We start from the raw sequence: 48,163 nt of genomic DNA on the forward strand, positions 1-48,163 counted from the left end.
CTTTTTGAATCTTTTCAGATTCGCTTTGCTGTTTTCAGCAGCGTGTTGTATCTTACCAGATGTTTACGCTTTTGTCAACAGTTTTTTTATTTTCTTTTTTCTGTCCCGCTGTTTTTCGCGGGTGAGTTATACTATACCATCCAGGAAATGGTTTGTCAACAACTTTTTTCAAAAAATATAAAAACAAAAAACCACACGCAAAAAGGCTTAAAAATCAGGCAAAATCCGGTTGCTATTTACGCGGTGCGCAAACAGCAACCGGATTATACACCGCATTCTGCCCTAGTCCTCACGAAAAGCCCTTCAAAATACACAAGAACAGCCAGTTAAACAGATTATTCTGATACAGCAAGCTCAGCCACCAGCTTTTTTCAATCTGTATAAGCACCGGCTGTGCCCACACCATACCAGAGCAGGCCTTTATAATAAGACCGGCGAGCCATATGATCAGAAGACCCGCAACACCTCCAAGTAATGCACCAGCTAGCTGGTTCAATTCTGATATGATTGGAAGCCGTGCTACCTGGTCCAGCCAATGTGCGCCCATCCGGAAGAAGAGAAATACTACCGCAAATAAGATTCCGGAGCCAAACGTCCGGATTACCATCGTTGCCAGATATGACCCGAGATAATCAAAAAAACGGTTCACGCCCAGCATACGGTAAATCTCACTATTGTTATTTTCCAGCAGTACCTCCTTCATTTGTTCCGGAAGCTTTAAATTTTCTATTATATTTCTCTGATACGAGGGCTGTACTTCTGTTCCATCTGGCGCATCTGTTTCTTCCATTCCAGCTTTTGCCCCGGCCATTTTCAAAAGACTCTCCCCCACCATCTGATGGATGGCAGTATTATGATTCAATGCAGCCGTCACACACGGCATAGCTACACGTGTCACAACAAGGCTCAGGATCAACGCTAATAATGTCACTGCAATGCGCACCAACCCTCTATAATGTCCATAAAGCACCATAGACAGCCAGAATACGCCCACACCGACAGACAGCCAGTGTTCTGCTAAAAAATCCATATGATATACTCCATTCTGCGCTTCCGGCCACCACATACATATATTTCTTTCATGCAAATTTTCACAACAATTTTTCGATTGCATCCGCAACCCCGTCTTCATCATTCGTCACGGTTACATAGTCTGCCTCTGCCTTTAATGCTTCCACAGCATTTCCCATGGCAACACCGATTCCGGCCATGCGGATCATAGTCATATCATTTTCCCCGTCGCCGAAACCCATGGTCTGTTCCCAGCTTAAGCCCAGATGCTTTGCCAGGCGAAGGATTGCTTCCCCTTTTGTTGCTCCGGGCGCATTGATCTCCAGGTTATTGTCCAGGGATGAACTGACAATTACGTCCCCGCGGTCCTGCAAGGCTCTTCTTGCGCGGGCACGCTCCTGCTGGTCACCAAAGAAATAATTGATTTTTTCCACCGTAAGCCCTAACGCGCGGACCTTCTCCACGACATCCGGTACTTCCTGTCTTGTCTGGCGGACCATTGCCTGGATCGTATCCGGGATCGCGTAATCATCCATATGTTCCAGAAACCGCTTTTCCCCATATGCACATCCATTCACATAGGCATCGTACATGGTATGAAACTTTCCTGCCATTTCCAAAATATCGATTGCCTGTGCGCAGCCCAGCTTCCGCTCATCCAGGATCTTATGCTCTGCCACGTCTTCCACGATCGCACCATTCGTCGTAATGGCATAACGGATTCCTGGCAAAGTACGCAAAAACTCCGGCACGCCTCCCCAGATGCGGCCGGTACAGGGTACAATATAAATCCCGCGGGCAATACATTCTTTCAGTGCCTTTTCATTTCTCGCAGAGAGACGCTTCTGGCTATCCAGAAGCGTCCCGTCTAAATCAAGTGCAATTAATCTAATTTCTCTTCTCATTATATAAAATGCTCTTCCTTTAAAATCAGCATGCCGTCTTTGTCATACTTAGAAGAAAACAATCCCTTAATGGCTTTGCCGAGAGATGGTTTTTCCGCACGGTCCGCAGCTTCCTCGATCAAAGCCTGTGCTTCCTTTCTGGTCAGCGGGATTCCGTCTTCTTCCATGATCTCGATTCGCTCATAAAGCGCAAGCATGCTCTTACCGGTAATGCTGCAGTCAATCTCTGATGCATATTTGCAGCAATACTGCGCAAATTCATCGATATCCATTTCTGCTTCTTCTGCAGGTTCGGCTAGTTCTGCCGCTTCCTGTTCTGAAGCTTCTAATTCCGGTTCCGGCGCCCGCATAGCCCCATTGCTGGTTGAAACCACCTTACGTACCGGACGCTCTGCCTGCTTAAGGTTTGATTCTCGCTCCGGTTCTGCCATGCTTTCCGGCTCTGCCGCAGCAACCTCTGGCTCCGCTGCCTGTACCGGCGGATAATCACAGCCAATGCACTCAAACTTGTCTGCCAGCGACGGATTCTGCGCATGCAGCATCTCCATCTGTTTCGGGTTGTCGATCAGGATAATACGCATGCCGCTGGTATCGCGGGTCATAAGTGTTTCCAGTTCCCCGATCATCTGAGGCGTTAAGTCTCCGGCCTCTTCAATCATAAGATCTTTTCCGCTCAGCTTGTCTGCGCAGGCAAGGATTCCACGCTTATTCAGCTTGGAACCGGTAATCTTTGCCACCGGATTCTTAATTCCGGTTTCTTTCTGAATCTGTTTTAAGGTCTGAATCGCAATCTCCATACCTTTTTCAGGAGATCTTGCCTCGATCATCAGGTGATTGGTCATGCGCGGAAGCTCTGGTTCCTCGTCAAATTCGTCAATCTCTTCGATTTCCGGCTCCACGGTTTTTGTTTCCACTTTCTGCGCAGCTTCTGCCGCCGGCATACGGCGAATGGAATCCAGTACCCTGGTCTTGCCCAGATCACTCTCCTCCTCCACTGCATCTTTCCCGATCCGCGATACCTCTTTTGCAAGCTGTGCCTCGGTCTCTGCCTGCTGTACCTGTGCCACAATTGCTTCTTTTCCATAGGAAAGATCCGGAGTAATATTTACCTCCGGTGCTTCTGTGTTTTCTTCATCGACGTCTTTTACAGCAACCTCTTTTAGCAAATTCTGTTCTTCCGGGACTGCCTGAACAGCATCCGCCGGTGCAGGCACTTCCGAAACCACTTCTGAAGCCAGCTCTGCTTCTGCCTCTGCATCTGTTTCTTCAGCGGCATTTCCTGACTGTTCTGCCTCCGGCTGCACATCAGTCTCCGGCTCGTCATCCATCGCATCTTCCTCTTCAAAGGCCTGCTCTACTGCGCGCAGTTTTTCCTCGTATTTATCCCGGTTTTCTACCAGGTCCATCTGGTACTTATTTAACGGCGCATACTGGACCTTCAGCTCCATGGCCTTATCTACATATTTGCCAAGACCAAACATCAGCATGATCTTATCGCAGGCTGCCACACAGCGCTGCGCATCACCGGCACGGTGATACAGCTCTGCCAGCTCGTACAGCCATTTTTCATCCAGCTCTTCTTCGGTATAGCCCTCCAGAGAATGGATCTGCTGCTCAATCGGCGCATCCATCGCCTTTAAGATCATATAACGGAGCAGATGCTGGCGCGGATCATCTCCCGCCAGATCACAGAACTCCCGGTAGTAAGCATTTGCTTCTTCTACATTGCCTTCCTTTAATGCAAGATCGGTCAGCTTGTAAAGCAGCCGTTTCCCGATCGGCGCACGCTCAAAAGCCATCAGCAGAATGTCTTTTGCATCCTGATACTCATGGTTCTTTTCGTAAACGTTGGCAACCATAGACAGCAGATTCGCATTGCGGACCTTCTTCCAGTCAATGGTATCCGCAATTTTCATGGCTGTCTCAAAATCGCCCTGATTGCTTAATTTTCTGATTTGTTCTACTTTTATGTTAAACTCGTATTTATCCATCTTCTGCACTCCTTTGCCACTGTCATTTCGCTGCTGTTCATGTACGCATGGCCAGCAACGGGCAAATATCCATTCTCTCGCCGCCGTTTTTCTGCTCCGCAGACACCGGCAGCTGGTCTCTGACCTGCCCTACAACTCCACGCGCCCTTCCAGCGCCCTTAACAGGGTTACCTCATCAATATACTCCAGATCTCCTCCAACCGGTACCCCGCTTGCAATCCTGCTTACACGGATTCCTGTAGGCTTGATCAGCTTACTGATGTACATGGCCGTAGTTTCCCCTTCCAGGCTGGAATTGGTGGCAATGATCACTTCTTTTATGTCCCCCTGAAGACGCTGCATCAGCTCCTTCAGCCTGATGTCATTGGGTCCTATACCCAGCATCGGAGAAATTGCTCCGTGCAGTACATGGTATACACCTTCATACTTTCCTGTCTTTTCGTATGCAGCCAGATCCCTGGTGTTTTCAACCACCATGATCGTTTTATGGTCACGCTTGTCGCTGCTGCAGATTGGACAGAGTTCCTGATCTGTCAGAGTATAACACTCCTTGCAGTAACGGATATTCGCCTTGGCCTGCGTGATCGCGCCAGCCAGACTCGCCACCTGCTCCTGCGGCATATTGATGATATGAAATGCCAGTCTCTGTGCTGATTTGCTTCCAACACCCGGAAGCTTTGATAATTCCTCGATCAGTGTTGTGATCTGTTTACTGTAGTAATCCATTTTAGAATGGGAAGCCTCCGCCCAGACCGCCTAATCCGCCGGTCAGCTTTGACATGGCTGCCTGAGACTCATCTTCCATCTTGCGCAGAGCCTCATTAGTTGCTGCCACGATCAGATCCTGAAGCATCTCGATGTCATCTGGATCTACTACTTCCTCAGAAAGCTTTACAGAAAGCACTTCTTTTTTACCGGAAACGGTTACAGTTACAGCACCGCCGCCTGCGGATGCACTGTACTCCTTCTCTTCCAGTTCTTTCGTTGTCTCTTCCATCTGGCGCTGCATTCTCTGCGCCTGTTTCATTAAATTATTCATATTTCCCGGCATTCCGCCCGGGAATCCACCACGTTTTGCCATGATGCTTCCTCCTAATCTTTGTCATCTTTATAACTGTTTTGCATCTGCTCAGTTACTCATCTTCTATTGTAATATCCATGTGAACCGCATTTTTTAATTCTTCGTCACTGACGTAAATGGTGTTCAGCCGCTCACCAGCATTTCTCATGCGCGCTTTGAAATACATGGTCTTGCCATACTGCTCCTCCACATACTTTTCCAGCGCGCCAAGGACCGTAGGCCTGCTGCCGATGGCATAGTTGTCCCCATTTGAAAATACGATGCACAGACAGCTGTCTCCACTGGGTTCCAGCACCGTATCACGGAAGCTTGGACGGATCGCGCCGCCAAGTTCCCGGATAATTTTTCCCCAGTCCTGACGGATGAGGTTTAAATCTTCCAGCTGGGCTTTTGGAATCGATACCTGCTGCGGTGCCTGTGCAGGCTCTGCATCGACCGGTGCCTTCATTCCGCTTCCCTGCTGTCCCATCTGGGCCGCCATCTGCTGCATCATCTGGGAATTGACCGGAACTCCTTCATCCATCCGGTCTTCCAGTTCTTCTAACCGCTGTAAAATGGAATCCAGATTCGGCTCCATCTGCGGCTTTGTCAGCTTGATCAATGCCAGTTCAATCAGTACCCGCTTCTGGCTTGCATAGCGGATCTGATTGGAAAGTTCTGAAAAGATCCGGATAAAACGCATGAGCGTTTCCCCGCTGATCATTTCTGCCTCTTCCCGTAATAGCTTTAAGTTGTCCTCTGACATATCCAGCATATTTTCTGCGTCATCGGCTGTTTTTAACACTAGAAGATTCCTCAGGTACCAGATAAAATCTGTGACAAACTGCCCCAGTTCCCGACCCTGGATCACCATTTCTTCCAGTTTTTTCATGCACGCCGTTGTGTCCTTTGCGATCACAGCACGCAGCAGTTCACTAAAAACACCAGAATCCACTGCGCCCAGCACTTCCAGCACATTATCGTAAGTGAGCAGCGTGCCATAATGAAACGCGACACACTGGTCTAACAGGCTTAAAGCATCTCGCATGGAGCCATCCGCCGCCTTGGCTACATAGCGCAGCGCTTTCTCCTCTACCTGGATATGTTCCGCATCGGCCAGCTCCCGCAGACGCGCCGCAATGGTATCGATTGTGATACGCCGGAAATCATAGCGCTGGCAGCGGGACAATACCGTGACCGGGATCTTGTGCACCTCTGTCGTTGCCAGGATAAAGATCACGTAAGAAGGCGGCTCTTCCAGTGTTTTTAACAGCGCATTAAATGCACCGGTAGAAAGCATATGCACCTCATCGATGATATAGACCCGGTACGCGCCTTCCGTCGGCGGATACTGGACCTGTTCCCGGATCTCACGGATATTCTCCACACCGTTGTTGGATGCCGCGTCGATCTCTACTACATTCATGGAGCTTCCGGATGCGATTGCCTTGCAGGCTGCGCATTCATTGCACGGACTTCCGTCCACTGGATGCTCACAGTTTACTGCCTTTGCAAAAATCTTTGCAATGGTAGTTTTGCCGGTTCCCCGTGTTCCGCAAAACAGATAAGCATGGCCGATACGCCCGCTGGTAATCTGGTTTTTTAATGTCTGCACAATATGATCCTGACCCTTGACATCATCAAACTGGGCAGGGCGCCATTTCCGGTATAGTGCAGTATATGACATATTCTTTAACTCCTTGTTTCCGGCAGTCTGACTCACCGAATCCACCGGCCTGTCAGGCTGTCTTTATTCATCACCAAAGCTGATTCCGATCATCTTGGCTTCCTGGATCATGGAGCAGTTCGGATCTACCGTTTTTAATTTTCCGGCAACCTCCTCCAGCGGAACTTCCGTAATCTCGTTATTCCGCACTGCCACCATATAACCATATTTCTTTTCCTGGATCAGCTTTGCCGCTGCCGCACCAAGACGGGTAGAAAGCACCCGGTCATACGGACACGGCTCGCCGCCTCTCTGGGTATGCCCCGGAACTGTCACACGGACTTCCTGTCCGGTCCGTTCCGTGATCTGTGCGCCAAGCTCGTAAGCAACTGACGGATAGATCACCTGGTTCTTTTTCTTTTCTTTTAATTCCTTCTTGCTTAAGCCCGCATCTTCCTTGGAGATTGCGCCTTCCGCAACAGCCAGGATGGAAAAACGCTTGCCCTGTTTGCTGCGCTCCTTTAATGCCGCAACGATGACATCGATATCGTACGGAATTTCCGGAAGCAGGATAATGTCGGCACCGCCAGCCATTCCTGCGTACAGGGTCAGCCAGCCAACCTTATGGCCCATGACCTCCACGATGAAAACACGTCCATGGGATGCCGCTGTTGTATGAATGCAGTCGATGGCGTTGGTTGCTACATTGATCGCACTCTGGAAACCGAAGGTTACATCGCTTCCCCAAAGATCATTATCAATTGTCTTCGGAAGAGATACCACATTTAAGCCCTCTTCCCGCAGAAGGTTCGCCGTTTTCTGGCTTCCGTTTCCGCCCAGCACCACCAGACATTCCAATTTCAATTTCCGGTATGTGTGCTTCATGGCCTCAACCTTGTCCAGACCATTTTCATCTGGAACACGCATCAGCTTAAATGGCTGTCTTGACGTACCGAGGATGGTTCCGCCCTTTGTCAGGATTCCGGAAAAATCCGAAGGTTTCATGATCTGGTAATCTGCATACATTAAGCCTTTATAGCCATCTTCAAAACCAATGATCTCTACATCTTCAAACATCTTATACAGTGCTTTTGCCACACCGCGCATGGTTGCGTTTAAGCTCTGGCAATCGCCGCCGCTGGTCAGTATTCCTACTCTCATCGAAGACACACCCTTCTTTCTTTATAGTTATCCTAAATAAAAAAAACCCACTTTATTATAATACAACGCTTTCTCGTTTGTCCATCTTTTATTAGGAGAAAGAAGAAAAATGGGCATACCTTCATTCTCTGAAGATACACCCATTATTATTCTTTATTAAATCCGCGCACCCCGCTTTGTATACGGCTCACAGGCGTTACCCTGGCAGCCAGCTCGGTCCAGGCTTCCTTACGGCACACAGAGGGACTCACTTAGTGCTGCTGCATTCCTGCCCTGACACGGTTCATGAGGTTCTGTTGCGCAAGACCCAAACGTCAACGCCGCTTACCAGGGGCAGCCCTGCAAGTTCGCATCCGAGGCGGGATATCACCTCTGCTGGAGCGGATTGCAGATACAGGGCACCGCTATCTCCCCGGCTGCGCGGAAGCTTTATGACATGTTCTTGTGGCACCTGCGTTTGTTGCTGTTCACACGTTGCGCAAACAGTTTCTTTTCCTCGCAAATGCCTGTTTAGTATACCTTAGAACGCAGGGATTTGTCAAGGCTGAGCCTTCACTTTCTCACCCTTTGTGAAACTGCTGGTTTTTTCTACAGAATTTTCTTCTGCGGTCTGCTGTTTTGCCTGTTCTTTCTCTGCCAAACGTTTTTTTCTCAGGTCTTTGAAAAACTGCGACAGCATTCCCGAGCATTCTTCCCTGCATACATTGATTTTTGTCTCCACCTGATGGTTAAACCCTTCCTCATGGAGCATGTCCAGCACCGACCCGGCACAGCCGGCCTTGGGATTCATACAGCCAATGACCACATTGGGGATCCGCGCCTGCACAATGGCTCCTGCACACATGGGACACGGTTCTAAAGTTACATACATTGTACAGTCCTCCAGCCGCCAGTCTCCCATTTTCCTGCAGGCTTTCCGTATTGCGATGATTTCTGCATGAGCCAGGACCGTTTTGTCTGCCATGCGACGGTTATAACCGCGGCCAATGATCTTTCCCTGATATACGATCACACAACCAATGGGGACATCTCCCAGAGCCGCAGCCTTTTTCGCCTGCCGGATTGCCTCTTTCATATAACGGATATCCTCTGGTGCTGCGGTTACCTCCGGTGCATCTTTTTCTATCATTGGACTTTCTTTTACTCTCTTTTCTTCTGCCACAACAAATTCCTTCCCAGCTCTGTATGTTTCGTTTCCATAACCAGTTGTTTTTATAGCTGTTACTGCTCACATATGGGCAAACAGTAATCCATAACAACAGTATAACGGATATACGCAGAATTCGGAAGCGTTTTCGTTACTGTCTGTGCAACGTGTATTTCCTGTACACGCATGTGTGCCCGGCAACGGAATCTCATGAATAACAACAAATCTTCATAACCGGATATCCGTATACCAGTAGCCAAATCTTCCGTCTCCCTGAGGCTGTTTCCTTGCCAGTACAAAATGCGGAAAACCAAACATGGAAGCCATGTATTTTTCGTTGCTGAAATAATGTCCGGGTACTCCCAGAAGATACCGCGGTGTCTTCTGCGGGTCCTGCAGCTTCGCCAGGATCAGATGGCGGTAATTATAATATCCATGAAGCAGGAAGCTGTTATTTCCATACACCCAGATTTCCCGCGGTAAAAGCCCGATGTCCTGGGGTTTTATGGAGAGGATTTCGCAGTCATTGTCATAGTCAAAAGCCAGAACCTTTGTGTACTGACCACTCATTTTTTTCCAGATATTCGTATCTGCAAGTTCTTCATTTTCTTCCCGGTCAAGCTCTGCCAGACGTGCGGTGTCCTCCGGGCCTTGATGCACATCCTGATCGTCCGGCTGCTTCTCTGTCTGTTCTTCCGGCAGATTTATTTGCTGCACCTCTGCCATACCTTCTTCCGGTATTCGTTTTTGATGCTTTTCCATCCTGGAATCTGGCGCAAAATCCTCCAAATGTTTTTCCACCACAGGCTCTGTCAGCATACTCTCTAGATGTTTTTCAGCCACCGATTCCGGTTGCTTGCTCTCCAGACAATTTTCCACTGTAGATTCTGCCTGCATGTTCTCCACACAGGCTTCTTTCACAGATTCTGCCTGTACACTTTTCCTCTTACTTCCTCCAATATTCTGACACGACTGTTCGTTTTTTCCCCCATCCACTGCTACATTTTCTTCCCACGGCGCAGTCGCTTCCAGCTTTTCTTCCTCTGCCTCCAGTTCACGCTCGATTTCTGCTGATATAGGAAGACTTTGCTGTGCCTGCTGATCCTGCTGTTCTTCCTGTTGTTTTTGTTCCTGCTGTTTTTGTTCCTGCTGTTTTCGTTCCTGCTGCATCCTCTCTTCCTGCTGCCTGCGGATATGCTCTGCCGTTACCTCTGCCAGCTGGATCTCTGCGGTCTGCGCTACTGCATCTTCCCAAATCGTAGTATAGCTCTGCCAGGCATTTTCCATATCATGGATCGTGAGACCGTAACAGTCTTCTATGCGAATGCCGGTTCCATCCACATCTTCGGACTGCACCTGGGTGCGAAACTCTCCCGCACCGCTGCGGATAAAGATCCGTCCCAGCAGAACTTCCCCACCGGTATGAAGCAGATATACACCGATATCGCTGCTGCCTACATAAACCTTCTTGACATTCACCTGGATCCGGCACTGCGGACCGCGCATATCGATCTTGGCAAACCCTATATTTTTTCCTTTTTCTCCACCCTCGTATGCATATATGTACGAAATCAGTCTCCGGTAATCAGACATAGCTCTCATCCCTCCGCTATTATGTATATGCGAAGGATATGAGAGCTATGTCCAAAATATTTATTTAGTAACTGTTCAGTACCTTCACAGTCACAAGCAAAAATCCCATTGCCTGCGGCAATGGGATTTTTGCCTGCCAGCCTATGTTTTCTTACGGTCAGCGCAGTAAATGCGCAGACCTACTGAACAGTTACTTTATTTACAATGTTCCGTAAAATAATTCGCTAACTGCGCAAACTGTTTTAAATCCAGTGCCTCACCACGGATCGTTGCCGGAACTCCCAGGCTTTCAATGGCCGCTATGATCTGTTCCTTAGTAAAAGAAATGTCCGGTGCGTTATTCAAACCGTTCTGCAATGTCTTTCTGCGCTGGTTGAAAGATGCGCGGATCAGACGGAACATCAGCTTCGGATCGGTTACCTGAACCGGCATTTCCTTATGGCGGGTCAGACGGATGACCGCAGACCCCACATTCGGGCGCGGGATGAAGCAGTTCGGCGGTACATTCGCCACAATATACGGCTCCGCGTAATACTGCACGGCCAGAGACAGTGCGCCATAGTCCTTGGAGCCCGGTCCTACTTGCATGCGGTCTGCAACCTCTTTCTGCACCATAACGGTAATGTTATCAATCGGCACATTGCTTTCAAACAAGCCCATAATGATCGGTGTGGTAATATAATACGGCAGATTTGCCACAACCTTAATCGGACGGCCGCCATTGTACTCCTCTGCCAGTTTTTTTATGTCAACTTTCAGGATGTCTTCGTTGATGATGGTAATGTTATCGTAATCAGCCAGCGTCTCTTTTAAAATCGGGATCAGGTTGTTGTCGATTTCTACTGCAACGACCTTCCCGGCTGCCTCTGCCAGGTACTGCGTCATGGTTCCAATACCAGGTCCGATTTCCAGCACCATATCCTCTTTTGTGACGCCTGCTGCCCCTATGATCTTATCCAGCACATGGGGATCGATCAGGAAGTTCTGGCCAAACTTTTTCTGAAAGGCAAACTGATATTTCTGGATTACTTCGATGGTATTCTTCGGATTACCAAGCTTTTCTCTCATGCTTCTTCCCTCCTTTATTTTTCTATCCGGTACATCTGCTTTGCATTCCGGTTTGTGATCTCAATGATCTGCTCTGCCGGTACCTGTTTGATCCGGCTGATTTCCTCTACCACATAAGGAAGGTTCAGCGAGGAATTCCGTTTTCCACGGTTTGGCACCGGGGAGAGATACGGGCAGTCGGTCTCCAGTACGATCCGTTCCAGCGGCATATACCCGACCACTTCTTTTAACTTTTTCGCGTTATTGAACGTCAGCACACCGCCGATTCCCAGATAAAAGCCCATATTCAGATATTCCTTCGCCATTTCCAGACTGTAAGAAAAGCAGTGAATCACTCCTCCGATTTCTCCCGCTTTTTCTGCCTTCATGATATCAAGCGTGTCTTTTGCAGCATCACGGCTGTGAATGATAACCGGAAGTTTCCGGTCCCTTGCCAGTCCAAGCTGACGCACAAACCAGGTTTTCTGAAGCTCTGGCTCTGGCTCGTCCCAGTGATAATCCAGACCGATTTCTCCGATCGCCACCACTTTCTCTTTCTCTGACACATGGCGCAGCCAGTCAAATAGGTGATCATTCAGCTCTGCTGTCTCACTTGGATGCACGCCGACCGCACCATAGACAAATGGATATTTTTTCATCAGCTCCAATGTATTTTTCGTTGTCTGGATGCTGGCGCCTACATTTACCACGGCCTCAATGCCGTGCTCTGACAGACTTTTTAAAACAGCATCGCGGTCCTCGTTAAATGCCTCATCATCGTAATGGGCATGGGTATCAAAAATCATAATGTTCTCCTTTAACTAACCAAACAGCAATCTGGATAACCCATACAAAAGCAGCAAATGCACCGGATACACCAGATAGAAAAACCATTTCCCCCGGAATCCCCCGCGTGTCCCGTTATAGCAGCGGATCAGGCAGAACGCAGCTGCCAGTCCGGGCAGGTAGACCGGTTTTGACTCGGCTGCCGCCAGAAAAAGCAGTCCCAGCAGGCATGCCGTCCCCGGCTGCGGACGAAGCCAGAAGAACAGCGCGATCAGCATAATTCCTACAGCATCGTAATCGCACTTCAAAAACCAGGCAAGAAATGCTGTTGCCGCGATCACACCCATCTGCCGGTAAGGTGCCATGCCCGCTTCGGTATTTTTTCCGATCCAGTCTATGACCGTTAACATCAAAATTCCAAGGAACAGGGTGATAAACACATTCTGCGCCCGCATATCCCAGGGTTTTCCAAATAACAGCAGGTCATACGGGACCTCGGAGAGAAGGGCAAAGATTCCAAGGCGCATTGCATAGCGCCTGCGGTTTGCCGTATGGCAGAATCCTTCCACGAGAAGAAATACATAAATCGGAAATGCCATACGCCCCACCGAGCGCAAAATCCAGAAAACCTGGTTCCACAGATCTGCCGCGGCATCCGCTCCTGTCTCACGCAGCGCCGGGATCAGCCCGTAAGCCAGCAGGCGGATTGCTGCATGATCGCATAACATACTGACAACGGCAATCAGCTTTAACTGATTGCCGTTTAATCCATGTCTCAAAATTTGTTTTTCAGACATCTGTCTTTGTTCCTCATTCTTTGCGGCTGTCCCGCAGCCGGCATGCTTTTACTTCCGGGTTATCACCTTAGCAGATCTCAGCGCCGGACGGCATCTTCTTCTCCGGAACCATTAAGGACAGGTTTCCGTCTGCATCTTCTGCGCAGAGAAGCATACCCTCAGACAGTACACCAGCCAGCTTTGCAGGCTTTAAGTTTACAACTACCATAACCTTCTTGCCTACCATCTCTTCCGGTGAATAATGTGCCTTGATTCCGCTGACGATCTGTTTTACCTGGCTGCCGATCTTAACCTGGGAGCAGAGAAGCTTCTTGGACTTCTTCACAGCCTCGCAGGCAATGATCTCGCCAACCTGGAACTGGAGCTTTGCAAAGTCATCGTACTCGATTTCAGCCTTCGGCTCGATGTCGATGACCGGCTCCTCTTCCTTTGCTTCCTCTGCGGCCGGTGCTGCAGCCTTCTCAGCAGCGCGCATTGCTTCTACTTTTTCCATCACTTCTTTGATATCCATTCTTGCGAACAGGATCTCCGGAGCGTCGGTTACATGCTCGCCGGACGGATACAGACCGAACTGATCCATCTCGGAAAGGGCACGCTTCTGTGCATGGAGCTGTGCCAGGATCTTCTTAGAGGTATCCGGCATGAAGGACTCCAGTAAGGATGCGCCGATGGTGATTGCCTCTACCAGATTGTAGAGCACAGTTGCCAGACGGTCTTTCTGAGCCTCATCCTTTGCCAGAGACCACGGCATGGTCTCATCAATATATTTATTGCAGCGGCGGAAGATGTTGAAGATCTCGGTGATGGCATCTGCCACACGCAGCTCATTCATCTTGCCCTCTGCTTTCTTTACGGATTCCAGAACGACGTTCTTTAAGTCCTCATCCACTGCATCGGCAGCGCCGCCATTTCTTACCTCGCCGCCAAAGTATTTATTGGACATGGAAATGGTACGGTTTACCAGGTTTCCAAGGATGTTTGCCAGATCAGAGTTCATGCGCTCTACCATCAGCTCCCAGGAGATCACGCCATCGTTCTCGAACGGCATCTCGTGCAGAACAAAGTAACGGACTGCATCGACACCGAAGAAATCTACCAGAGTGTCTGCATAAAGGACGTTGCCCTTGGATTTACTCATCTTGCCGTCACCCTGTAACAGCCACGGATGGCCAAATACCTGCTTCGGCAGCGGAAGATCCAGTGCCATCAGGAAGATCGGCCAGTAAATGGTATGGAAACGGATGATATCCTTACCGATCAGATGAAGGTCTGCCGGCCAGTATTTCTTAAACAGCTCTCCGTGGTTTCCGTCGCAGTCGTAGCCAAGACCGGTGATGTAGTTTGTCAGGGCATCCAGCCATACATAGGTAACGTGCTTCGGATCGAAGGCAACCGGAATTCCCCAGGTAAAGGAGGTTCTGGATACGCACAGATCCTGCAGTCCCGGAAGCAGGAAGTTGTTCATCATCTCATTCTTTCTGGATACCGGCTGGATGAACTCCGGATGCTCGTTGATATACGCGATCAGGCGGTCTGCATATTTGCTCATTCTGAAGAAGTATGCTTCTTCCTTTGCCGGCTGCACTTCACGTCCGCAGTCCGGGCACTTGCCGTCTACTAACTGGGATTCGGTGAAGAAGGACTCACACGGAGTGCAGTAAAGGCCCTCGTAGTAGCCTTTGTAAATATCTCCCTGGTCGTACAGCTTCTTAAAGATCTTCTGGACCTGAGCCTCATGATCTGCATCGGTGGTACGGATAAATTTGTCGTAGGAGGTATTCATCAGATCCCAGATGGTTTTGATCTGGCCTGCCACATCATCGACAAATTCCTTCGGGGTTACGCCTGCTGCCTCTGCCTTTAACTCAATCTTCTGACCGTGCTCGTCGGTACCGGTCTGGAAGCGGACATCATAGCCCTGCTCTCTCTTAAAACGCGCGATGCTGTCTGCTAATACGATCTCGTAGGTGTTGCCGATATGCGGCTTACCGGATGTATAAGCGATCGCGGTGGTGATATAATACGGTTTCTTGCAATTACAATTTTCATTCTGACACATGAGCCATGTTCCTCCTAAACTTTCGCTGCCGGACCTGCCTGTCAAATGTGACGCCTGTGCATTACTGTCTGTGAAACCTGTGAACCGTAATGCGTACAGTCTGTATATCCGGCGCTGCAACTGCGCAAGCCTGTAGTTTGTTGCGCCAATTAAGTCAATGATATCATAAAGTCCGTGAAAACTCAATATTCTGCATTCTATGGTTCTGTTGTATTTCCGGCTCGTATAGGATATAATTAGGAACACTTAAGACTAACTTTGGAGGATTGCTTCATGCATAACGATCATAAAAAAAGGCGCGCTCTGGTGTCATTACTGACCGGAGTGCTCTGCGTCATGCTGCTTTGTTCCTGCTCTCCCATCTCCCGCACGCCGCAGCCCACCACAGCTGCCCCATACGAGGAGGAAAGCACTTCAGACTATGAACAGCTGACAGAAAGCAGCTTAAAAGAACAGAAGCGTTTTGCAGATCTGGAAGAAACGCTGTTTCAGGACGAGGTCTCAGCCTCCCGTCTGGATCTTCATTTTCTACTGAAAAACCCGGAAAGCCGCGGCATCACCAAAACCGATGCACTCATTTCACCGGTTTCCATGGATGCATTTTTGCAGACCCGGAAAGACCAGGAGGAGCTTCGCAGTGAGCTTGCTTCCTTTCAGCCTGCACTTCTAACCGGGGATCAGAAGCTTACGCTCCGCATTCTGGAAAGCCTGATGGACACAGAAAAAAAAGGAGAAGGGCTGGAGCTTTACAGCCAGCCGTTAGCCCCCACCATCGGAACCCAGGCACAGCTTCCGATACTGCTCTGCGAGTATGTCTTTTATACCCGCCAGGATGTGGAGGACTATCTGAATATTTTAGAATATCTGGACACATTTTACGGGCAGATCCTTTCTTTTGAGCAGGAAAAAGCCAATGCCGGCCTGATGATGAGCGATACTTCTCTGGATCATGTCATCGATTCCTGCAAAAGCTACCTGCTTGTCCCGGGAAACAACTTTATGATCGATTCCTTTAAGGAACGGTTATCGGTTCTTCCCGATCTGACAGACGATGAAAAAAAAGAACTTTACTCCCGCAATGAAAAAGCCCTGGAGGAACATTTTGTCCCGGCTTACAAGCTTCTGATTGATGGACTGGAAGCCTTAAAAGGCACCGGAACAAACGAAAAGGGAATGTGCGGATACCCGAACGGAAAGGCATACTATGAATATCTTGTCTACACGGCAACCGGCACCTCCTACCATTCGATCGATGAACTGATGACGGCCACCGAACAGGAAATTTCCAACAATCTGCAGACCACCTCAAAGCTGCTTTCCGAACACCCGGAGCTGGAATCCATGCTCTCTGACTATCACTACCGCCAGACGGAGCCAACTGCCATTATGGAAGAGTTAAAGGAACAGACCTTAAAAGACTTCCCACAGCTTCCGGAATGCAGCTACACTCTAAAGGATGTTCCAAAGGCCTTAGAGCTTTCCTTAAGTCCTGCCTTTTACTTAACCTCACCATTGGATGACAGCTCTGAAAATGTGATCTACATCAACCGGAATCCCGTCTACGATAACCAGCCGCTCTACAATACCATAGCCCATGAGGGTTATCCGGGCCACCTGTATCAGACCGTATGGTTTCACACCCACTGCGGCTCTGACCTGCGCAAGATCTTAAGCTTTTCCGGCTACACGGAAGGCTGGGCCGCTTACGTGGAAGCACTGTCCTACCGGCTGGATAACGGTCTGGACCCGCTGCTTGGCGAACTGCTGGAAGCGAACTCCAAAGCGACCCTTGGTATCCATGCGTATCTGGACCTGGCCGTGAATTACCTTGGCTGGGAGCGGGAAGATGTCCGCAAATACCTGTCCTCCTACTTTAGCGATCCGGATTCCATCACCGGTTCCATGTTTGAGACCATGGTGGATAATCCTGCTAACTACCTTTCTTACTTCATTGGCTCCCTGGAGATCCGCAACATGAGGGAAAACGCCAAGCTGCAGCTTGGCGAAAAATTCTCTGCCAAGGCCTTTCACACCTTCCTTCTGGATATGGGAAATGCACCGTTCGATGTGATCCAGGCCTACTTTACTACCTGGCTCATGAACCAGAAGATGGAGCAGTAACAGACAGCCGCCTCACGGAGAAATCCGTGAGGCGGCTGTCTGTTTTTATGCCGTTATGATCACATTCCCAAATAATTTATTTCATGAAAAATTTCTGCAGGTCTGCCTCGGTGGTATCGTCACCAATGGTGATGAGCTCTGTACCGGTCAGACGTGCGAACATTGCGATATCGTCTCTGGTCAATGCAGTAGATACTACAGAGTGATGTGCACCACCTGCGTAGCACCATGCTGCGGTACCGATCTGGAAGTTCGGTTTATGACGGTACATGATTCTTGCTACCGGAAGGTTCGGCATCGGCTTCGGCTGTTTTACCAGCTCGATGTCTGCGCAGATCAGGCGGAAGCGGTCACCCATATCAACCATGGTTACCTGGATACCATCGCCGGTCACGCCGTCGAAGATCAGTCTTGCCGGATCTTCTTTACCGCCAATGCCAAGCGGAAGCACATCAATCTCCGGTTTGGTAGCTGCAAATGCCGGCGGAACCTCCAGCATATGGGAAGCCAGCTCTAACTCCTGGCCCGGAGTCAGATCGTAGGTGTAGTCCTCGATAAAGCCGGTTGCACCCTCTTTGCCCTCGGACATCTTCATCAGAACTGCGGATAAAGCAGAGATCTTATAGTCGCCCTCCGGACCAAAGCCGATTCCCTTTGCCATTAAGTTCTGTGCTGCGATACCCGGAAGCTGTTTTAATCCGTGCAGATCCTGGAAGGTGTCTGCAAATGCGCCGATACCGTTGGCAGCCAGGAATTTTTCCAGGCCAACCTCATATTTTGCCTGCTCGCGGACAGAATCGATCCGGTCAGTCTTCATGGTGTACTTGTCAGTGTACTCTTTCATCTTTGCATCGATCTCATCTTCGCTCACTGCATTGATGATGTCTACGAGGTCACCCAGTGCAAAGTAGTTGCACTCCCATCCGTATTTGATCTGGCTCTCTACGCGGTCGCCATCGGTTACGGCTACTTCACGCATGTTGTTGCCGAAGGAAGCAACCTTTAAGGACTTGGAGTAAGCGATTGCCTTTGCGACAGATGCGAACTGGCGGATCTTTGCAACTACATCGTCATGCTTATAGTAGCCTGCAACAACCTCGTGCGGGATTCCCATTCTTGCTACAATGAAGCCATACTCACGGTCACCATGTGCAGACTGGTTTAAGTTCATGAAGTCCATATCGATCGCATCGTACGGAAGCTTCTCGTTTGCCTGGGTATGCAGATGTAAAAGCGGTTTTCTCAGTTCCTGAAGACCCTTGATCCACATCTTAGCCGGGGAGAAGGTATGCATCCAGGTGATCACGCCTACACAGTCATCATCGCAGGATGCCTGACGCATGGTCTTGATGCAGCTCTCGGAGTTGATGATAGTCGGAACCAGCTCTACCTCCACGATATCTTTTAATTTGTCATTTAAAAACTCTGCCATCTGGCGGCTGTCCTCAGCCACCTGTTTTAAGCACTCGTCTCCGTAAAGATCCTGGGAGCCTACTGCAAAGTATAACTTTTTCATTTCAATCTACCTCCTGTTTAATAAATGTGAATGTTTCTTATTGCTATTCATCTTATGTCACGTACCGAGTTTCCGTTGTTGAATGTCACCGGAAACTGGTGTGCGTAATTCTTTTTCTGCCATTCCGGATCCTCCATCATGCGAAGAAGGTTCCTGGCCGTGATCTTTCCAAGATTATATTTGGGATGGATCACCGATAAGATCTTCAGTTCCGCGTCCTGCTCCGGCCCGGCATCATCAAACGATACCAGGGAAATATCATCCGGGACCTTCAGTCCGCGTTCCTTTAAAAAATCCATATAGAAGCCGGCCACCTCATCGTTATAGAGGATCATGGCCGTGCAGTCCTTCGTCCTGCGGTACATCCGCAGCAGACTCTTCCTGCTCAGCTTTTCTTCCATATCCTTGGTAGAATACCACCGGATACAATCATCATCAAAATTGACACCATAATCCGAAAGGCACTCGATAAATCCGCGGTAACGCTCGATCCCCTGTATATCATCATACTTGAAGATCCCTCCAATCCGGCGGTGGCCGTTCTGGATCAGCAGCCTGGTCAGCTCATAGCCTGCCCGGGCGTCCGACATTTCCACGCTGTCAAACTGCTCATTCTGGTAATGGTTGTGAATGAACAGGGTCGGAATATTCCGCTTCCGGATTTCCTTGTAAAGACGCAGGTTCGGATTTGGAAATGTGGAACGGGTGCCCTCTATGATGAGGCCAGCCACATTCCGATTTAAGAATCCCTTTAAATACATTTCCTCATCGTTCAGACGGTTTCTTGTCACGGCTACATCGATCTCGAAGCCTTTGTCCCGGAGCACCGATTCGATTCCTGCATACACCTGTGGAAACAGATAGTCCGAAAGATAGCTTAAGATCAGCCCCACATGGGGACGTGCCCCGTCCGCGTCACTATTTTCATAGGATACATAAGTACCGCTTCCCTTTACCCGGACGATCAGTCCGTCTTTCTCCAGACGGTCCAAAGCGTTGCGGACCGTCTGCCTGGAATATCCAAACTTTTTCTGAAGGATATGTTCGGACGGGAACTTATCCTGGTTTTTAAGCACTCCGCTGGTGATCAGGGTGCGGCCCCAGTTATAAAGCTTCTGGTATTTCAGATTATCCTGATTCTGACTTCCCGCTGTTCTGGGCATATCATCAAACCTCCGATGCTTCTTCTGATGCCGGCATTCCCGCCGCACAAATTTGGGCAGCTGCCGTTGTCGGTTCCGGCACGCTGGATTTTCCCCGTCTGGCTATTTGATAACCTGCAGGGACTGGCGGTCTGCGAAGACTGCTACGAATACCAGGAATACCACGCCCTGGATCAGCTGCATGAGCTGTGTAGAGAAGCCCATCATGGTCAGTCCACTGTTTAATACGATATAGAGCAGGGAACCTACGATGATATTCTCGAAACGAACCTTCGCACCACCGGAGATCGGCATACCGCCAAGTACCAGTGCGATCAGGATCTGGGTCTCTAACTGGTTACCACCGGAGGATGTAACAGAACCAACCTTGATAACGTTGATGAATGCTGCAAAACCGGTAATTGCGCCAGCTAAAACGTAGATCCAGAACTTCATGCGGTCGGTGCGGATACCAGAGAACATTGCGGCCTTCTCACCTGCACCGATAGCCTTTAAGTAAGTGCCGAACTTCGTGAAGCGGAACAATACAAATCCAATAACCAGAATCAGTACGGTACACGCAATCTTTAATCCAGTGCTGTCGAAGTTAATCAGCTTTGCAGAGCCTGCTACCGGCGCATTGGTTGTCAGATACTTGATGAAACCACGGAACAGGAACATGGTACAGATCGTAACAATAAAGGATTTGATCTTACGGTATACATAGAAGTAACCGTTGATCGCACCGATTGCTGCGCCTGCCACAATACCGCCAACGATCGCTAACGGAATGCTGGTCTTGGACAACATACATACTACGATGGATGCGATACCAAGGATAGAGCCTTGGGAGAAATCCAGACCGCCCATGGTCATGATGAAAAATACACCGGTTGCTGCGATCATCGTCACATAAACCTGTGACAGAACAAGCGGAAGGTTTCCGATCATTCTGAAATTCGTGAGGAAATTAAACAGTAAGAAAATGATGACCAGTCCTGCGATCGGCAGAAGGGAACGGATCAATGACATTTTCGATAATTTTTTGAGCTGCTGCTCTTTCTGGTCTGTGTTTGTCTTAACTTGATTCTCCATTGCTGCCTCCTTATACCATCATCGTAATCAGGCTGTTCTCATCGAGGGCCTCATTACGCTCCAGCTCTCCGCTGGTCTTTCCGTCCTTCATGATCATGATGCGGTCGCACATACCGATAAGCTCCATCAGCTCCTCGGAGATCATGATGATGGATTTTCCATTCTTTCTCATCTGGTTCATTAACTGGTAGATATCCTGTTTTACCTTGATATCGATACCTCGGGTCGGGCTGTCTAACACAACGATATCGGAATCTTTACCGATCCATCTTGCAAGAACAACCTTCTGTTTATTACCACCGGAAAGATCGGATACAAACTGGTCGACATTGACCATCTTAACGGACATCTGCTTTGCATACTTGTTTGCGAACTCTTTTAACTTCTTATCGCTTAACAGATGGGACTTGCCAGCCAGACTGTCCAGGGACGGCAGGCAGATATTGTCACCGATACTCTGGTTCAGTACAACAGACTCGTTATCACGATCCTTGGATGTGTAAGCGATGCTGTGCTTGATCGCAGTCGGGATATCGTTGATCTGGGTACCGTCTGCGAGCTCTACCGTACCGGTGCGGTCATAAGATGCACCAAAGATTGCTTTACCGATCTCATGCATACCAGACTCAGACAGACCGCCGAAGCCTAAGATCTCGCCCTTATGCAGGTCGAAGCTTACATCGTGGATCAGGCCAGGAACGGTTACATTTTTCACCGAAAGAACGACTTCATCGGAAACCTTCTCGCCGTAATCGGAACGGTAATAGTCACCGGTTACCTCACGGCCAACCATCAGACGCTTTAAGTCATCCTCTGTCACATCTTTACTCTTTACGGTATCGATGTAGACACCATCACGCATGATGGTAATGGTATCGGATTTGTCCAACACCTCCGGAAGGTCATGGGAAATGAAGATGATGGAATTGCCGCTCTCGCGGATCCGGTTCATGTGCTTGTAAAGCTCTTCACGTCCCTCCTGGGAAAGTGCGGTGGTTGTCTCATCGATGACTACGATCTTCGGATTGAAATAGGTTGCTTTTACGATCTCGATCAGCTTACGGTCCTCGAAGTTGTACTCATCGATGATGTCTGCTGCCTTGATCCGCTCAAAACCATACTGTTTTAAGAGCTCCGTTGCCTTTTTGTTCATGGCATTGGTATTCTTAATGCCCATATGTACAAACTGGTCTTCATGACCCAGGAAAATGTTCTCTGCCACCGTCAGACCAGACAGGGTACCAAGCTCCTGCACGATAATGGAGACACCCTCATTGTTTGCCTCAACCTGGTTTTTCGGATGGATTTCTTTTCCATCCAGTACGAAGGTACCGCTTCCGATGCTGTAGATACCGGTCAGCATGTTGGTCAGGGTTGATTTACCAGAACCGTTCTCACCGATCAGCGCGTGTACTTCGCCTTTGTTTACGTTAAATGAAACATTCTGAACCGCCTTCGTGATACCGAAGGACTTGCAAAGATTTTTTACCTCTAACCTTACTTCGCTCATTGCATTTCCTCCCTATGATCTACTTGACGATCTCGCCCTTCGTTACTTTTGTCGTTACGGTGATGATGATCAGCAGAGCCAGACCTGTGATAACGTCCTGGATCGCGGTCGGAGCACCCATTGCGATAAAGCCGAAGAAGATGATATTGATTACGAACTCACCGATCACGATAGCCTGCAGCGGCATACCGTATTTCTTAAATGCCAGTCCAAAGAAGCAGCCCATGGTCGGAACGAAGTTACGGCTCATGGAGGCCATTCCGGTTACTGCTACCATGGAAGAACCATAGCTGATGGTCAGGACTGCCATGACGCCAAGGAAGGCGCCACTTAAGATGAATGCCAGAACCTTGTATTTATCTACATTGATACCCATGTTCTTGGCTACAAACTCGTTGCTGCCGATCGCGTAGGTGTATGTACCGATCTTGGTGTAATTTAAAAAGATGTACGCAACCACGCATGCTAACACTGCCAGGATAATGTTGCCCGGCATCTGGCCAAAGGCACGCAGGTTAGACGGAAGCGTCTGCTCCACACCGCCTGCGATATAGTTCGCAACAGACTCATAAATCAGCGCAAGACCCGTGGTTACGATCATAGACGGAATGTGAAGCTTAACATAGAAAACGCCGTTCAACAGACCAACGATGGAACCGGTCACGATACTTCCGATGATGAGTCCGGCATAGCCCATTCCGAATCTTGATGCGAACACGCAGCCAACGATTGCGGAAAGCATGATGTTTGCACCAATAGAGAAATCAAACATTCCCATAACCATGACGAAATAGAAGCCAACTGCACCGACTGTGGCAATCAGGCTGGCCTGGAAATAGCTCAGCATGTTAGCCGGTGAACCAAAGTTGCTAGGTGTCAGGATCTTAAAGATCAGCCAGGAAAGCACTACCAGACCAAACAGGATCAAATAGCCCTTCGCAGTTCCCGAAAGTTTTTTCTTTCCGGGTGTGTCAACAACAGAAGTACCCATATTCTTTACCTCATTCTTATTTCATACTAAGACATGACGGCCGGCATCGCCGCGCGATACCGGCCGTCTCAAGCTACTCAGCCCAAATCATCTTTTGTAAATTATTTACCAGCTCTTGCTGCTGCGTCTTCGATGGAGATCTTAGCTGCTGCCTCTTTCAGGCCCTCAAGATCCAGCTCAGACATGGAAACCAGTTCCTCATCGGTGTAAGGAAGCTGATCTACGAAGTACTGCTCGTAAGCTTTGTAGTCATCTGCGGAAGATACGTACAGGTACGGGAACGGAACATCCTCGAACTTGCCTTCAAATCCGCTGTAGTTGCCCTTGATTGCGTTGTAAACCATCATGAAAGCGATAAGCGGGTCGCAGTAATGTCCGCCGGACTGACCAGCCATGGAACCATTCTCAAGTCTCTCGCCAAGGTCCGGAAGGAAGTCGGTGGAAACGATATCGATATCCTGAACTTTGCCTGCACGCTCAACAGCTGCGATAGCACCCTGAAGCGGATCACCGCCGCCGCCTGCCGGGATCAGTGCATCAAGAGTAGGATCTGCAGACATTAAAGCCTCTGCTGCTTTGGAACCACCCTCAGAAGAAGTACCTGCGTACTGCGGCTCAGAAAGCTTAGCCTGATCATCCGGATGCTCTGCATTCCATTTCTCAACGCCTGCTTTGTAACCTTCCCATCTGCCTAACCAGGTAGCATCACCCTGCTCCCAGCCGATCAGGCCGATGTTTCTGTCACCCTTGTCTAAAAGGATCTGAACCAGCTTCTCGCCGTTCTCCGGCTCGTTCTCATGAACTGCACCGATGTAGTACGGAGACTGGGTTGCCATGTCGTAGATATCTGCGCTGTTGTCCTTGCTGATTACACGGAAGAACTGTGCCAGATAAACCTTATTGTCATTTGCAGTCTTGATTGCAGAAGTCATCTCAGTATCAGAAGAGTTACAGATAATGATGCCCTGGCATCCTGCTGCAGCAAGCTGCTCTACAGAAGCGGTAACCTTCTCAGATACATGTCCCTGGTCAACATACTGAACCTGTACACCTAAAGCCTTTGCCGCCTCATCCAGGATCAGCTTACACTGGGAACCAAGAACATCGGTAGAAGACCAGATGGAAACACCGATCTTGATGTCCTTGTTGTCAATACCGGAGGTAGCTGCTGCCGCTGTGGTCTCAGCGCCGCCCTCTGCTTTAGACTCACCTGCCGGAGCTGCTGTGGTCGCACTGGATGATGCAGCACCGCCGCCGCATGCAGTCAGGCTGGCCAGCATCGCTGCTGCTGTCACTGTCGCTGTTGCTTTTTTGAAGACTTTCTTCATTTTGATTCCTCCCAACATTTTTATAGTTTTTGATTGTTTTCAACAACTCTCATGGCTTCATTATACGTTTTCCTGTCAAAATGTGCAATAGAATACAAGGTATTTTTTCTCAGAAGTTGTATTTTTTCTTGTGTAACTTTATCTAAAAATTGGCATTTCTAATGACACGTTTTATCAAGAGTGTACATCTTATATCATTTCCCTTCACAATTTCCCCGTATTTTTTGTATATTTTTGTCAAAACATGCGCTATTTCCTTAACGTTCTTGCATCTTTTCAAATACAACTTTGAGTGTTTTTGAAAGCTGTATGGTATCGGGATAAATCCGATCTTGTCCGATTGTTCCTCTGCTTTTGTTTCCTCCGAGGAAGAATCTCCAGAACTGACATTTGAAATTGCTTTCGTCTCACCTGAACCAGATGAACCACATCCAACTGCCATACCAGAAAATAACAAAACTACCAACGCTACTGCAACCGTAACGGTGGGATTTTTTATAAGACGTAATTTGCTATGGAAAACAAAAAACAGCCTGTCTCCTTTTCTGGAAACAAGCTGTCTCTGTTTTATATAGCCTTTTCTTTCATTACTTTCCTGCATCCTCAAAGCTCAGTCCCTCTGCCAGGGTCTGGCCGTCTGCCTTAATGGTGATGGTCTCTGCATTCATGTTCTCGCAGAAGGTGTTTGCCACTGCCTGCAGAACCTTCTCCTGGTTCTCAGACGGGAACTGGCTTAACTCCAGGGTTGCTTTTTCTGCCACAGTAGAATCTGCACTGACACCCGGTCCTGCTTCCGTACTGGCAACACTTTCTTCGGTAGTAAAGCTGACTGCCTTGGTACCGTCATCCAGCACGCCATACTGGATCAGAAGATCGGTAAGGCTCTGTGCATCCAGGGTTTCTACAGAATCCATGGTGCCCTCGATCTTGCTGCCATCTTCACTGACACTATATACAGATACCATGGTAAGATCCGGTGCATCCTGATCGACCGGTCTGCCGGTTACCACACCCGGACCTGCATCCGCAGTGGTTTCTACGGCTTCTGTTTCCGGCTCCTTTACCTCGCCGGTCTTATTCTTCTCGGTGGTTGGTGTACATGCTGCTAATGATAAGATCATCATGGCTCCCAGTAAGCCCATGACTAATTTCTTCATGATAATAAAGCCTCCTTGTGTATGTTATCCTTTTGCCTCGCGGAACCACAGATTTAGTTTGGCAAGGGCACTGACCAGACTCTCAGTCTCGGCAGAAGTTAAATCCTGCAAGATTGCATCGATCATGTCATGGTGAAACTTCTCGTGGTACTGATATGCATTCCGTCCTTTTTCAGACAACGAAATATAGACTACACGCCGGTCTTCCTTTCCTCGTTCCCGGGTCACGTAGCCTTTCTTTACCAGACTGTTCATGGCTATGGTCAGGGTTCCCACTGTCACAGAAAGCTCTTTCGCTATCGCAGACATGTTCTTGGGCTCTCCGATCCCGATTGCCTGAATCACATGCATATCGTTATTTGTAATATCCTGGAATTCATCCGTAATGATGGCCTTCTCCTCTAAGTCCATGACATCGCGGAACAATTTCACCAGGGCATCGTTTAATGTCGCGTAAGTATCCACTTTTCTCCCTCACTGCACACGAAGCCTGTCACTCCGCTCTTGATTATACATGATTTGCCCTCTTTCGACAACCGCGTTTTTCTTACGACATTGTGAAAGATTTGTGTTTTAGTTTTGTGTGATCCAGATACTGGCAGCAATTCCTGCTGCTGTCGCAATCAGTGCCCCGGGCACCGTATAACGAGTCCGCCGCACTTTCACACTTCCAAAGTAAATGCTCAGGCAATAAAACACGGTTTCTGTGCTGCTCATTAGTACCGATGCCGCCATGCCAATCCGGCTGTCAGGCCCATACTGCCGGAACAGATCCAGAAGAAGTCCCGTTGCCGCAGAGTTGGAAACCAGACGCACCAGAGTAATGGGCACCAGTTCCTGCGGAATATGGAGCAGTCCTGCTGCTCCGGCACAAACATCAGTCACGGCATCTAAAAGTCCGGAAGCACGCACCACACCAACTGCGCTCATGAGTCCGACCAGCGTTGGCAAAATCTCTGCCACGGTTTTCATCCCGCTTTTTGCGCCGTCCAGAAAATCATCGAATACCGGACGATGCGAGATCAGACCAAAGGCTACAACATAGCTGATCACAAACGGAAGCAGAATCTTAGAAATCCACAGGATCATGGACGTGTCACCTCTCTGACATTTCCGGCACCAGGAACACCTTTTTCAGGATTACGGCTTTCCATCATTCTCTTTCTACACCTGCTCCTGTTTCGGTTTCTCAAATCCATGATCTTGCAGAAAGCTACCGCAGTCAATGTAGAAACCGTCGTTGCCGCAAGCGCAGGACCAAGCACAGCCTCTGGCTGTTTTGATCCATACTGGCTCCGGTACGCGATCAGTGTAACCGGGATCAACTGCAGCGACGAAATATTTAAGATCAGGAATGTACACATGGAAGCTGTCACAGTCCGTGCCTCATCCCGGATATCTGCTTCCATCTCCTGCATTGCCTTTAATCCGGCCGGTGTCGCAGCCATGCCAAGTCCCAGCATATTGGCTATGATGTTCACTGCAATGGGCTCTCTGGCCGGATGCTGCCGTTCAAGCTCCGGAAACAGAAAGTCCAACACCGGTGTCATGCGCTTCGCCAGCCAGCCAATGAGCCCAGATTGGCTTCCGATTTCCATAATGCCGCACCAAAACGACAAGATCCCAAGCATAGTAATACCCAGACTCACGGATTCTTTTGCAGAGTCCAGAAGAGCCTGGGTCACTTCATTCCATGTTCCATTGATTGCGCCCCACAGCATTCCGGCTAAGAGCATGCCGCCCCAGAGATAATTCAGCAAAGCCTTTTCACTTCCCATATGGTCATGACACTGCTGTTTCCTTTTTTGCTACCTTGATATTGCCTGGCAATTGCTCTTTCGGAAACGCAGCACCGTTTGCTCTAAATCTATGGAACTTCAATCTCATTTATGTCATACATGGAGCATTTTTTTATACTCCCCCAAACAAATCCTGCACCACAGCTTCGACCGTCTCGATCTTATCGGCACGGTATGCGTTGCTGCCACAGAATAAAAGAGCATCATTTAACGCACCCTCTGCTGCGTTAGACAGCGCTTTGGTAATGCAGTATGGGATGTTGGCCGGATCACAGTGCTCCAGGCACTGGTAGCAATGCGTGATCTTTGCCTTTTCCCCACGCTCTTTCATGGCAGTGATCTTCTCCAGGAACGGATTAACGATCGCACGGCCCGGCATTCCGACCGGACTCTGGGTGATCACGATGTCTTCTGCCTTCGCATCGATGTAGGCCTGCTTGTAGCTTTCCGGTGCATCGCACTCTTTAGTCGTGACAAAGCGCGTTGCCACTTGAACTGCATCAGCTCCAAGCTCCATGGCATGCTCTACGTCCTCGCGGGTGTAGATGCCGCCGGCGATGGCTACCGGGATATGCTGCTGGTATTTTTCCTCAAACTGTTTTACCACCTTCATGATGCCGCGGATCTCCGCATCATACAGATCCTGATGATAGGTGTGCGGCACATCGTTTGTATCCGCACCGTAGCGGCTCAAATCTTCTCTGGAAAATCCCAGATGTCCGCCTGCCAACGGTCCCTCAATCACCAGAAGATCCGGGATGCGTTTGTACTTGCGGTCCCACATCTTGCAGATGACCAGTGCGGATTTTGCGGTGGAAACGATCGGCGCGATTTTCGTCTTTGCCCCTTCCACAAGCTCCGGCAAAGAAACCGGAAGTCCGGCGCCGGAAATAATGATGTCTGCACCTGCCTTTACCGCTTCTTTCACATACTGGGCATAATTGCGGGTTGCCACCATAATATTAAATCCAATGATACCTTTCGGCGCGATCTCCCGTGCTTTTTTCAATTCTTCGCCAATGGCACGCAGATTTGCTTCCATCGGTGCTTTCAAAAACTCCGGATCCTTAAAACCGATCTGGGCAGTGGAGATAATGCCGATCCCTCCGGCTTTTGCCACTGCGCCTGCCAGGGAATGCAGGCTGATACCAACTCCCATACCGCCCTGGATGATCGGATATTTTGCTGTAAGATCACCGATTTTTAATGTTTTCATAATATTACCTCTTACATATTCCGGAATCTCTGGTAACGGGACTCGCGGATCTCCTCTTTGCTCTTGCCATCGTAACGTTCAAAAAATGCAGTCATGCCCTGTCTCATATCTTCTGCAAGCTGAGGCATGGTCTCAATGGAAGCCGGTTTCGGCTCCGGAATCACATGCTCGATCAGACCGCGCTCATAAAGGTCAGCTGCCGTGATTTTCATAACCCTTGCCGCATCCGGCGCTTTCTTACTGTCCTTCCAAAGAATGGACGCAAAGCCCTCCGGGGAAAGAATGGAATAGATCGCATTCTCCAGCATCCAGACCTCGTTGGCTACCGCCATGGCCAGTGCGCCGCCGCTTCCGCCTTCACCGATCACAATAGAAAGGACCGGAACCGTCAGTGCTGCCATCTCAAACAGGTTGCGGGCAATCGCCTCGCCCTGTCCGCGCTCCTCTGCCTCAATCCCGCAGAATGCGCCCGGAGTATCCACAAAACAGATGACCGGTCTGCCAAAGGTTTCCGCCTGCTTCATCAGGCGCAGTGCCTTCCGGTAGCCATCCGGGGACGGCATACCGAAATTCCGGTGGATGTTTTCTTTGGTGGTACGTCCTTTCTGCTGCCCGATAACCGTTACCGGCATGCCACGAAAGGTTGCAATTCCGCCGATGATTGCTCCGTCATCCCCAAAATACCGGTCTCCGTGAAATTCCATAAAATCATCAAACAGCGCATGAATATAATCCAGTGCGACCGGACGTGCCGCACTTCTAGAAAGCTGCACAGTATCCCAGGCATTTTTCCCACTTTGTTTCTGCTTTTCCAGATAGTTTTCCACAGAGTCGGCTTCTTTTTTCTGCCCTTCCTGTGGATGAACGGTCATCCCGGTCTTTTTGTGCATCCGCAGAATGTCTGCCAGCACATCGCGCTGGTTTTCACGGTCCACGATCTTATCAACGAAGCCGTGCTCCAGCAAAAACTCTGCTCTCTGGAATCCCTCCGGCAGCTTCTGGCCGATCGTCTGCTGAATGACACGCGGACCTGCAAATCCGATCAGCGCATTCGGCTCTGCCAGAATGATATCGCCCAGCATCGCAAAGCTTGCTGTCACACCACCGGTTGTCGGGTCTGTCAGTACGCTGACAAAAAGCTGGCCTGCCTCATGGTGCTTTTCCAGTGCTGCGGAGGTCTTCGCCATCTGCATCAGGGATACAATGCCTTCCTGCATTCTTGCGCCGCCGGAGCAGGCAAAGATAATGACCGGAAGCTTTTCCTTTGTCGCACGCTCTACCATGCGGGTAATTTTCTCACCGACTACATGTCCCATGCTGCTCATGATAAACCGCGCATCGCAGACACCAATGGCAGTCTCAAAGCCTTTAATGGTTCCCTTACCGGTTACGATAGCTTCCTGCAGACCGGTCTTCTCTTGGGCTGCCGCTACCTTCTTCTCATATCCCGGGAAATCCAGCGGATTGGAAAACTCCATTTCCTTATTCCACTCCTCAAAGCTTCCCTCATCAAGCAGCATCTCAATCCGGCGGTACGCATGCACACGGAAGTATCCGCCGCATTTCGGGCAAACATACAGATTATTGCGAACATCCTCCACATAGATCGGCTGGCCGCACTTGTTACACTTTTTCCAGAGTCCCTCCGGGATGTTTGGCTCTTCCTCGCTTTTTCCCTTACGGTGGTGCGTATCGATCATGGTATATGTCTTTTTAAACATATTTCTAAGCATAAATGATTCTCCTTAATAGGCGTTGGGACTGGCGCAAAAGTGTCATATACCACTTCACGACAGCCCCATAAACATTATTTGCAGTATTCCGGGAACTGGTCCGGGATGAAGCCCGTATCGATCTTATGTCCATCCTGGTAAACCGGATTGCTTAAGATCTCAAACTGGAAATCCAGGTTGGTATCAATTCCCTCGATGATCAGCTCGCCCAGGGCGCTTCTCATCTTCGCAATGGCCTCGGCACGATCTTTTCCATGTACGATCAGCTTCATCAGCATGGAATCGTAGTTGGCCGGAACCTTATAATCGTTGTAAATGTGCGTGTCCACACGAACTCCGTTTCCTCCCGGGATGTGGATGTTTGCAATCTTACCCGGACACGGCATAAAATTCTTCGCCGGATTCTCTGCATTGATACGGCACTCGATCGCATGGCCCTGGATATGGATGTCATCCTGCGTCACACTTAACGGTTCTCCTGCTGCCACACGGATCTGCTCCTTGATCAGGTCCAGACCGCTGACCAGCTCCGTCACCGGGTGCTCAACCTGGATTCGGGTGTTCATCTCCATAAAGTAGAAATTTTTATTTTTATCCAGCAGAAACTCAATGGTTCCTGCATTCTCATAGCCAACGGCTTTTGCTGCCCTGACTGCAGTTTCTCCCATCTTTTTGCGCAGCTCCTCAGAGATTGCGATCGAAGGGGATTCCTCCAGAACCTTCTGGTGGCGGCGCTGGATGGAACAGTCACGCTCGCCTAAATGCACCACATTGCCGTACTTATCTGCCATAATCTGGAATTCAATATGACGTGGATTTTCCACAAAACGCTCCAGATACATCGTGTCATCGGAGAAGCCCTTCACAGACTCCATCTGGGCATTCTGGAAGTTCGCCTCGAAATCTTCCTCACTCAAGGACACACGCATGCCTTTCCCGCCGCCGCCGGAGGATGCCTTGATCATGACTGGAAAACCAATCTCTTTTGCCATTTTAAGTGCTTCCTCCACGGTATAGACCGGCTCTTTGCTTCCCGGGACAACCGGGACACCAGCCTCAACCATGGTCTTTCTTGCCGCAGATTTGTTTCCCATCTTGTTAATGATCTCTGCAGACGGTCCGATGAACGCAATATTGCATTTCTGGCATAATTCTGCAAACCGCGCATTCTCGGAAAGGAAACCAAAGCCCGGATGGATGGCCTCTGCTTTCATCGCTACCGTCGCTGCCAGAATGCGTTCCATATTCAAATAACTCTGGCTGGATGCTGCCGGTCCGATGCAGATGGCCTCATCTGCCAGAAGTGTATGCAGACTGTCGCGGTCTGCTTCCGAGTATACTGCCACGGTCTTGATTCCCATCTCGCGGCAGGCCCGGATGATTCTCACCGCAATCTCGCCGCGGTTAGCGATTAAGATTTTATCAAACATTCCCGTACCTCTACTCTGTTTCTGTCACTGTCTGCCTTAAATATCCTTACTGGATCGCAAAGGTCAGCTCTGCGGATACTGCTACCTTGCCCTCTGCATTGGTTGCAACGGCCTTGCCGACTCCGATCGGCCCTTTGCGCTTGATGATCTCACACTCCAGCTTTAACCTGTCGCCCGGCAGCACCATCTGCTTAAACTTCGCATTGTTGATCGCACCGAAGAATGCGGTCTTGCCCTTATTCTCCGGAAGACTTAAGATCGCTACGGCACCAACCTGTGCCAGAGCCTCGATCATCAGCACGCCCGGCATAACCGGCTGTCCCGGAAAATGGCCATTAAACTGCGGCTCGTTAAAGGTAACGGATTTATATCCAACCGCACGTACGCCCGGCTCCAGCTCATCGATAAAATCAATCAGTAAAAATGGATGTCTATGCGGAATGATCTCCTGAATTTCTTTGATTCCCAGTCTCATAATGTTCCTCCTACCGGATGCGGAACAGCGGCTGTCCGTACTCAACAACATCCTCGTTGTTTACCAGAACTGCCTCTACCACACCGTCATATTCGCTCTCGATCTCGTTCATCAGCTTCATAGCCTCAATGATGCCAAGCACCTGTCCCTTCTTTACGGTATCCCCCTCTTTGACAAATGCCTCTGCCTCCGGGGAAGCAGAAGAATAGAAGGTTCCTACCAGCGGAGAAGTTACAACCTTATCAGAACCAATGTCTAAAGTGCTTTCTTTCTTCTCCTCAGCAGGCTTTTCCGCTGCCTCAGGAGCGGCTGCAGGAGCCGCCGGAAGCGGCATCGGCATTGCACCCATCATCGGGGCTGCCGGCTGTGAGATCACAACCGGGGCAACCGGAGCCTGTGCCACGTTTTTCTTCTTCTTTTTCTTGAGGACCAGCTTCTGGTCACCCTCTTCATATACAAAACTGGTCAGGCCGTTATCGGAAACAGCCTGGATCAGTGTTACGATCTCATCAATCGTCATGGTCTACCTCCTAAAGACTTACGCCTCGAATTTTTTTACCAGCAGGGTTGCGTTGTGACCGCCAAATCCCAGGGAATTGGAGATCGCACAATTTACATCCATCTGTACGCCCTCGCCCTTGCAGTAGTCCAGATCGCACTCCGGATCATCCTTCTCAAGTCCTGCAGTTGCATGAACAAAGCCTTCCTGAATAGATTTTACACAGGTGATGAACTCAACACCGCCTGCTGCGCCCAGAAGATGTCCGATCATAGACTTGGTGGAATTGATCCTGGTCTTGTAAGCATGATCACCTAATGCCAGCTTGATCGCCTTGGTCTCAAATAAGTCATTGTGATGGGTGCTGGTGCCGTGTGCGTTGATGTAATCTACATCCTCCGGCTTCATGCCGGCATCTGCAATCGCCATCTCCATAGCCTTTGCCGCACCGCTTCCGTCCTCAGCCGGGGAAGTGATATGGTATGCATCGCCGGTTGCGCCATAGCCAGCCAGCTCTGCGTAGATCTTTGCCCCTCTTGCCTGTGCATGCTCTAAGGACTCCAGTACAACAACACCTGCACCCTCGCCCATGATGAAGCCGCCGCGCTCTGCATCAAACGGAATGGATGCGCGGGACGGATCTTCGGTTGTATTTAATGCAGTCAGGGCAGTAAAGCCTGCTACGCCGATCGGGGTGATACTTGCCTCTGCACCGCCTGCTACCATCACGTCTGCATCACCATACTGGATAGTACGGAATGCCTCACCGATGGAGTGGGTACCGGTCGCACATGCAGTTACCACGTTAATGCACTTGCCCTTCATGCCAAACTGAATGGAAACATTTCCTGCTGCCATGTTGCTGATCATCAGCGGAACCAAGAGCGGGTTCACACGGCCCGGGCCTTTGTCCAGAAGCTTTTTGTACTCGCGCTCTACGGACTGCAGGCTTCCGATACCGGAACCGATGCTCACGCCCACGCGGAACGGATCTTCCTGACTCATATCAAGTCCTGCATCCTCCACTGCCTGTCTGGTTGCTGCAACTGCAAACTGGCAGAACTGCTCCATTCTCTTGGCTGCCTTCGGGTCCATGTACTGCTTCGGATCGAAATTCTTCACCTCTGCTGCCAGCTTCGCCTTATAATCTGTGGTATCAAAATAAGTAATCGGGCCAATGCCGACTTTCTTTTCTTTTAAACTGTTCCAGAATTCTTCTACACTGTTTCCGATCGGGGTGATGGCACCCATACCGGTTACTACTACTCGTCTGCTCATATCGATTCTCCTGTTATCTTCCTTTCAACATTACATAGCCATTCCGCCGTCGACACAGATGACCTGGCCTGTAATGTACTTTGCCGCATCGGATGCTAAAAATGCGACCAGATTTGCTACATCCTCTGTCTCACCGAATTTTTTCATCGGAATCTGTGCATTGATGTTTTCCTTAATGGTATCTGACAGCACATCCGTCATATCGGTTTTGATAAATCCCGGTGCGACTGCGTTGCAGGTAATGCCTCTGCTTGCCATTTCCCTTGCCACTGCCTTGGTCATACCGATCACGCCAGCTTTGGATGCGCTGTAGTTTACCTGGCCTGCATTTCCCATCACACCGGATACCGATGAGATGTTTACGATATGTCCGCTCTTCTGCTTTAACATCTGGCGGGAAATATGCTTAATGCAGTTGAACGCACCCTTTAAGTTGGTGTTTAAGACTGCGTCAAAATCTTCCTCGCTCATCTTCATCAGCAGGTTATCGCGGGTAATGCCAGCATTATTGACCAGAATGTCTACACGGCCATAGGTTTTCACCACATACTCCATCATCTCTGCTGCCTTGTCATACTCAGACACATTACACTGCAGGGCCTCTGCCTTGCCGCCCAGTGCCTCGATTTCTTTTACAGTCTCCTCTGCCTTTGCTGCAGATCCATTATAATTGACAACAACGATTGCTCCCTTTGCTGCCAGAGTCTTTGCGATTTCTTTTCCGATGCCACGGCTTGCGCCGGTCACCACTGCGATCTTTCCAGTTAACATCCAAGTTCCTCCACAACTTTTGACACATCATCCAGCTTCTCTATATTAAGAACCTTTACGGTTCTGTCGATCTTTCTCATAAATCCGCTCAGGGTCTTGCCCGGGCCGATCTCTACAAAGGTATCTACTCCGTCAGCCAACATGGTACGCACACTCTGCTCCCATCTGACAGAGGAAGAAACCTGTCTGGTCAGAAGCGGTTTTACTTCCGCCGCATCTGTTACATACTGCGCGGTCACATTCGCCACATACGGAATCACCGGAGTATGAACCTCCACGTTTTCCAGTACCTCACCAAGCTTCTCACCGGCGCCGGTCAGCATGCGGGAATGGAATGGTCCGCTTACGTTTAACAGGATCGTGCGCTTTGCACCTGCTTCCTTTAACTTCTCACAGGCAGTTTCGACTGCCTCTTTTTTTCCGGAAATTACAATCTGTCCCGGGCAGTTATAATTTGCGATCTGTACGCCATCGATATCTGCAATGGTTTCTTCGATGACTGCGGCATCCATAGCCAAGACAGCAGCCATAGCGCCCTGTCCTGCCGGAACTGCCTGCTGCATCAGGATGCCTCTCTGTCTTACCGTTGCAATGGCATCCTTCTCGCTCATAACGCCGGCAGCATAGAGTGCACAGTATTCACCCAGGCTAAGACCTGCTGTTACATCCGGCTTCACGCCCTTTTCTTCCAGCACCTTTGTCATGGCAATGCTGGTGGTTACCATCGCTGCCTGGGTATACTCTGTGATATCCAGACGGTCATTCTCCGTAAAGCAAAGCTCCGGAACGGAGAATCCCAGGATCTCGCTTGCCAGGTCAAAGGTCTCTTTTCCAGCCTTTGTCTGCTCATAGAAATCCTGTCCCATGCCGCACACCTGCGCGCCCTGTCCCGGGTAAATAAATGCGATCTTGCTCATCACTCTTGCTCCTTTATGCGTTCAAATACTTAATTTATTCCTACTTTATTTGCGGCCCAGAAGTGCCTCTGCCTGTGCCATCATCTCATCGATCATTTCCTTACAGGTCTGCTCCTTGGAAACCATACCTGCGATCTGTCCTGCCATCACGGTTCCATGCGCTACATCGCCCTCCTGGACTGCCTTGCGCAGCGTTCCAAGTGTCAGGTACTCCAGCTCCTCAAAGCTCTTTCCTTCGTTTTCCAGCTTTACATACTCTCTGGTCATCTGGTTTCTCAGGCAGCGGACCGGATGTCCATGGCTGCGTCCGGTTACGGTAGAATCGATATCCTTTGCCTTTAAGACGCGGTCTTTATAGTTCTGGTGGACAATACACTCTTTTGCTACCAGAAAACGGGTTCCCATCTGCACGGCCTCCGCACCCAGCATGAATGCTGCTGCAATGCCTCTGCCATCGCCGATACCGCCTGCTGCGATCACCGGAATGGAAACAGCGTCTACCACCTGCGGTACCAGTGTCATGGTGGTTGCCTCGCCGATATGTCCGCCGGACTCTGTGCCCTCTGCCACAACTGCATCTGCGCCGTAGCGCTCCATTCTCTTTGCCAGAGCTACGGATGCAACAACCGGGATGACCTTCACGCCTGCTGCCTTCCACATCTCCATATATTTTTCCGGGTTTCCGGCTCCGGTCGTAACGACCTTTACGCCTTCCTCCACAACGACCTTTGCTACCTCATCTGCGTAAGGGCTCATCAGCATCACATTGACACCGAACGGCTTGTCTGTTACAGCCTTTACCTCACGGATATAATTGCGGATGACCTCAGCCGGTGCATTTGCCCCGCCGATCAGTCCCAGACCGCCGGCAGCAGATACTGCAGCCGCCAGATGACTCTCTGCCACCCATGCCATGCCACCCTGAATGATCGGATACTCAATTCCCAAGAGCTCTGTAATTCTCGTTTTCATCTGATTCCTCCAACTAACTCTCTTAAAGAAAAGGGTGTAGGGCTTACGCCTCTACACCTTTCTCCTTCAGGTAATTCATCACGTCACCAACAGTCAGCAGGTTCTGCAGATCGTCAGACGGGATCTCTACGGAGTACTCATCCTCCAGAGCCATTACTAACTCGAACAGGTCCAGGGAATCCGCACCTAAATCCTCCTTGAAGGAAGAAGCCTCGGTGATGCTGTCTGCATCTACGCTTAACTGGTCTGCAATGATTTCTTTCATCTTCTCTAACATGATCTTAATCTCCTTTAATATGAAATTGTTATTTTTATTATTTGAAGGAACCGGATCTTGAGTCCGTACTCCATACTACCACTGTAACAAAACTGCGCCCCAGGTAAGACCGCCTCCAAAGCCTGCCAGCACCAGCTTGTCTCCCCGGTTTAATTTTCCTTCCCGGTTTAACTGGTCCAGCAGGATCGGTACCGTTGCACCCGACGTATTGCCATACCGGCCAATGTTCATCGGCACCTTATCAAGTGGCTGCTTCAGCCGCTTTGCAACAGCCTCACAGATCCGGTAATTCGCCTGGTGAAGAACAAAATAGCGGATGTCCTCAATTGCCGTCCCACTCTCGGAAAGCACCTGGTGGATACACTCCGGTACCTTCTTGACGGCAAATTTGAATACCTCCTGGCCATCCATATAGATATAGCCAAGCTCCGGTGTCTTTCCATTCAGGAAATTTCCCTCGCTGCGGGCCAGACAGGAAAGAACCATTCCTCTCGCCCCGTCTGATCCCATGACACTGTGAATGATGCCGGTTGTCTCATCTGCACGGATCACTGCTGCTCCGGCTCCATCTCCAAATAAAACACAGGTAGCCCGGTCACTCCAGTCTGTCAGCTTGCTCAAACAATCTGCACCGATGATCAGTCCGGTCTTGTAAACACCTGCCTGGATAAAGGCCTGGGCCGTGCTTAAAGCGATCTCAAAGCCAGAACAGGCTGCACTGATATCAAAAGCCATGGCATGAACTGCGCCGATCGCTGCCTGCACCTCGCAGGCTCCATTTGGGAAACAGTGGTCCGGTGAGGATGTTGCAAGCAGGATAAAGTCGATTTCTTCTGCCGCAACCTTCGCATTTTCCAATGCACGTTTGGCTGCCCGGGATGCCAGAATACTTGTTCCCTCTGTCTCAGCAATATGCCGCTCATGGATTCCCGTACGGCTGACGATCCACTCGTCACTGGTCTCCACAACCCCTGCCAATTCCTCATTCGTCACAATACGCTCCGGAACATAAGAACCGGTTCCAATAATTCTGCCTGTCATGTTCGTACCTGTTTCCTTTAGAAATTTGTATCACTGCGATATGTACAGCCTCAAATTTACTTTTATTTTCAAATGTTTTGATATTCAAAGTTTTTTGACGTTTTATATATTATAGAATAAAAAGAGTTTTGTCAAGCAATATTTCCCGACAAAACTCTTCCTTAAAACTCTTATAAACCTTACACCGTTGTTTCCTGCTGGTCTTCCCTTAAAAGCTGCATCATCAAGACTACAACGTGCTTCCGGTCCTTGTTTAATGCTTCCCATTCATAAACCGGGAAATCTTTTGAGGTATTCTTCTCCGGATCATCCTCCACCAGGCTCAAAAATTCGGAGCACTTCATTCCGAATGCCTTGCTGATCTTAGTCAAAGTGTCGATGCTGACCGTGCTTCGCTTATTAAACATAGTTGTCAGAGTCGATTGCTTGATTCCGCTCAGCTGAGAAAGGCGGTAACGGCTGTATCCTCTCTGCTTCATCAGTTCTTCCATCTTCAGCAGTAACCTTTCGTTCTCCATGTCATATCTCCTTATCCTTTGAATACCTCTATCTTATTGGATTTAAGAGACATGCCATAGATTTAATATTTTGATAATGTAGGTCGTAAAATTGACATATATTGCATTTTTTTGCCGTAAATCCGTTCTTTTCCTACGAATTTACGGCATATCTTTCAAATATCAATCCTTTTGTTCTGTCAGCATACGGTATACGTCCCGCTTTGCGATCCCACGGTCCTTTGCCACCAGCTTCATGGCTTCCTTCCGGTCAATCCCCTGGGATAAATAAAGCTCCATATGCTCCGCAAGCTCCATCTCCTCCCAGGATTTCTGCTGCTCCGCCTTTAGCTGTCCAATACTCTTTCCTTCAATGACGATCACGCACTCCCCTTTTGGCTCCTCATGTTCATAGCGTTCAAGCGCCTCGCCAAAGGTAGTCCGGTAAGCCTCCTCATACTTCTTAGTCAGCTCGCGGCAGATCGTAATACGGCGGTCTGACCCCAGTGTGTCCGACAGCTCCTGAAGTGTACGCACCAGATGATGCGGTGCCTCATATACGATCATTGTGCGGGTTTCCGTCTTTAATTCCTCCAGGATCCACTGGCGTTCCTTCTTATCGACCGGAAGAAATGCCTCAAAGCAGAATCTTCTTGTTGCCAGCCCGGATATCGTCAGCGCTGTAATGCAGGCTGCAGGTCCGGGCAGGGAAGTCACCTCAATTCCAGCTTCATAGCACTGCTTTACCAGCTCCTCTCCAGGATCCGAAATTCCCGGGGTCCCCGCATCCGTCACCAGCGCAATGTTTACGCCCTGGCGCATCTGCTCCACCAGATAACGTGCCTTATCGATCTTGTTATATTCATGATAGCTTGTCATCGGTGTTTTGATCCCGAAATGATTCAGCAGCTTAATGCTGTGTCTGGTATCTTCTGCCGCGATCAGATCAGCTTCTTTTAAGGTATTTAATACCCGCAGCGTGATATCATCCAGATTTCCGATCGGAGTTGCACAAAGATATAACTTACCTGCTGCCTTTTCCTGTTCCGTCATAATTTCCTCCTGATAGCCTCTGTTATCTAATATCCGTAAATGTCGTAGATTTCCTGTGTATACACACCCGGCTTCTGATAAACGATAACCGGCGCCTCCACCTTCATCATCGATCTGCCACCCCGCACAGCCTCGATCAGCACCATATTAGCATCCTTATCCGCAAACGGATGTACCAGCTTCATGCGTTTTGGCTCCAGCCTGTATGTCTTCAATGCCGTAATGATCTCCGCAAGCCGGTGGGGCCGGTGTACCATATAAAAACGTCCGCCGGATCTTAACAGCAGCGAAGCCTCCCTGCAGACATCGTCCAGCGTACAAAATACCTCATGCCGCGCAATAGCCTTTGGGAGATCCGGGTTTTTCAGTCCATGATTATCATTCATATAAGGCGGATTCGATGTAACCACATCAAAAGAAGCCTTGCCGAACAGCCGACTGGCTTCCTTGATGTCGCCTCTCACAATGTCTACCCGGTCTTCCAGATGGTTCAGCCGCACACTCCTCTCTGCCATCTCCGCCACCTCTTTTTGGATCTCAAGGCCGGTAAAATGCTTTCCTTTTGTTTTTGCCTCCAATAAGATTGGGATGATTCCGGTCCCTGTGCCTAGGTCCACGGCCACTTCCCCATCCTTTACCTGGGCAAAGCCAGATAAAAGCACTGCGTCCATACCGAAGCAAAAGCCCTTCTTTTTCTGGATAATGCGGTAACCGTTTCTCTGAAGATCATCGATCCGCTCATCCTCACCGCAGATCACATTATTCATTCAGCTTTGATTTTCCTTCCTTTTTCTCAAGTGCCTCCAGCTTTTTCAGCTCATGGTCTTCTGCCTGCTCCCCTTTGCCTTTCCGGCGGCGCGGTTTGAACTTCAGCTGTTCGACTTTATATTCCCGGATCTCTTTTTCATCCTTTTCAACCGTAACAACAACCTTGACTAACTGGCGCAGGACATTCACACTCTGTACCTCGCCCTTTAAGCCATCATCGGTTGTCACATAATCCCCTACACCCGGAAGCTTGCTGTTTAAATATTCATAGGTGTCTTCCTCATTCTTTAAGCAGCACATCAGACGGCCACAAACGCCAGAGATCTTGGTAGGGTTTAAGGACAGGTTCTGCTCCTTTGCCATCTTGATAGATACCGGAATAAATTCCGACAGATAAGAATGGCAGCAAAGCGGTCTTCCGCAGATCCCGATCCCACCCACGATCTTTGTCTCATCACGGACGCCTACCTGGCGCAGCTCGATCCTGGTCTTAAATACAGAAGCAAGATCCTTTACCAGCTCTCGGAAATCGATTCTTCCGTCTGCCGTAAAATAAAACAGGATCTTATTGTTATCGAAGGTATACTCTACATCGATCAGCTTCATCTCCAGCTTATGCTTGCGGATCTTTTCCTGACAGATTTTAAAAGCATCCTTTTCCTTTTTGCGGTTTGCTTCCTCGCGGGCAATATCCTCTTTATTTGCCATGCGAATCACCGCCTTTAACGGCTGCACAACCTTATTGTCCTCCACGTCCCGGTTTCCCAGCACTACATGGCCATACTCAATGCCACGGGCCGTTTCCACGATTACATGGTCCCCATTTTTAATTTCCAGCTTTCCCGGGGAAAAATAATAAATCTTTCCTGCCGTACGAAAGCGGACTCCGATTACTGTTACCATAATTTATCGATCTCCTATCTGTTTCAGTCTGATTCCATCTGACTAACCGTTTGATATTGTTCACGCGTTGCGCAAACGGTATCAACCGTTTTCCTTCATCACAAGAAGCATCAGCTCCATCGCCAGCTCCATATTTACATTCGCATCCAGTCGGACGCGGGCTTTATCGATCGCCTGCAGGATTTTCTCCAGTCCCTCATAAGAGCACTTTTTGCTGACCTCGTTGATGCTGCTGTATTCATTCTTGAAGATCAGCTGGTTCATATCCTGTGCAACCTTGTAAATTAATACATCCCGGTACCAGAGCTGCATAAAATCCAGGCACTCATAAATATCCAGATTTTCCTCTTTCATTTTCCGGATATAATCCAGCAGCTCAGAAATGTCCATCTCCTTTATGTGCTTTAAAAGATGGAGCATCTCCCCATGCAGAAGCTTAAAGTCCTCCGAAGACGCCAGCGAAATTGCCTTTCCCAGATTTCCACGGGCAAAAGCCGCATAAATATCGGCATCCGCCTCTTCTACATGCAGCTTGTCTGTCAAATACTTCTTCACGGTAAAATTCCGGAGCGGCTTTAATTTCAGCTGTACGCACCGCGACAGAATCGTTGGCAAGAATGCTTCCTGATTCGTTGTCAGCAGCAGGATCACCGCATAGGAAGGTGGCTCCTCAATGGTTTTTAAGAGCGCATTCTGCGCCTGCTGCGTCATCTTCTCTGCTTCGTCTACAATATATATTTTATAATAGCTGCTGTAAGGCCGGATCATGATCGTGTCATTGATCTGCCTGCGGATATCATCGACGCCGATCGTCCCTGGCTTTTCATGGGATACATAGATCAGATCCGGATGGCTGCCGCTCAAAACCTGTCTGCAGGCATGGCACTCCATGCAGGGCTCACTCTTTCCCCTCTCACACAGAAGCGTAAGTGCGAAGGCATTCGCTAACGATTTCCGGCCCATTCCCGCCTCTCCTGTAAGGATATAGGCATGGGATACCTTGTTATATTCGATAGCTTTCTGAAAATGCTCTTTTATCTGTTCATGGCCGATAATCTCTTGAAAATTCAACATAGCAGTCACCTCACAATCTTCGTAACGTTTCTATGAACCCAAAGCTATAGCAGCGATCCGCCTTTGCATTAATCCGTTACGTAATATCATTCAAAAGTATAGCATACTTTCGCCTTCCAGCCAATGCTTCCTATTCCAAATCAGCAAAATCTGCTGCCAGAACTGTATCATGCGGGATTTTCAGTCGCACTTCACCATATCCTTCCAGATCCGCGCTGCAACCTGTTCCACACAGCTTTCCAGATCCTGGTTTTCAAACGCCTCCTTCACACCGAGCGCCGCCAGACGCTCCGGTGCAAAATCTGCCTCATCTGCCAGAAATCTCCTGCACAGCTCCGCATATTTCGGCTCCTTCTGCTGCCGTTCCCGCAAAAGTGCACGCTCCAGACGCACACCGTCATCTACTGTAATATACAGCGGGATCAGCGCTTCCTTCCCGTAATAATTCCTCAGCTTTTCATAAGAATCCAGGGTTCCGATCACCAGATAATCCTTTTTTACCAGATCAATCTGTCCATCATCCACGGTTGCATAGCTCCAGGGACCATACACCGTCTGGTAAGTCCGTACTTCGATCACCTTTCCATCTCGCTGCAGTGATTCCAAGTGAAGACCGTCGATGAAATGATACTCAACTCCCTCCTGTTCCCCATCCCGCATAGGCCGCGTGGTATAAAGGACCAAAGTCTGCAGCTGCGGGTATAAGCTATGCAGCTTTTTATAAATGCTATCCTTTCCCGATGCACTCTTTCCCATCAGATAAAAGATTTTTCCCATCCTGTTTTCCTCCTGACTCCTGTACTTTCTGCGATCTTTGTATTCCCTGCAATTTTCGTAGTTTCTGTTCTTCCAGCAACCTTCCATTCTTCCAAGCCATTTCGCTATTCCAAGTCATTCCGGTCTTCCAAACTACTCTGCTTTTCCTTCACAACCAGCAGATGCTCCGTTTTCCTGTCTTCCAGCCCCTGAACCGGCAGCCCAAGCTCACGATCCTTCAGAACCTGCCCGATGATTTCCCGGTTCATCCGCTCTCCCGGCGTGATGATCGGAATTCCCGGCGGATACAGATAGATAAATTCCCCGGATATCCTGCCTGCCGATTCTTCCAGACGCACCCGCTCCAATGGTGCATTGGCAGCTTCTGCAGGCGTCATGCAGATTTCCCCTTTCGGAATTTGGGACGCTGCACAGTTTCCAGCCTTATTCCGCTCCAGCTCCCGGTCGATCGCAAGCAATGCTTCTGTCAGACGCTCCAGGTGCTCCTCACTATCCAGAAAAGTCAGGATCGCCACAGCATAATCTGCCCCGCACATCTCCATTTCAATTGCAAAATCCCGGCGCAGACACTCATTCAGTTCCTCTCCCGTCATTTGGTTCTGACAGGAAATGACCAGCTTTGACTCATCCACATCAAAGACCCCGTAGCTTCCTGCTTCCTCTCTGCTTAGCAGCTTCAGGCTCTGCAGCCGCCCCAGCCGTTTTCTGACTTCAAAAATCCTCTGGGCAAATTCCTCCATATATTGTCTTCCATGCTGCTCCATCTCAAAAATACATTGCTCGATCGCCGCCATGAACACATAAGAAGGGCTGCTGCTCTGATACATCTGGAGACATTGCTCCAGACGTCTCCAGCTGACTCTGTTTCCCTGCATATGCAGCAGTGCTGTCTGCGTCAGACTCGGTAACGTCTTATGAAGGCTCTGTATCACCAGATCTGCCCCACACTGCAAAGCCGACACCGGAAAATGCCCGGCCCCAAAGGGAAAATGTGCACCATGGGCTTCATCTACGATAAGTGGAATATCATGCGCGTGCACGGCCTCTGCGATCGCACGGATGTCAGAAACTACACCATCGTAGGTCGGCGATACGATCAGAACCCCACGGATCTGCGGGTGCTCCCTCAGTTTCTTTTCCACATCCTCCGGGGTAATCCCACCCTGTATCCCCAAATGACCGATAATTTGTGGATAAACATATTCCGGCTTCAGAGAATTGAGGATAAGTCCATGATACACCGATTTATGGCAATTGCGGCTCACCAGAATCGTCTCACCGGGATGCATCACCGCCCCGATGGCACTTAAGATTCCGCAACTGCTTCCATTTACCAGATAATACGTATGGTCTGCACCATATACCCCGGCCGCCCATTCCATGGAAGCTTTTAAAATTCCTTCCGGATGATGCAGGTTGTCAAACCCGTCTATTTCTGTGATATCAATGGAAAAAGGATTCGGAAAATCCCGCAGGATTTCAAAATCCATCTGGCGCTTATGTCCAGGCATATGAAACGCTGCTGTCTGGGTCGCACAGTAGCGCTTTAAACGTTCTCTCAGTAATTCTTCTTCTCTCATCAATTTCTATTCTATCCTTATTTTTTGCATAAGTGATTGTAACATAGAACACCTTTACATTCCAATCCATTTTCATTATAATCAAGAAGCAGGTCCACACATGTATGAACAGAGCAATAAATGATTGCTCAATTGCGAAGGAAGGCGCAGCCATAGTTCACACATATATGAACCGCAACGAAACAGCAACACAGGGATACCATAAAAAGTAGAAAAGAGATGAATTGCTTTGCGGCAAATGGAATTTAAAATGGAACGCCAGGGTCTGGTGAAAATCGGAGATGTAGTCGATGTCACTGAGCGTGAAGGCTTCAATTACAGCTATATCATTGAGCCGGCTGTAGCCATGTCAGGCTGTTACAAATCCCGTGACCGGCTCAAATCCAAACAAGGCGTGATCAAGGATATTCAGGAAAACTCCCGCGGCTTCTATGTAATTGCGGAATTTGACGAATAAAAAACTTTACGCTTCGTGTATGCACCTGCTGAGGAAATACCCAGGCATTGAAGACAGCAGCACGGTTTCTGCCAGATGCAGCATACAGATGTACATGACAAAAACAGGGTTGTGGCGGAAGATCAGTCTTCCATCACAACCCTGTTTTTATCTGGGATCACAAGAACCCTGCGCCACATCGGGATCGGATTCTCTCCCTTTTTCCAATAACAGTCTTCCCAGTAGCAATATACCTGGCCGTCCTGCATCATAACAAATTTCACACGGTCATTGCCAGTAGTTTCCTGCGCTTTCCGAAGTTCTTCATCATCCAGATAACTCATCTGCCCTGAACGGGAGATCACAGCGATCACACCATAACTGCTCTTCCAGTTCTCGGGACTATAGTTTCCGTATATCTGGTCTCCCTCTTCCGAATAGTACATCTGCCAGATGCGTCCCTGATATCGCTTGTGCAATTCTTCCACCTCGGCATCCGGGTCTGTCAGGGAAAGCCTGAACAGCTGGCTGTATTGCTTGCCCCGTTCTTTTCCTTTCATCCAGGCACTATAATAAACCCAGTCTCCCACGATACAGAAGCTGTCAATGGATTTCCCCATGGATTCAAAAAGCGTTTCATTTCCGCCTTTCTTGCAAAAGATTGCCTGTCCTTTTCCATCCTCCTGATCCTTCAGATAATACTCAGATGCTCCCACTTCATGATCTGCCGCTATCACATCCTCGATACGGTTTCCGGACATCTTAAAAATACGGTCCCCATACTGGTATTTTCCCTCAACATCCGTCTGGAGGTTTCTTCCCAGCGTATCATACAGATAGATTTCTTCATTTTCCACAGCTGCATAGGTACCTATCTGACGCGTCGCAAAAGAAGCCTCAACACTGATCCTCTGTACTGATCCATATTGCATGATATAAATTCCATCTTCCCAAAATGTAAAATTATCGACATCCTGGGCAATGACCTCTATTTCCTGATCATTATCTGCACGATACAGCGTATGGTAGAGGGATGGATGTACCTTTGCCAGCTGACTGTCCTTCCGTTCCGGGCATGGCAGATAATAGGTCCAGCCATCACGTGTCTGGATTTCCTCGTTATAGTCATGTTCTCCTGCCAGACTGCTTTCCTCCAGCGGCACCGTGTACAAAATCTGGCCTGCCGCCGATAAGACAACCGCTTTATCCCCCAGCTGGATCTCGGTATTTTCATTCTGTGCTTCTGTCTCCTCCGTCTGATGAAAGGTTTTATCAAACGGAGCCTGTAAAAGATCAAACTGATGCTTTACCTTATAAATCCCGGCAATAGCCAGAAGCAGGGCTGCAGCCAGAAGCGCCAGTGACCAGATTCTTTTTCTGGGAGAATCCTCTGGTTCTTCCGCATGTTCTCCATCCCCATCTACGATTCCAAGGCGATCTTCTATTTCAAGAAGCAGCGAAGCTTCATCCAGATTTGTCAGATTCTCCTTTTTGGCTTCCTTTGACTGCATCTTCTCTTCGGCATAGGAAGCCTCAATCATTTCCCGCGTTGCTTCCAGACGCGTCTCAGCCAGAAAATCAGATCTCTTTAGCAGCCAGTCGACCGGGCTCTTTTCCTTCTGCAGCTGTTCTCCCCGCTGGTAAGCCTCCATATAAACCTGGACCAGAAGCTCTCTTGCTTTCTCTTCCTGTCCAAAAACTAGTTTTGCATGGCGGTACAAGGATTTGTACGTCAGAATATACAGATTCTCAAATTCGTGGATCCAGTTACTTTGTTCTGACATTTTCTGTGTTTTGGTTTTGGTTCCATTCATTCCATCGTTTCCTCTTTCATCGGAGCCCAGTGATACAAACATTTTGAAGATAATTTGAAGATATTATCTTCCCTATGAGAGCTATTTTATCATACAATAGCTGATTACAAAAGCACTTTTTCTGTGCCTTAATTGTCTGGAGATACCTCTCAGCTGAAACGAAAAATGGCTTAAATCCAAGGTTTTTCAAGGATTTAAGCCATTTTCAAAGATGAGCGTGCGGGGATTCGAACCCCGGACAACTTGATTAAAAGTCAAGTGCTCTACCGACTGAGCTACACGCCCGTATGCCTTGGACCGGAATCGAACCAGTGACACGAGGATTTTCAGTCCTCTGCTCTACCAACTGAGCTACCAAGGCAAAATTGCGGGGATAGGATTTGAACCTATGACCTTCGGGTTATGAGCCCGACGAGCTTCCAGACTGCTCCACCCCGCGACATTCGCGAAAATATGAAGTTGTTGAGTGGGGGAAGGTGGATTCGAACCACCGAAAGCACAGCTAACAGATTTACAGTCTGCCCCCTTTGGCCACTCGGGAATTCCCCCATAATCATTATTTAATTACCGCAAAGCGGAAATTTCAAAGCCGATAATCGGACTCGAACCGATAACCTGCTGATTACAAATCAGCTGCTCTGCCAATTGAGCCATATCGGCGAACCAGGTTTTCTTTGAAAGTGGGGCCTATAGGGCTCGAACCTATGACCCTCTGCTTGTAAGGCAGATGCTCTCCCAGCTGAGCTAAGACCCCATATTCAACTTTCGAA

The 48,163-nt window shown here is 49.1% G+C and carries 46 protein-coding genes, 6 tRNA genes and 1 other RNA gene; 3 read left to right on the plus strand and 50 right to left on the minus strand.

Annotated elements, in window-relative coordinates; genetic code table 11:
- On the plus strand, positions 1-330 hold a 330-nt coding region (locus tag DW922_RS17830; protein ID WP_207666308.1), incomplete at its 5' end, for a hypothetical protein.
- Here the strand turns inward: DW922_RS17830 and DW922_RS15625 are convergent.
- From DW922_RS15625 to metG, 14 genes are all read right to left on the minus strand, one after another.
- Complete coding sequence (locus DW922_RS15625) at positions 290-1,030, minus strand: CvpA family protein (RefSeq protein WP_118727086.1); 741 nt, start codon at positions 1,028-1,030, stop codon at positions 290-292. The two genes, DW922_RS17830 and DW922_RS15625, sit on opposite strands and share 41 nt — an antisense overlap.
- A 61-nt stretch (positions 1,031-1,091) precedes the next feature.
- The gene (locus DW922_RS15630; protein WP_118727057.1) at positions 1,092-1,916 is read right to left on the minus strand and encodes a Cof-type HAD-IIB family hydrolase; all 825 of its coding nucleotides are present in this window, start codon (positions 1,914-1,916) and stop codon (positions 1,092-1,094) included.
- Positions 1,916-3,907, minus strand: a complete 1,992-nt coding sequence (locus DW922_RS15635; RefSeq protein ID WP_118727058.1) for a tetratricopeptide repeat protein — start codon at positions 3,905-3,907, stop codon at positions 1,916-1,918. Before DW922_RS15635 ends, DW922_RS15630 begins: the two co-directional genes overlap by 1 nt.
- 129 nt (positions 3,908-4,036) lie before the next feature.
- Positions 4,037-4,633, minus strand: a complete 597-nt coding sequence (recR, locus tag DW922_RS15640) for a recombination mediator RecR (RefSeq protein WP_118533726.1) — start codon at positions 4,631-4,633, stop codon at positions 4,037-4,039.
- A 1-nt stretch (position 4,634) separates the two neighbouring features.
- Complete coding sequence (locus tag DW922_RS15645) at positions 4,635-4,988, minus strand: YbaB/EbfC family nucleoid-associated protein (RefSeq protein WP_118544145.1); 354 nt, start codon at positions 4,986-4,988, stop codon at positions 4,635-4,637.
- A 52-nt stretch (positions 4,989-5,040) separates the two neighbouring features.
- Complete coding sequence (dnaX, locus tag DW922_RS15650; protein ID WP_118727059.1) at positions 5,041-6,654, minus strand: DNA polymerase III subunit gamma/tau; 1,614 nt, start codon at positions 6,652-6,654, stop codon at positions 5,041-5,043.
- Between the two features lie 63 nt (positions 6,655-6,717).
- Positions 6,718-7,794, minus strand: a complete 1,077-nt coding sequence (locus tag DW922_RS15655) for an ATP-dependent 6-phosphofructokinase (protein WP_118727060.1) — start codon at positions 7,792-7,794, stop codon at positions 6,718-6,720.
- Between the two features lie 162 nt (positions 7,795-7,956).
- Positions 7,957-8,218: signal recognition particle sRNA large type (gene ffs, locus DW922_RS15660), an RNA gene on the minus strand.
- A gap of 114 nt (positions 8,219-8,332) precedes the next feature.
- Complete coding sequence (gene tadA, locus DW922_RS15665) at positions 8,333-8,923, minus strand: tRNA adenosine(34) deaminase TadA (RefSeq protein WP_118721052.1); 591 nt, start codon at positions 8,921-8,923, stop codon at positions 8,333-8,335.
- A gap of 246 nt (positions 8,924-9,169) precedes the next feature.
- Positions 9,170-10,534 (minus strand): DUF6128 domain-containing protein, encoded by a 1,365-nt coding sequence (locus DW922_RS15670; RefSeq protein ID WP_118727061.1) that lies wholly within the window; start codon positions 10,532-10,534, stop codon positions 9,170-9,172.
- Positions 10,535-10,729: 195 nt separating this feature from the next.
- Positions 10,730-11,602 carry a 16S rRNA (adenine(1518)-N(6)/adenine(1519)-N(6))-dimethyltransferase RsmA gene (gene rsmA, locus DW922_RS15675; RefSeq protein ID WP_118544140.1) on the minus strand — a complete coding sequence of 291 codons (873 nt, stop codon included), beginning with the start codon at positions 11,600-11,602 and terminating at the stop codon, positions 10,730-10,732.
- 14 nt (positions 11,603-11,616) lie between these two features.
- Positions 11,617-12,387, minus strand: a complete 771-nt coding sequence (locus tag DW922_RS15680) for a TatD family hydrolase (protein WP_118727062.1) — start codon at positions 12,385-12,387, stop codon at positions 11,617-11,619.
- Between the two features lie 15 nt (positions 12,388-12,402).
- Entirely contained in the window at positions 12,403-13,164 is a 762-nt protein-coding gene (locus DW922_RS15685) for a TraX family protein (protein ID WP_118727063.1), read from the minus strand.
- A gap of 67 nt (positions 13,165-13,231) precedes the next feature.
- The gene (metG, locus tag DW922_RS15690; RefSeq protein WP_118727064.1) at positions 13,232-15,223 is read right to left on the minus strand and encodes a methionine--tRNA ligase; all 1,992 of its coding nucleotides are present in this window, start codon (positions 15,221-15,223) and stop codon (positions 13,232-13,234) included.
- Positions 15,224-15,496: 273 nt separating this feature from the next.
- Here metG and DW922_RS15695 point away from each other — a divergent pair, with 273 nt between their 5' ends.
- Entirely contained in the window at positions 15,497-17,344 is a 1,848-nt protein-coding gene (locus DW922_RS15695; protein WP_118727065.1) for a DUF885 domain-containing protein, read from the plus strand.
- A 76-nt stretch (positions 17,345-17,420) separates the two neighbouring features.
- Here DW922_RS15695 and araA read toward each other — a convergent pair whose 3' ends face one another.
- From araA to DW922_RS15840, 29 genes are all read right to left on the minus strand, one after another.
- The gene (gene araA / locus DW922_RS15700) at positions 17,421-18,860 is read right to left on the minus strand and encodes an L-arabinose isomerase (protein ID WP_118727066.1); all 1,440 of its coding nucleotides are present in this window, start codon (positions 18,858-18,860) and stop codon (positions 17,421-17,423) included.
- Positions 18,861-18,907: 47 nt separating this feature from the next.
- Entirely contained in the window at positions 18,908-20,023 is a 1,116-nt protein-coding gene (locus DW922_RS15705) for a GntR family transcriptional regulator (RefSeq protein ID WP_118727067.1), read from the minus strand.
- Between the two features lie 102 nt (positions 20,024-20,125).
- The gene (locus tag DW922_RS15710; RefSeq protein WP_118727068.1) at positions 20,126-21,097 is read right to left on the minus strand and encodes an ABC transporter permease; all 972 of its coding nucleotides are present in this window, start codon (positions 21,095-21,097) and stop codon (positions 20,126-20,128) included.
- A gap of 10 nt (positions 21,098-21,107) precedes the next feature.
- Entirely contained in the window at positions 21,108-22,607 is a 1,500-nt protein-coding gene (locus tag DW922_RS15715; protein ID WP_118727069.1) for a sugar ABC transporter ATP-binding protein, read from the minus strand.
- Positions 22,608-22,626: 19 nt separating this feature from the next.
- Entirely contained in the window at positions 22,627-23,598 is a 972-nt protein-coding gene (locus tag DW922_RS15720; RefSeq protein ID WP_118721034.1) for an ABC transporter permease, read from the minus strand.
- 101 nt (positions 23,599-23,699) lie between these two features.
- Positions 23,700-24,926, minus strand: a complete 1,227-nt coding sequence (locus DW922_RS15725; protein ID WP_118727070.1) for a sugar ABC transporter substrate-binding protein — start codon at positions 24,924-24,926, stop codon at positions 23,700-23,702.
- A gap of 142 nt (positions 24,927-25,068) precedes the next feature.
- Positions 25,069-25,527 (minus strand): hypothetical protein, encoded by a 459-nt coding sequence (locus DW922_RS15730; RefSeq protein WP_118727071.1) that lies wholly within the window; start codon positions 25,525-25,527, stop codon positions 25,069-25,071.
- Positions 25,514-26,083 (minus strand): GerMN domain-containing protein, encoded by a 570-nt coding sequence (locus tag DW922_RS15735; protein WP_118727072.1) that lies wholly within the window; start codon positions 26,081-26,083, stop codon positions 25,514-25,516. Before DW922_RS15735 ends, DW922_RS15730 begins: the two co-directional genes overlap by 14 nt.
- Positions 26,084-26,107: 24 nt before the next feature.
- On the minus strand, positions 26,108-26,548 hold the full coding sequence (locus DW922_RS15740; RefSeq protein WP_243032266.1) for a MarR family transcriptional regulator: 441 nt from the start codon (positions 26,546-26,548) through the stop codon (positions 26,108-26,110).
- Between the two features lie 108 nt (positions 26,549-26,656).
- The gene (locus DW922_RS15745; protein WP_118721037.1) at positions 26,657-27,172 is read right to left on the minus strand and encodes a spore maturation protein; all 516 of its coding nucleotides are present in this window, start codon (positions 27,170-27,172) and stop codon (positions 26,657-26,659) included.
- Positions 27,169-27,861: a nucleoside recognition domain-containing protein gene (locus DW922_RS15750; RefSeq protein ID WP_347560329.1), complete on the minus strand. Its 693-nt coding sequence runs from the start codon at positions 27,859-27,861 to the stop codon at positions 27,169-27,171. The genes DW922_RS15745 and DW922_RS15750 overlap by 4 nt, the downstream gene beginning before the upstream one ends.
- Positions 27,862-27,994: 133 nt before the next feature.
- Complete coding sequence (locus tag DW922_RS15755) at positions 27,995-29,098, minus strand: nitronate monooxygenase family protein (protein ID WP_118727073.1); 1,104 nt, start codon at positions 29,096-29,098, stop codon at positions 27,995-27,997.
- An 11-nt stretch (positions 29,099-29,109) separates the two neighbouring features.
- On the minus strand, positions 29,110-30,831 hold the full coding sequence (locus tag DW922_RS15760) for an acetyl-CoA carboxylase carboxyltransferase subunit alpha (protein ID WP_118727074.1): 1,722 nt from the start codon (positions 30,829-30,831) through the stop codon (positions 29,110-29,112).
- Between the two features lie 74 nt (positions 30,832-30,905).
- Complete coding sequence (locus DW922_RS15765; RefSeq protein WP_118727075.1) at positions 30,906-32,261, minus strand: acetyl-CoA carboxylase biotin carboxylase subunit; 1,356 nt, start codon at positions 32,259-32,261, stop codon at positions 30,906-30,908.
- A 46-nt stretch (positions 32,262-32,307) separates the two neighbouring features.
- A complete protein-coding gene (gene fabZ / locus DW922_RS15770) occupies positions 32,308-32,736 on the minus strand; it encodes a 3-hydroxyacyl-ACP dehydratase FabZ (RefSeq protein WP_118544124.1) in 429 nt (142 codons plus the stop codon).
- A 10-nt stretch (positions 32,737-32,746) separates the two neighbouring features.
- Positions 32,747-33,256: an acetyl-CoA carboxylase biotin carboxyl carrier protein gene (accB, locus tag DW922_RS15775; RefSeq protein ID WP_118544123.1), complete on the minus strand. Its 510-nt coding sequence runs from the start codon at positions 33,254-33,256 to the stop codon at positions 32,747-32,749.
- A gap of 18 nt (positions 33,257-33,274) precedes the next feature.
- A complete protein-coding gene (gene fabF / locus DW922_RS15780; RefSeq protein WP_118721040.1) occupies positions 33,275-34,513 on the minus strand; it encodes a beta-ketoacyl-ACP synthase II in 1,239 nt (412 codons plus the stop codon).
- Between the two features lie 30 nt (positions 34,514-34,543).
- The gene (gene fabG / locus DW922_RS15785) at positions 34,544-35,284 is read right to left on the minus strand and encodes a 3-oxoacyl-[acyl-carrier-protein] reductase (protein ID WP_118727076.1); all 741 of its coding nucleotides are present in this window, start codon (positions 35,282-35,284) and stop codon (positions 34,544-34,546) included.
- On the minus strand, positions 35,278-36,201 hold the full coding sequence (gene fabD, locus DW922_RS15790; RefSeq protein ID WP_118727077.1) for an ACP S-malonyltransferase: 924 nt from the start codon (positions 36,199-36,201) through the stop codon (positions 35,278-35,280). The genes fabG and fabD overlap by 7 nt, the downstream gene beginning before the upstream one ends.
- 45 nt (positions 36,202-36,246) lie before the next feature.
- Positions 36,247-37,173 (minus strand): enoyl-[acyl-carrier-protein] reductase FabK, encoded by a 927-nt coding sequence (fabK, locus tag DW922_RS15795; protein WP_118727078.1) that lies wholly within the window; start codon positions 37,171-37,173, stop codon positions 36,247-36,249.
- A gap of 43 nt (positions 37,174-37,216) precedes the next feature.
- Positions 37,217-37,450, minus strand: a complete 234-nt coding sequence (gene acpP / locus DW922_RS15800; RefSeq protein ID WP_118533698.1) for an acyl carrier protein — start codon at positions 37,448-37,450, stop codon at positions 37,217-37,219.
- 75 nt (positions 37,451-37,525) lie between these two features.
- Complete coding sequence (locus DW922_RS15805; RefSeq protein ID WP_118727079.1) at positions 37,526-38,491, minus strand: beta-ketoacyl-ACP synthase III; 966 nt, start codon at positions 38,489-38,491, stop codon at positions 37,526-37,528.
- A 179-nt stretch (positions 38,492-38,670) separates the two neighbouring features.
- Positions 38,671-39,009, minus strand: coding sequence for a helix-turn-helix transcriptional regulator (locus tag DW922_RS15810; protein ID WP_118721044.1), 339 nt, complete (start codon positions 39,007-39,009; stop codon positions 38,671-38,673).
- A 162-nt stretch (positions 39,010-39,171) separates the two neighbouring features.
- Positions 39,172-40,041 carry a 16S rRNA (cytidine(1402)-2'-O)-methyltransferase gene (gene rsmI, locus DW922_RS15815; protein ID WP_118727080.1) on the minus strand — a complete coding sequence of 290 codons (870 nt, stop codon included), beginning with the start codon at positions 40,039-40,041 and terminating at the stop codon, positions 39,172-39,174.
- A gap of 26 nt (positions 40,042-40,067) precedes the next feature.
- A complete protein-coding gene (locus DW922_RS15820) occupies positions 40,068-40,808 on the minus strand; it encodes a tRNA1(Val) (adenine(37)-N6)-methyltransferase (RefSeq protein ID WP_118727081.1) in 741 nt (246 codons plus the stop codon).
- Entirely contained in the window at positions 40,801-41,712 is a 912-nt protein-coding gene (locus DW922_RS15825; RefSeq protein WP_118721047.1) for a stage 0 sporulation family protein, read from the minus strand. Before DW922_RS15825 ends, DW922_RS15820 begins: the two co-directional genes overlap by 8 nt.
- A gap of 81 nt (positions 41,713-41,793) precedes the next feature.
- Positions 41,794-42,786 (minus strand): DNA polymerase III subunit delta', encoded by a 993-nt coding sequence (gene holB / locus DW922_RS15830; protein ID WP_118727082.1) that lies wholly within the window; start codon positions 42,784-42,786, stop codon positions 41,794-41,796.
- A 180-nt stretch (positions 42,787-42,966) separates the two neighbouring features.
- Positions 42,967-43,563 (minus strand): guanylate kinase, encoded by a 597-nt coding sequence (locus tag DW922_RS15835; protein ID WP_118727083.1) that lies wholly within the window; start codon positions 43,561-43,563, stop codon positions 42,967-42,969.
- A gap of 104 nt (positions 43,564-43,667) precedes the next feature.
- Positions 43,668-45,143 (minus strand): aminotransferase class I/II-fold pyridoxal phosphate-dependent enzyme, encoded by a 1,476-nt coding sequence (locus DW922_RS15840; RefSeq protein ID WP_118727084.1) that lies wholly within the window; start codon positions 45,141-45,143, stop codon positions 43,668-43,670.
- 229 nt (positions 45,144-45,372) lie between these two features.
- Here DW922_RS15840 and DW922_RS15845 point away from each other — a divergent pair, with 229 nt between their 5' ends.
- Positions 45,373-45,600, plus strand: a complete 228-nt coding sequence (locus DW922_RS15845; RefSeq protein WP_118721050.1) for a hypothetical protein — start codon at positions 45,373-45,375, stop codon at positions 45,598-45,600.
- Between the two features lie 122 nt (positions 45,601-45,722).
- Here DW922_RS15845 and DW922_RS15850 read toward each other — a convergent pair whose 3' ends face one another.
- From DW922_RS15850 to DW922_RS15880, 7 genes are all read right to left on the minus strand, one after another.
- Positions 45,723-47,393: a hypothetical protein gene (locus tag DW922_RS15850; protein WP_118727085.1), complete on the minus strand. Its 1,671-nt coding sequence runs from the start codon at positions 47,391-47,393 to the stop codon at positions 45,723-45,725.
- A 212-nt stretch (positions 47,394-47,605) separates the two neighbouring features.
- Positions 47,606-47,678: transfer RNA gene (locus tag DW922_RS15855), tRNA-Lys, on the minus strand.
- Positions 47,679-47,681: 3 nt separating this feature from the next.
- Positions 47,682-47,754 (minus strand) — tRNA-Phe (locus DW922_RS15860).
- Between the two features lie 4 nt (positions 47,755-47,758).
- Positions 47,759-47,832, minus strand: a tRNA-Met gene (locus DW922_RS15865).
- A 28-nt stretch (positions 47,833-47,860) separates the two neighbouring features.
- Positions 47,861-47,942 (minus strand) — tRNA-Tyr (locus DW922_RS15870).
- Positions 47,943-47,980: 38 nt separating this feature from the next.
- Positions 47,981-48,053 (minus strand) — tRNA-Thr (locus tag DW922_RS15875).
- A 21-nt stretch (positions 48,054-48,074) separates the two neighbouring features.
- Positions 48,075-48,147, minus strand: a tRNA-Val gene (locus tag DW922_RS15880).
- Between the last annotated feature and the right edge of the window lie 16 nt (positions 48,148-48,163).

Origin of the sequence: Clostridium sp. AM42-4 (assembly GCF_003480105.1) — a bacterium.
Lineage (GTDB): Bacteria > Bacillota > Clostridia > Lachnospirales > Lachnospiraceae > Brotaphodocola.

Excerpts from the sequence above, each read along its gene's own strand:
- DW922_RS15625 (WP_118727086.1), bottom strand. The coding sequence starts at position 1,030 with ATGGATTTTTTAGCAGAACACTGGCTGTCTGTCGGTGTGGGCGTATTC.
- DW922_RS15630 (WP_118727057.1), bottom strand. The coding sequence starts at position 1,916 with ATGAGAAGAGAAATTAGATTAATTGCACTTGATTTAGACGGGACGCTT.
- DW922_RS15635 (WP_118727058.1), bottom strand. The coding sequence starts at position 3,907 with ATGGATAAATACGAGTTTAACATAAAAGTAGAACAAATCAGAAAATTA.
- recR (WP_118533726.1), bottom strand. The coding sequence starts at position 4,633 with ATGGATTACTACAGTAAACAGATCACAACACTGATCGAGGAATTATCA.
- DW922_RS15645 (WP_118544145.1), bottom strand. The coding sequence starts at position 4,988 with ATGGCAAAACGTGGTGGATTCCCGGGCGGAATGCCGGGAAATATGAAT.
- dnaX (WP_118727059.1), bottom strand. The coding sequence starts at position 6,654 with ATGTCATATACTGCACTATACCGGAAATGGCGCCCTGCCCAGTTTGAT.
- DW922_RS15655 (WP_118727060.1), bottom strand. The coding sequence starts at position 7,794 with ATGAGAGTAGGAATACTGACCAGCGGCGGCGATTGCCAGAGCTTAAAC.
- tadA (WP_118721052.1), bottom strand. The coding sequence starts at position 8,923 with ATGATAGAAAAAGATGCACCGGAGGTAACCGCAGCACCAGAGGATATC.
- DW922_RS15670 (WP_118727061.1), bottom strand. The coding sequence starts at position 10,534 with ATGTCTGATTACCGGAGACTGATTTCGTACATATATGCATACGAGGGT.
- rsmA (WP_118544140.1), bottom strand. The coding sequence starts at position 11,602 with ATGAGAGAAAAGCTTGGTAATCCGAAGAATACCATCGAAGTAATCCAG.
- DW922_RS15680 (WP_118727062.1), bottom strand. The coding sequence starts at position 12,387 with ATGATTTTTGATACCCATGCCCATTACGATGATGAGGCATTTAACGAG.
- DW922_RS15685 (WP_118727063.1), bottom strand. The coding sequence starts at position 13,164 with ATGTCTGAAAAACAAATTTTGAGACATGGATTAAACGGCAATCAGTTA.
- metG (WP_118727064.1), bottom strand. The coding sequence starts at position 15,223 with ATGTGTCAGAATGAAAATTGTAATTGCAAGAAACCGTATTATATCACC.
- DW922_RS15695 (WP_118727065.1), top strand. The coding sequence starts at position 15,497 with ATGCATAACGATCATAAAAAAAGGCGCGCTCTGGTGTCATTACTGACC.
- araA (WP_118727066.1), bottom strand. The coding sequence starts at position 18,860 with ATGAAAAAGTTATACTTTGCAGTAGGCTCCCAGGATCTTTACGGAGAC.
- DW922_RS15705 (WP_118727067.1), bottom strand. The coding sequence starts at position 20,023 with ATGCCCAGAACAGCGGGAAGTCAGAATCAGGATAATCTGAAATACCAG.
- DW922_RS15710 (WP_118727068.1), bottom strand. The coding sequence starts at position 21,097 with ATGGAGAATCAAGTTAAGACAAACACAGACCAGAAAGAGCAGCAGCTC.
- DW922_RS15715 (WP_118727069.1), bottom strand. The coding sequence starts at position 22,607 with ATGAGCGAAGTAAGGTTAGAGGTAAAAAATCTTTGCAAGTCCTTCGGT.
- DW922_RS15720 (WP_118721034.1), bottom strand. The coding sequence starts at position 23,598 with ATGGGTACTTCTGTTGTTGACACACCCGGAAAGAAAAAACTTTCGGGA.
- DW922_RS15725 (WP_118727070.1), bottom strand. The coding sequence starts at position 24,926 with ATGAAGAAAGTCTTCAAAAAAGCAACAGCGACAGTGACAGCAGCAGCG.
- DW922_RS15730 (WP_118727071.1), bottom strand. The coding sequence starts at position 25,527 with ATGCAGGAAAGTAATGAAAGAAAAGGCTATATAAAACAGAGACAGCTT.
- DW922_RS15735 (WP_118727072.1), bottom strand. The coding sequence starts at position 26,083 with ATGAAGAAATTAGTCATGGGCTTACTGGGAGCCATGATGATCTTATCA.
- DW922_RS15745 (WP_118721037.1), bottom strand. The coding sequence starts at position 27,172 with ATGATCCTGTGGATTTCTAAGATTCTGCTTCCGTTTGTGATCAGCTAT.
- DW922_RS15750 (WP_347560329.1), bottom strand. The coding sequence starts at position 27,861 with ATGGGAAGTGAAAAGGCTTTGCTGAATTATCTCTGGGGCGGCATGCTC.
- DW922_RS15755 (WP_118727073.1), bottom strand. The coding sequence starts at position 29,098 with ATGAAAACATTAAAAATCGGTGATCTTACAGCAAAATATCCGATCATC.
- DW922_RS15760 (WP_118727074.1), bottom strand. The coding sequence starts at position 30,831 with ATGCTTAGAAATATGTTTAAAAAGACATATACCATGATCGATACGCAC.
- DW922_RS15765 (WP_118727075.1), bottom strand. The coding sequence starts at position 32,261 with ATGTTTGATAAAATCTTAATCGCTAACCGCGGCGAGATTGCGGTGAGA.
- fabZ (WP_118544124.1), bottom strand. The coding sequence starts at position 32,736 with ATGAGACTGGGAATCAAAGAAATTCAGGAGATCATTCCGCATAGACAT.
- accB (WP_118544123.1), bottom strand. The coding sequence starts at position 33,256 with ATGACGATTGATGAGATCGTAACACTGATCCAGGCTGTTTCCGATAAC.
- fabF (WP_118721040.1), bottom strand. The coding sequence starts at position 34,513 with ATGAGCAGACGAGTAGTAGTAACCGGTATGGGTGCCATCACCCCGATC.
- fabG (WP_118727076.1), bottom strand. The coding sequence starts at position 35,284 with ATGTTAACTGGAAAGATCGCAGTGGTGACCGGCGCAAGCCGTGGCATC.
- fabD (WP_118727077.1), bottom strand. The coding sequence starts at position 36,201 with ATGAGCAAGATCGCATTTATTTACCCGGGACAGGGCGCGCAGGTGTGC.
- fabK (WP_118727078.1), bottom strand. The coding sequence starts at position 37,173 with ATGAAAACGAGAATTACAGAGCTCTTGGGAATTGAGTATCCGATCATT.
- acpP (WP_118533698.1), bottom strand. The coding sequence starts at position 37,450 with ATGTTAGAGAAGATGAAAGAAATCATTGCAGACCAGTTAAGCGTAGAT.
- DW922_RS15805 (WP_118727079.1), bottom strand. The coding sequence starts at position 38,491 with ATGACAGGCAGAATTATTGGAACCGGTTCTTATGTTCCGGAGCGTATT.
- DW922_RS15810 (WP_118721044.1), bottom strand. The coding sequence starts at position 39,009 with ATGGAGAACGAAAGGTTACTGCTGAAGATGGAAGAACTGATGAAGCAG.
- rsmI (WP_118727080.1), bottom strand. The coding sequence starts at position 40,041 with ATGACGGAACAGGAAAAGGCAGCAGGTAAGTTATATCTTTGTGCAACT.
- DW922_RS15820 (WP_118727081.1), bottom strand. The coding sequence starts at position 40,808 with ATGAATAATGTGATCTGCGGTGAGGATGAGCGGATCGATGATCTTCAG.
- DW922_RS15825 (WP_118721047.1), bottom strand. The coding sequence starts at position 41,712 with ATGGTAACAGTAATCGGAGTCCGCTTTCGTACGGCAGGAAAGATTTAT.
- holB (WP_118727082.1), bottom strand. The coding sequence starts at position 42,786 with ATGTTGAATTTTCAAGAGATTATCGGCCATGAACAGATAAAAGAGCAT.
- DW922_RS15835 (WP_118727083.1), bottom strand. The coding sequence starts at position 43,563 with ATGGGAAAAATCTTTTATCTGATGGGAAAGAGTGCATCGGGAAAGGAT.
- DW922_RS15840 (WP_118727084.1), bottom strand. The coding sequence starts at position 45,143 with ATGAGAGAAGAAGAATTACTGAGAGAACGTTTAAAGCGCTACTGTGCG.
- DW922_RS15850 (WP_118727085.1), bottom strand. The coding sequence starts at position 47,393 with ATGAATGGAACCAAAACCAAAACACAGAAAATGTCAGAACAAAGTAAC.